The organism is Microcoleus sp. N9_A2 (assembly GCF_036701775.1).
In the GTDB taxonomy this organism is placed as follows: domain Bacteria; phylum Cyanobacteriota; class Cyanobacteriia; order Cyanobacteriales; family Microcoleaceae; genus Microcoleus.
In genome coordinates, this window is record NZ_JAUBRH010000009.1 from 1 (window position 1) to 57,518 (window position 57,518).

30 protein-coding genes and 1 pseudogene are annotated in these 57,518 nt (G+C 47.0%); 15 read left to right on the forward strand and 16 right to left on the reverse strand.

Translation table 11 applies throughout. The annotated features are described in order from the left end of the window. The 3 genes from QUA44_RS07625 to QUA44_RS07635 form a co-directional block, all read right to left on the reverse strand. On the reverse strand, positions 1-3,658 hold a 3,658-nt coding region (locus QUA44_RS07625), incomplete at its 3' end, for a DUF4347 domain-containing protein (protein WP_333249606.1). Positions 3,659-3,932: 274 nt separating this feature from the next. After that, positions 3,933-5,084 (reverse strand): ISAs1 family transposase, encoded by a 1,152-nt coding sequence (locus QUA44_RS07630; protein ID WP_333249608.1) that lies wholly within the window; start codon positions 5,082-5,084, stop codon positions 3,933-3,935. A gap of 238 nt (positions 5,085-5,322) precedes the next feature. Beyond that, positions 5,323-9,081 carry a CHAT domain-containing protein gene (locus QUA44_RS07635; RefSeq protein ID WP_445243729.1) on the reverse strand — a complete coding sequence of 1,253 codons (3,759 nt, stop codon included), beginning with the start codon at positions 9,079-9,081 and terminating at the stop codon, positions 5,323-5,325. A gap of 561 nt (positions 9,082-9,642) precedes the next feature. Here QUA44_RS07635 and QUA44_RS07640 point away from each other — a divergent pair. Next, positions 9,643-15,777 carry an AAA family ATPase gene (locus QUA44_RS07640; protein WP_333249613.1) on the forward strand — a complete coding sequence of 2,045 codons (6,135 nt, stop codon included), beginning with the start codon at positions 9,643-9,645 and terminating at the stop codon, positions 15,775-15,777. A 142-nt stretch (positions 15,778-15,919) separates the two neighbouring features. Here the strand turns inward: QUA44_RS07640 and QUA44_RS07645 are convergent, their stop codons facing one another. The 3 genes from QUA44_RS07645 to hisD form a co-directional block, all read right to left on the reverse strand. Then, the gene (locus QUA44_RS07645; RefSeq protein ID WP_333249615.1) at positions 15,920-17,962 is read right to left on the reverse strand and encodes an ATP-binding protein; all 2,043 of its coding nucleotides are present in this window, start codon (positions 17,960-17,962) and stop codon (positions 15,920-15,922) included. A gap of 365 nt (positions 17,963-18,327) precedes the next feature. Beyond that, complete coding sequence (locus QUA44_RS07650) at positions 18,328-18,753, reverse strand: universal stress protein (RefSeq protein WP_333249860.1); 426 nt, start codon at positions 18,751-18,753, stop codon at positions 18,328-18,330. Between the two features lie 212 nt (positions 18,754-18,965). Beyond that, complete coding sequence (hisD, locus tag QUA44_RS07655; protein WP_333249617.1) at positions 18,966-20,279, reverse strand: histidinol dehydrogenase; 1,314 nt, start codon at positions 20,277-20,279, stop codon at positions 18,966-18,968. 892 nt (positions 20,280-21,171) lie between these two features. On the opposite strand from hisD, the gene rpsT reads away from it, so the two are divergent. The 6 genes from rpsT (at position 21,172) to QUA44_RS07685 (ending at position 34,194) form a co-directional block, all read left to right on the forward strand. After that, positions 21,172-21,471, forward strand: coding sequence for a 30S ribosomal protein S20 (gene rpsT, locus QUA44_RS07660; protein ID WP_333249618.1), 300 nt, complete (start codon positions 21,172-21,174; stop codon positions 21,469-21,471). A gap of 187 nt (positions 21,472-21,658) precedes the next feature. Further along, positions 21,659-22,438, forward strand: a complete 780-nt coding sequence (locus QUA44_RS07665; RefSeq protein WP_333249621.1) for a TatD family hydrolase — start codon at positions 21,659-21,661, stop codon at positions 22,436-22,438. 590 nt (positions 22,439-23,028) lie between these two features. Beyond that, positions 23,029-26,412: a DNA-directed RNA polymerase subunit beta gene (gene rpoB / locus QUA44_RS07670; RefSeq protein ID WP_333249623.1), complete on the forward strand. Its 3,384-nt coding sequence runs from the start codon at positions 23,029-23,031 to the stop codon at positions 26,410-26,412. A gap of 148 nt (positions 26,413-26,560) precedes the next feature. Next, positions 26,561-27,652 (forward strand): HNH endonuclease, encoded by a 1,092-nt coding sequence (locus QUA44_RS07675; RefSeq protein ID WP_333249625.1) that lies wholly within the window; start codon positions 26,561-26,563, stop codon positions 27,650-27,652. A gap of 84 nt (positions 27,653-27,736) precedes the next feature. Beyond that, positions 27,737-29,611 carry a DNA-directed RNA polymerase subunit gamma gene (locus QUA44_RS07680; RefSeq protein WP_333249627.1) on the forward strand — a complete coding sequence of 625 codons (1,875 nt, stop codon included), beginning with the start codon at positions 27,737-27,739 and terminating at the stop codon, positions 29,609-29,611. Between the two features lie 446 nt (positions 29,612-30,057). Next, positions 30,058-34,194, forward strand: coding sequence for a DNA-directed RNA polymerase subunit beta'' (locus tag QUA44_RS07685; protein WP_333249862.1), 4,137 nt, complete (start codon positions 30,058-30,060; stop codon positions 34,192-34,194). Positions 34,195-34,505: 311 nt separating this feature from the next. On the opposite strand, the gene QUA44_RS07690 is transcribed toward QUA44_RS07685, so the two are convergent. Continuing rightward, positions 34,506-34,901: a response regulator gene (locus tag QUA44_RS07690; protein WP_006632892.1), complete on the reverse strand. Its 396-nt coding sequence runs from the start codon at positions 34,899-34,901 to the stop codon at positions 34,506-34,508. A 1,478-nt stretch (positions 34,902-36,379) separates the two neighbouring features. Here QUA44_RS07690 and gyrA point away from each other — a divergent pair. From gyrA to QUA44_RS07705, 3 genes are all read left to right on the forward strand, one after another. Next, positions 36,380-38,932 carry a DNA topoisomerase (ATP-hydrolyzing) subunit A gene (gene gyrA, locus QUA44_RS07695; RefSeq protein ID WP_333249629.1) on the forward strand — a complete coding sequence of 851 codons (2,553 nt, stop codon included), beginning with the start codon at positions 36,380-36,382 and terminating at the stop codon, positions 38,930-38,932. A 244-nt stretch (positions 38,933-39,176) separates the two neighbouring features. Further along, on the forward strand, positions 39,177-40,610 hold the full coding sequence (locus QUA44_RS07700) for an ATP-binding cassette domain-containing protein (protein WP_333249631.1): 1,434 nt from the start codon (positions 39,177-39,179) through the stop codon (positions 40,608-40,610). 125 nt (positions 40,611-40,735) lie between these two features. Beyond that, on the forward strand, positions 40,736-40,888 hold the full coding sequence (locus QUA44_RS07705) for a chlorophyll A-B binding protein (protein WP_333249632.1): 153 nt from the start codon (positions 40,736-40,738) through the stop codon (positions 40,886-40,888). A 214-nt stretch (positions 40,889-41,102) separates the two neighbouring features. On the opposite strand, the gene rpoD is transcribed toward QUA44_RS07705, so the two are convergent. The 6 genes from rpoD to trxB form a co-directional block, all read right to left on the reverse strand. Continuing rightward, entirely contained in the window at positions 41,103-42,272 is a 1,170-nt protein-coding gene (gene rpoD, locus QUA44_RS07710; RefSeq protein WP_333249634.1) for an RNA polymerase sigma factor RpoD, read from the reverse strand. A 1,691-nt stretch (positions 42,273-43,963) separates the two neighbouring features. Then, complete coding sequence (locus QUA44_RS07715; RefSeq protein WP_333249638.1) at positions 43,964-44,347, reverse strand: DUF4276 family protein; 384 nt, start codon at positions 44,345-44,347, stop codon at positions 43,964-43,966. A 147-nt stretch (positions 44,348-44,494) separates the two neighbouring features. After that, positions 44,495-44,683: a hypothetical protein gene (locus tag QUA44_RS07720; protein WP_333249639.1), complete on the reverse strand. Its 189-nt coding sequence runs from the start codon at positions 44,681-44,683 to the stop codon at positions 44,495-44,497. A 192-nt stretch (positions 44,684-44,875) separates the two neighbouring features. Then, on the reverse strand, positions 44,876-45,907 hold the full coding sequence (locus tag QUA44_RS07725) for an AAA family ATPase (protein ID WP_333249641.1): 1,032 nt from the start codon (positions 45,905-45,907) through the stop codon (positions 44,876-44,878). Positions 45,908-46,057: 150 nt separating this feature from the next. Then, positions 46,058-46,939: an ABC transporter permease gene (locus QUA44_RS07730; RefSeq protein ID WP_333249864.1), complete on the reverse strand. Its 882-nt coding sequence runs from the start codon at positions 46,937-46,939 to the stop codon at positions 46,058-46,060. 177 nt (positions 46,940-47,116) lie between these two features. Then, entirely contained in the window at positions 47,117-48,487 is a 1,371-nt protein-coding gene (gene trxB, locus QUA44_RS07735; protein ID WP_333249643.1) for a thioredoxin-disulfide reductase, read from the reverse strand. A gap of 585 nt (positions 48,488-49,072) precedes the next feature. Here trxB and QUA44_RS07740 point away from each other — a divergent pair. Both QUA44_RS07740 and QUA44_RS07745 read left to right on the forward strand, forming a co-directional pair. Next, positions 49,073-50,089: a methyltransferase domain-containing protein gene (locus QUA44_RS07740; protein WP_333249645.1), complete on the forward strand. Its 1,017-nt coding sequence runs from the start codon at positions 49,073-49,075 to the stop codon at positions 50,087-50,089. Positions 50,090-50,349: 260 nt separating this feature from the next. Further along, entirely contained in the window at positions 50,350-50,589 is a 240-nt protein-coding gene (locus QUA44_RS07745) for a helix-turn-helix transcriptional regulator (protein WP_333249647.1), read from the forward strand. A gap of 52 nt (positions 50,590-50,641) precedes the next feature. On the opposite strand, the pseudogene QUA44_RS07750 reads toward QUA44_RS07745, so the two are convergent. Continuing rightward, positions 50,642-50,899, reverse strand: a pseudogene (locus QUA44_RS07750) (diguanylate cyclase domain-containing protein); the annotation flags it as partial. Positions 50,900-50,996: 97 nt separating this feature from the next. Between QUA44_RS07750 and QUA44_RS07755 the strand changes: the two are divergent. Then, the gene (locus QUA44_RS07755) at positions 50,997-51,119 is read left to right on the forward strand and encodes a hypothetical protein (protein WP_333249649.1); all 123 of its coding nucleotides are present in this window, start codon (positions 50,997-50,999) and stop codon (positions 51,117-51,119) included. Between the two features lie 25 nt (positions 51,120-51,144). Here QUA44_RS07755 and QUA44_RS07760 read toward each other — a convergent pair whose 3' ends face one another. Further along, entirely contained in the window at positions 51,145-51,639 is a 495-nt protein-coding gene (locus tag QUA44_RS07760; protein ID WP_333249651.1) for a DUF427 domain-containing protein, read from the reverse strand. 112 nt (positions 51,640-51,751) lie between these two features. Between QUA44_RS07760 and QUA44_RS07765 the strand changes: the two genes are divergently transcribed. Continuing rightward, positions 51,752-53,032 carry a GH25 family lysozyme gene (locus tag QUA44_RS07765; protein ID WP_333249653.1) on the forward strand — a complete coding sequence of 427 codons (1,281 nt, stop codon included), beginning with the start codon at positions 51,752-51,754 and terminating at the stop codon, positions 53,030-53,032. A 627-nt stretch (positions 53,033-53,659) separates the two neighbouring features. Then, the gene (locus tag QUA44_RS07770; protein WP_333249655.1) at positions 53,660-55,621 is read left to right on the forward strand and encodes a cation:proton antiporter domain-containing protein; all 1,962 of its coding nucleotides are present in this window, start codon (positions 53,660-53,662) and stop codon (positions 55,619-55,621) included. A 48-nt stretch (positions 55,622-55,669) separates the two neighbouring features. Here the strand turns inward: QUA44_RS07770 and QUA44_RS07775 are convergent. Continuing rightward, a partial coding sequence (locus QUA44_RS07775; protein ID WP_333249656.1) for a CHAT domain-containing tetratricopeptide repeat protein occupies positions 55,670-57,518 on the reverse strand: 1,849 nt, incomplete at its 5' end.

Below are 57,518 nucleotides of genomic sequence, written 5' to 3' on the forward strand. Positions count from 1 at the left end.
CAATAGGTACGGTGATATTAGCAGTACGAGTTAGTTGAGTGGCCACGGTATTGTTATTAGTTGCTGTATCCGTAGCTTGAGCAGCAGGTACATCAACTGTGACATTACCATCAGCATTCGGTGTGACTGTAAAATTATAAGTCGTGCCGCTACCTGTAAAACCGCTAACGGTAGCGTTAGTAACATTAATGTCACTGGCACTAAATCCTGTCACATTTTCGCTGAAGGTTGCTGTGACTAAAAATGGTGCATTTATTGTTGTGGGTGAGGCGGATGTTAAGGCAACGGTTGGTGCGGTAACATCAGCAGTACGAACCAGTTGAGTTGCTGCGGTATTGTTATTACTCGCAGTATCCGTAGCTGTTGCTGCAGGCACATCAACTGTGACATTACCATCAGCATTCGGTGTGACTGTAAAATTATAAGTCGTGCCGCTACCTGTAAAACCGCTAACGGTAGCGTTAGTAACATTAATGTCACTGGCACTAAATCCTGTCACATTTTCGCTGAAGGTTGCTGTGACTAAAAATGGTGCATTGATTGTTGTTGCTGAAGTTGATGTTAAGGCAACTGTTGGCGGTGTAATATCAGCAGTACGAGTCAGTTGAGTTGCAGCGGTATTGTTATTACTCGCAGTGTCATTCGCTTTAGCAGCAGGTACATCAACGGTGACATTACCATCAGCAGTGGGAGTGACATTAAAGGTGTAGGTTTTGGCATCAACTGTGACAAAGTTACTGACAGTCGCATTGGCGACGGTAATATCAGTATTATCAAACCCGGTGACGTTTTCACTGAATGTTGCTGTGACGCTAAATAAACCATTTACTGTTGTTGCTGATGCGGATGTTAAGGCAACTGTGGGTGCAATGCCATCAATAACTATTGCTTTGGAAGCACCTAAAGAATTGAATGTACCTGGAGTTACTAAAGTTAAGATGGCATCACCATTGGCCGCATTCTTAATAGTACCGCCGCTTAAAGATAAAGCAGTTGTGGAAACATAGTCTAAGTCGGGATTGCTATCGCCTGCTGCAACTGTATACCGGAATGTTAAAGTGTTGCTGCCGCTGCCTGAGAGGTAATTCGCAACGGGAGTTACACCTGCTAAACTAAGTTTCGGCGTACCTGTGACATTGACTATTTGAGAGAATTGAACGGTGATATCGATCGATATACCAATACCGTAAGTCCCGTCTACTGTCGCGGCGCTGACGCTGGTAACAGTGGGAACGGGATTAATTGCAATATCGGCGGTTTCGGTAGCGCTACTGAAAACACTGGATGTAGTGTTATTCGTTCGGTCTGTGGTGTAGTCGGCTACACCGCCGTTAGTGCCAGTGATTTGATCCCAGGCGGCAAAGGTGAGGGCGTTGGTGACAGTGCCGTTATAACCTGCATTGGGAACAAATCGGAGGCTGGTGTTAGCATCACTGGCTAATAGTAAGGCGTTGGTGGCAGAAACGGCTGGGGCGTTATTCCAGATAGTGCCGTCGGTGGTGTATTGCCAAGTGCCGTTAGTGATGTCGAGGTTGGTGATGGCAATACCTTGTAAGGCGCTGGCGTTGGGATCGGTGATTTTTGTGCCGCCGAGGTTGGTGATGATGGTACTAATCAACGTACCTGTGCTGGCGCTGTCGTTTTGGTTTTGGGCGTTGAGAGTGGGGATGCCGGAATTATCTAGGGTGGGGGATTCGTTGACGAGGACTGTGACGGTGGTGGGTGTGGAGGCGATGCCGTCGGTGGCGGTGTATTGAAAGGTGTCTATACCGTTGAAGTTGGCGTTGGGAGTGTAGTAGATGGTGCGTCCTTTGTCAATGGCGATCGCTAAGACAAAATTACTCGCATCCGGGTTAAAAGTAGGATCGGCGATTCCTGTGGTGGGGTTTAATTTGGCGATTCTGTTGCGGGTACTGCCGCCGATGGTGGTGAATGAGCCGCCCACGATGGGGTTGCCATTGCTGTCTAGGGCGATCGCTCTGACATCATTATTATTCACATCCGGGTTAAAAGTAGGATCGGCGACTCCTGTGGTGGGGTTTAATTTGGCGATTCTGTTGCGGGTTTGTCCGTCGATGGTGGTGAATTGGCCACCCACGATGGGGTTGCCACTGCTGTCTAGGGCGATCGCTAAGACACCATTATTCAGATCCGGGTTAAAAGTAGGATCGGCGACACCTGTGGTGGGGTTTAATTTGGCGATTCTGTTGCGGGGACTGCCGCCGATGGTGGTGAAACCGCCGCCCACAATGGGGTTGCCACTGCTGTCTAGGGCGATCGCACTGACAGTAGCATTCGCATTGGGGTTAAAGGTAACATCGGCGACTCCTGTGGTGGGGTTTAATTTGGCGATATAGTTGCGGGTACTGCCGCCGATGTTGGTGAAACCGCCGCCCACAATGGGGTTGCCACTGCTGTCTAGGACGATCGCATTGACAGCAGCATTACTCGCATCCGGGTTAAAAGTAGGATCGGCGATTCCTGTAGTGGGGTTTAATTTGGCGATTCTGTTGCGGGGACTGCCGCCGATGGTGGTGAAAGCGCCGCCCACGATGGGGTTGCCACTGCTGTCTAGGGCGATCGCACTGACAAAACTATCTGCATTGGGGTTAAAAGTAGGATCGGCGACACCTGTTGTAAGGTTTAATTTGGCGATTCTGTTGCGGGTAATGCCGCCGATGGTGGTGAAAACGCCGCCCACGATGGGGTTGCCACTGCTGTCTAGGGCGATCGCTCTGACATCCATATTCGCATTGGGGTTGAAGGTGCTATCTACCGTCCCATCGCTATTCAACCGCGCAATGCGGTTGCGGGCTTGTCCCCCGATGCTGGTGAAACTGCCGCCCGCATAAATCCAGTCGTTGATGGTGGCGATGCCGTTGGTGGGGGCGGTGGTGATGCTCTGCACTGAGAGGCGGGCGCTTCCTGTATCGTTGGCGAGGGTGTCTATGCTAATTTGGGGCGAGTTGACGGGGATGGCTTTGTTGTCGGGGTTAGCGGTGGCTGCTAGGATGTGGCTGTAGGCTAAAGCCTTAATGGGGGTTGCTTCGATCGAGCCGATTTGTACTTCCAGTTCCCAATCTCCGCCCTGTTTGGCATTGCCGGTCAGGTTGGCGGAGGCGGCGATGTCAGCACCAGTTAATTCACTCAGACGTTGGAGGAATTGGTTGGGTTTTGTAGGTTTTGTAGGACTATTTTCAACTGGGCGGTTAAAACCGCTACTACACAAATTCAACTCGTTTGCGCTGGTTGAAATTCCATAGTCCGCGCACCATCCGGACTTCGTTTGTATAGCCGCGAATTCTCTTCGCCAGGGCTGATTAAAAGCCGCTACGTTACACCCATAAATGAGAATATCGGCACCAGGAATTAGTGCTTTGCGCCACTGTTTTAGTTGAGGGCTGAAACTTTCTATGTTGCTGCTGTTGAGTGTATTTGCACCGAGATGTACCGCGCCTGGACTGCCGTGAGAGATGATGTGGATTGCTTCTATATTTTGTTCAATTGCTAACCTTTCGGTGATTTGCTCGATGCCATCCCGTGTTTCATCTAGGATAATTACCTCAGCATTTGAAGAAACGCCGCTAATTAAACTCTGGTAATCTTCAACATTTGAGTTAATAAAAACTAGATTGGAAACATTTTTTTGCTGTATCATTATGCAACCTCTTTAATTGTTAAATTTTATATATCTCACTCAAATAGAACTTACAGCAGATTCGACGTTTATGAAGTACCCCGCCTATCGTTCTATCCGTGTAGGGACACGGCATTGCCCATTAGTGTCAACTTAAGCTCAAACCTAGTCAGAGACTGCTGTTTGATTATTAAATCTAGATCCCCCCTTAGCTTGCCCCCTACTCCCCCTTAAGAAGCAGGGTGGATTAATTGTCGAGAGGTTAAATCAAGGCTATGAAGGCTATTGACAGACATTATGCGAGGCATTTAACAGGTTTATCTGAACTAGATAAATCAAAAAGTAACTCACTCAAATCTTCAACTTGATTAGCCATTAATCTTAAAGCTTCGGGAAAAGTATGAGTACATTTCATGCGAGCCAATGAAACCAAGAATTGTCTAATCATTGCCCAATTAACAGGTGCATTGCCACCACGACGAATATCGTTATCCTCGTTTAACGTCACATCTTTAACCCAATGCAACCTATTTTCAATCAACCAGTGACCACGAATAGCCTCGGCAAATTGACTGGCTGACCAATCCATACTACTTAAATAATAGTGTACTTCATCGAAATTAACGAGATGACGACGACTTTTTTTTCCCTCCCATCGACTTCCATATCTCCTGACCACAATTATATGTTTTGCACCCGCCCAAAGGGGCAATAATTCAGGTGGAATTGGATCAATTTTGGTGTGGCGAGTTGTGGTTCGTCCATGTGCACATTCAGAAACTTCATTTTCGTCAGATGCCATAGTAGAACTGACTAATTTCTTGGCTGCTTTAAACAGATTTAATTGATTCTTTTTGAGCGTAACTATATAGTCATTACCACTCTTAATAATTAAGGCAAGCGTTTTTTTTTGACAGTGCAGTGCATCGAGGGTAATTACTACTTTTTTACCGGAAAGTTCTTGAACTAGCTCCTCTACGACTTCGAGTTCACTTTTCTGTTTGTTTTCCATAACTTGATGTCGAACGACCCATCCATGATGATGACTATAAACCGAAACTATACTGACAAAGTTTTGGTAAGAGCTGCTGCCACCTACGGATGTGCTTTTTAGACTTTTCCCATCCATTGCCATCAATTCTCCTTCGTCTATTGACAATTCCTGTTGAGACCATACATTAAAAATAACGGCTAAGATCTCAAAGTCTAATGATTGAATTATATTTCTAAACGTTGAATCTGATGGAAACCGAATATCACTGGGGAGGTTGAATAATTTTATCAGGGTTTTTCGATGATTTTTGGTAAATTCTACTAAGGGCTTAGATCCCCAATATCCCGTGCAACTACCCAACAAAATTATCGTTAATATTAGCCAAAGTTCATGTCTAATACCTCTCGAATGTCTATGATCGGGAACAGATTTAATTGCTTCAATTAAATTCATGGTTAATTCATTTCACCCTGGATAGTCTACCCGGACAGGGCAGACTTGATTACCTCTTCTATTCTACATTCCCCCCTGACAATTAATCCACCCTGCCTACTCCCCCTTAAGAAGGGGGGATAAGAGTCTTATCAAAGTCAACCCCTACTCCCCTTCTTAAGGGGGATTTAGGGGGATCGAGATATGTGCAACTTCACATTAAATTGGTATTACGATTGCTTTGTTCCTCGCAATGACATTACCAAGGACTCCCAATCATCGTAAATCCCGCCCAATAATAAGGATGGGAGAAGTTTTCATTAGTCAGTTTAGCTAATTCTGGTGGCAATTCTAACTCCTTATTTAAGTTTGACGAAATTAAACGGCCATTTTCAATGCGAACTTGACCTTTGATCATAGCAATTTGAGCCTGCCGCAAAGCTTCGGCTTTAATCGGCGCGACTTTTAAGTGATGGTAAAATTCAGCCATTAACCCTAAAGTACCTTCATCGCTGACGTACCAAAGACTCGCCAAAACTGACTTCACCCCTGCTTGCACAGCTAACCCCGCAAAACCTAATTCGGTGTCATTATCACCCACAGCAGTTTTACAAGCGCTCAACACCAATAACTCAACTTTAGGTGGATCATTCCAGCCTAGTTCGCGCACGCGATCGAGTGTTAACCTGCTATCTGATAACTGAATATAAGAATTGCTCGGTGCTCCTGACTTAAATTCTCCGTGAGTGGCGAGGTGAATAATCCGAAAGGCTTGGGCGGTGCGTTGCGACCTAAGATTGTTGAGAGTAAAGGTTTGGTTGAGGAAGGATTGGCCTTTCCATTCGGAGGCAATAGCATTAAGTTCTGCAGGCACTGCTGGCAAGGGTTGGTTATTGGTAAATTGTGAGGCTCCCATTGCTAAAACTTCAGCATTTTTAACACTTTCATAGCTAGTATCGGTTAAGTTGACGCTGGGAATGAGTCCGATGCTGTACTTTTCTACTAGAAATTGAGAACCGTCATGGAGGGCGGCTAAGGGGAGCGATCGCAACCCCGCATCCATACTAAAAACTAGCGTATCGATGCCCTGAGCTTTCAACTCAGCTTCCAAGGGGGCAATCATCCACTGGTAAAGTTGTTGGGATGCTGGCAAATAGCTCTGAGTATTGAGGTTTCTGGGATTAAGGAGTTCCGACCTGAAGTTAGCAACGACTTGCATCAAAGTTTCGCGCTTAGCTGTGGGGATGGCTTTATGAATTGGGATGCCTGTAGGGGGAACGATGATCAGGTCTAATTGTTCAGGGCGGGATAAAGTGTAAATAATGGCTGGTTTTTTACCAGTTTGGCTGGCCATCGCTCTAGTTACTTCCTGTATAGCTGCAAAAGATTGCAAGTCCCGCCCGATTTCCTGGTTGACGTATGACCCCACTTGTTCGGTATAGGAGATATCTATAAAGACACTGGCTTGAGGGATATCGCCTTTATCTACCAGCCGTGTGAGATCGCTGGGGCTAACTATATTTAGAGACGATGCCGTTTGGACAACTTCGCTTTCCCAATCGGATCTGTAGTTAAAAAGAGATTCAATTCTATTAATGCTATTCAGGTTGTCAGATTGGACGATCGCATTAGTAATTGAGATATCCGGTAAGGGAAAGGCGGCACCAAGAGACGGAGATAAAGTTGGTGTCGGAGTAGATAATGGCATCGGGGCTAGCATTTCAGGCGCAATGGAGGGCACAAGCAATATCGGAGACGGTATTGCTTGTGGAATTGGCGCGGGTGATGGCGTTGGTTCTGGTATTAAAGATGGCGCGGGTGATGGCGTTGGTTCTGGTATTAAAGATGGCGCTGGTGATGGTGTTGGTTCCGGTGTTGGAGATGGTGTTGGAGATGGTGTTGGTTCCGGTGTTGGTTCCGGTGTTGGAGATGGTGTTGGAGATGGTGTTGGTTCCGGTGTTGGAGATGGTGTTGGAGATGGTGTTGGAGATGGTGTTGGAGATGGTGTTGGAGATGGTGTTGGAGATGGTGTTGGTTCCGGTGTTGGTTCCGGTGTTGGTTCCGGTGTTGGTTCCGGTGTTGGAGATGGCGCGGAAGTAACGATCGCAATATTGCCCTGAGTGTAAGTGCTAGGCGGCACCGGCACCGCGAACTGTGGCGAAATTGTCTCGGAACCTGATGTAATGGCTCCCGCCGTCCCATTCGTTGTCGCATCACCGACAATAAAAGGTGTAGTCGTGCCCCCTGCGTGGCGAATAGTAATCGCGCCGCCACTTGTGCCATTAGCGCTGGAAATGCTCGCATTTACACCGTTACTATCTGTAAAAGTGCCGCTGACTGTGAGAAGATTGCCAGCCGTGAGGTCAATACTGCCGCCAGTAGACTGAAGAGTGCCTGTAACGGCGATGTCGCTGGCAGCTTTGAGAGTAATATTACCGCCAGAAGTGGCGATCGCATCCAGCGCAATGTCCCCTCCCGACTCCAAAATCACAGGCCCGCCTGCTGTCGAAATCGCTCCCACTCCGATACTATTGCCCGAAGCAACACCTGGTGAAGCAAAAAATGTCTCCCCTGCGGTGACATTCGGCGGCAGATTCGCAGGATTCGCCAGAGTCGAAACGCCCGATCGCAGAATTAAAGCTGCACTACCTGAAAGCACCGCCGCATCTGGATCGGCGGAACCTGACAAAGTAGTATCTGGCCCAGTAATAGTAATATCTCCCGCCGCGATCGCGCCTTTTGCTTCTACCTTAAGTGAGGTTCCAGTATAATCCCCAAATCTCACATCTCCCTCGGAGCTAATAATCGGGTCGAACAAACTCACAAACCTGCCGCCGTTGCCAGACAATGTGAGAACACTTACATTACCACCCGCAGCGAAGTGAGCATCGCCCGAAACATTGCCGTTACTCAATAAAGTGATATCCCCTGCGGATTGGAATGCAGGGTTAGGGTAATTTAGGGCGAAGATATCAATATTTTGATTGCCTTGTATAGTAAGATTGCCGCCTGCGATCGCCCTGAAAGGATAACTGCCATCCCGCACCCGCACCGTATCTCCTGCCAACAGATACAAATTGTTCTCAGTAAGTAGCTGGCTTTCTACCAAAGTGAGATTACGTGCTGCCGAGAGTGTAGCATTCTGACTATTAACAGTAGAATTAGCGATCGCCACATCCCCGCTTTCCACCCTCAAACCCGCCGTCAAAACCACTTCTCCTGCACCGTTAACGGAGATACCAGTAGCAGAGTTCCCACCTGGGCCCGCAAGCAATTGCGGCAGAGACAAAGGCAGGGATAATTGCCCATTTTGTGCCAAAAAATCCCCGTCAATAACCCCAATTTCTAAACTTAATAAATGCCCTTGTTTACTGATCCGAATAGCATTCTTACCAGGAACAGCAGCGACAATAATATTACCTTGGGGAGCATTGAGGGAACCTGTGCTGACGACAGTGCCACTAATTAAAGTTATACTTTGTCCAGGCGAGACTGCTAAATTACCGGCATTGAGGATACTTCCCGGTTGGCTGAGATTAAAATAAAAAGTGTTCGGACTTCCTATTAACGTACTGTAATCGTTCGCTCCGGCAACATTGAATAAACCCAAATCAAAACCGATGTTAGTAGCAGTAGTAGCAGTAAAAGCCGCCGGAAGATTCAAGCTAGCATTAGGGCCAAAGATAATGCCCGAAGGATTTATTAAAAATAGGTTGGAATTGCCGCCACTTACTTGAATTAAACCGTTAATAATAGAAGGATTGCCGCCTACTACCCGACCCAAAATGTTGCGAATAGCGGGATTAGAGATAAAATTAGCAATCTGCCCTTCGGTAAGCCCAAACTGTTGAAAACTGTGGAAAAGATTCGCTCCATCTCTAGAAGTTTGACCGGCTGTAATATTGAATCGGTTGCCGTTGTCAGGCGTGACAGTAGTGCCAGTGCGATCGGGTGCGGGAACAATGGGTTGTGCTTGTACTACCGCTGTACTCAAAATAGTGGCTGCGATCGCTACCATTGCAGCACCCTGTATAGAAAAGAAGGCTAGTTTCATTAGCTTTTAGCTGGCAGAACACCTATCTGAACAATTATAACTTTAAGGTATTAGCTGCTCAGTGCGGTCAACTGCGGCGTAGATTTAGCGATTAAGAGCTTAGTCACCATCAGGGCGGTTGCTTTACCTAAAAATCACATTCTGTACCCTCAACTGTCACGATCGGTTTTTACTTATTTTTATCCAGCAGTAAATCTATAAATTATACCTTTGCATAGTAGATTGACTGAGAAAAAAGTTTTTTAAGGCATTAGTTTAAAAATAGAGTTTTTTGCGTAATTATGCGGTGTGATACCCCAGGCTGCGTAATGTGGGCTGGAAATCAAAGCAAAAGTGCGATCGACTGTTGATGCACCATACAAATTAGGCGATCGAAATCGGGGCTACCAAAAAGTATTCGCAGGCTGCTGCCCGAAAAACTAAACATTTGTGACAAAAACAAAACTTTTGCCTTTCTCAGGTGCTATTCTATACACAAAGCTGGTGCGTTTTGACTGCGCGTTAATTTTTAGCCTAAAAATCAATATGCTGTCCATTCCAGGCATTGCCGTCGTGACACTTCTCTATGAAAGTGCTAACTCTCTGGTTTACCGGGCGATTCGGGAAGCAGATAAAGGGCCAATTATCCTCAAACTTCTCAAAGAAAGCTACCCCACACCTCAAGAATTGGTGCGCTACCGCACCGAATACCGCATCACCCAAGAGTTGAAAGAGCCGGGAGTCATACAAGTTTATGACTTGCAAAAATACCAAAACAGCCTCGTGATGTTTGTGGAGGACTTTGGCGGCGAATCCTTGACAATTTGGATGCAGCAGCGAAAGTTTACTCTGGAGGAATTTTTGCAAATCGCTATTGCCACCACGGAAGCATTAGGTCAAATTCACAACGCAAATATCATTCATAAAGATATTAACCCCTCGAATATTGTTTACAACCCGGAAACGGAACAATTAAAAATTATTGATTTTGGTATTTCCACTCAGCTAACGCGAGAAACACCGATACTGAAAAACCCCGGCATTTTGGAAGGAACCCTTGCTTACATCTCACCAGAACAAACCGGGAGAATGAATCGCACTCTCGATTACCGCACTGACTTTTACTCTCTCGGTGTCACCTTCTACGAATTGCTAACAGGAAAACTACCTTTCGAGACAGAAGATACTTTAGAACTGGTTCACTGCCACATTGCCAGACAACCAGTTCCCCCGCACGAAATCAAGCCCGAAATTCCCCTAATTGTCTCCCAAATTGTCAGCAAGCTGATGGCAAAAAATGCAGAAAACCGCTATCAAACTGCCTTGGGACTGAAGCACGATTTAGAAATCTGTCTGGTTCAACTACAAGAAACGGATAGCATAGAAGAATTTGACTTGGGAACGCGGGATATTACAGACCGTTTCCTGATTCCCGAAAAACTCTACGGCAGAGAAACTTCAGTTTCTAATCTATTAGCAGCCTTTGAACGAGTTAGTACAGGTAGCGCCGAAATGATGCTGGTGGCTGGCTTTTCTGGGATTGGTAAAACCGCAGTAGTGAACGAAGTCCACAAGCCGATCGCCAGACAGCGGGGCTATTTTATTAAAGGTAAATACGACCAATTCCAGCGAAATATTCCCTTCAGTGCATTTGTGCAAGCATTTCGGGAATTGATGGGACAATTATTATCAGAAAGTGATGCTCAGGTACAAACATGGAAAACCAATATTCTGACAGCAGTGGGTGATAGCGGGCAAGTGCTGATTGAGGTAATTCCTGAGTTAGAACGCATTATTGGCGCTCAAAGTCCTGCACTAGAACTGTCGGGGAGTGCCGCCCAAAATCGCTTCAATATGCTGATGCAGAAATTCGTGCAAGTATTTACCACCGCTGAACATCCCTTGGTGATGTTTTTGGATGATTTACAGTGGGCAGATTCGGCATCCCTGAAGTTATTACAACTGTTGATGCAGGATAGGGGGCATCTGTTAGTGTTAGGTGCTTATCGGGATAATGAGGTGTCACCTACTCATCCGTTTATGTTGACGGTGGATGAGATTGTGAAGTCTGGGGCAGTGGTGAATACTATTACCCTGCAACCGTTGAGTTTAGCAGATCTCAATCAGTTGGTAGCAGATACGCTGATTTGCGATTTATCTTTGGCCGGGCCCTTGACAGAATTGGTTTATCAAAAAACCAAAGGTAATCCCTTTTTCTCGACTCAATTCCTCAAGTCGCTTTATGAAGATGGTCAAATTATCTTTGACCCCCCTCAGTCCCCCCTTAGTAAGGGGGGAAGTAAAGGGGGGTGGCAGTGCGATATTGCTCAAGCTAGACTTACCCACGCCTCGGATGTGGTGGAGTTTATGGCGGTGCAATTGCAGAAGTTGCCTGCCCAAACTCAGGAGGTTATTAAACTTGCCGCCTGCATTGGAGCGCAGTTTGATTTAGATACCTTGGCAGTAGTCAGCGAAGAACTACCCGAACAAACAGCATCAGCACTTTGGAGAGCATTACAAGAAGAACTCATTTTACCCATTACAGAAGGCTATAAATGCTTCATTCCAACAGATGCTCAATCCAATACTGAGTCTGTTACCAATCCAACTTATCGCTTCCTGCACGATCGCGTCCAGCAAGCCGCTTATTCATTGATTCCCGACAACCAAAAACAAGCCACTCATCTCAAAATCGGACAGTTACTCCTACACAAATATTCGGATACAGAAAAAGAAGAAAAGCTCTTTGATATTGTGGGGCATTTAAATCAAGGAATTGAGTTAATCAATCAATTAAGCGAACGAGAAGCCTTAGCCCTACTCAACTTAGAAGCGGGAGGTAAGGCAAGAAGTTCTACCGCCTATGCTGCGGCAAATATCTATCTGCAAACAGGGATTGAGCTGCTGAGGGCCAACTGCTGGCAAAGTCAGTATGAGTTGACCCTGAACCTCTATGTTGCTGCTGCTGAAGTCGCGTATTTGAATGCTGACTTTGATGGCATGGAGCAGATTGCAGCACAAGTGTTACAGAATGCACAGACAATCTTGGACAAAATCAAAATTTACGAAATTCAAATCGTCGCACAGACAGCACAGAGCAAGACGTTAGAAGCGATTGCAGTAGCCAGAGATGCACTATTGCAATTGGGGGTTGAACTCCCCACCGAAGCTGACGAAGCCTTGATTGGTAAAGCGCTACAGAGCCTTGCAAGCCAACTAAGCGGCAGAAAAATTGAGGAACTAATCGATCTGCCTGTGATGAGCGATCCTCAGACTCAGGCAGCTATGCCAATATTGGCCATGTTATTTGCACCCATTCTCCAGGGAATTCCAGGCTTAGTGCCCCTACTGAGCTCCACGATGGTAAGTTTATCGCTCCAATTTGGGAATGCACCCGCATCAACAGTGGGCTATGCGATTCACGGGCTTGTATTAAGTGCCTTTTTGGGAGAGGCAAAAACGGGCTATAGCTTTGGTAAATTGGCATTGAATTTGCTCGATCAAGTCAATGCACGAGAATTTAAGTGCATTACTCATAATATGTTTGGGGCATTTATTCAGCATCATCAAAATGCTATGAGGGCAGGGATACCAACCCTGAAAGAGGGCTTTATAGCTGGCATGGAAACTGGCGATTTTCTTAACGCTGGCTACAACATAGCTACTTACAGCTACATCAACTTTTTTGGTGGGGTAGAACTGGATACTTGGGAACCGGAACTTGCCGGCTACAGTGCTACCTTGGCTCAGGTTAAGCAATATTCTGCTCAGACTTATTTGCATATGGAGCAGCAGATGTTGCATAACTTGAGGGAAGTTTGTACTCTGTCGGATTGCTTAATCGGAATTGCCTATGATGAAACGGTGATGATTCCTAAGCACTATCAGGATCGTGAATTCAGTGCGATCGCTCTTGTCTACATTTACCAACTACTGCTTGCCTACTTATGGGGCAATTATCCGGCTGCCTTAAACCACATTTGCCAAGTCAAGCCGTATTTGATGGCATTATCGGGATTGGTTCATGTTCCCGTTTTCCATTTTTATGCAGCTCTGACGCACTTGGCACTCTTCCCCACACAGCCAGAAACCGAGCAAGCTGAAGTTCTTACTCAGGCGGAAGCCCATCAAACTATTCTGCAACAGTGGGCGCAAAATGCTCCGATGAATCATCTGCATAAATGGTATTTGGTTGAGGCCGAAAAACATCGCGTTTTGGGTAATAAAGCCGAGGCGATTGAAATGTACGATCGCGCAATCTCCCTCGCTAAAGAAAATCAATTCCTCAACGAAGAAGCTCTTGCCAACGAACTAGCCGCCAAATTTTATCTAGAATGGGGCAAAGAAAAATTTGCCCAAATGTACATGATTGAGGCGTATTATTGTTATGTTCAATGGGGAGCCACTGCTAAGGTAACAGATTTAGAAACGCGATATCCCCAGTTACTGTCAGCAATTCAATCGGGAATAAAAAACACTAAAACTACCGCAACAGTGACGGCCCTTGGTTCGGGTAGTAATCTAGATATCACCACGGTGATGAAAGCTTCTCAGGCGATTTCCGGTGAAATTCTGCTGGATAAACTACTGTCTAGCTTGATGAAAATTTTGATGGAAAATGCGGGGGCGCAACGAGGCTATCTGATTTTGTCCAGCCAAGGAACGCTGTTAATTGAAGCTGAAGGGACAATAAATTCTGAACAAGTCACCGTTTTGCAGTCAATCCCCGTTGAAAATTGTCAAGAACTTTCCTCCGCAATTGTCAATTATGTGGCCCGCACTCAAGAAAGCGTGGTACTGGATGACGCTTTCCGAAAAGGACAATTTACTAACGACCCCTACATCCGAAAAAATCAGCCCAAATCAATTTTATGTGTGCCGCTGATTAACCAATCTCAAATTATCAGTATTGTTTACCTAGAAAACAATCTGACAGCGGGAGCTTTTACGCCAGAAAGAGTGGAACTATTAAAAGTGTTATCTGGACAAGCGGCTATTTCAATTCAAAACTCTAAGCTTTATACAGAAGTCCGCGAAAGTGAGAACAGACTGACTCAATTTTTAGAAGCGATGCCAGTAGGGATAATAGTAATCAAACCAAGTGGTACACCTTACTACGTTAATCAGAGGGCGCAGCAGCTTCTGGGAAAAGGAGTTGCGCCTGATGCCACGCGCGAACAATTGGCAGAGGTTTATCAAGTCTATACCGCTGACACTTCCGATCCCTATCCTGTTGAAAAACTGCCTGGAGTGCGGGCTTTAAATGGTGAAAGTTCCACTGTTAATGATGTAGAAATCTACCAGCCTAACAAGGTTGTACCGATTGAAGTTTGGGGAACGCCTATCTATGATAATCAGAGCAATATTGCCTACGGCCTAGCAGCATTTCAAGATATCACGGAGCGCAAAAAAGCCGAAACAGAGCAGATAAGGTTCACCAATGAACTTTTTAAACTCAACAAAGCTTACGAGCGCTTCGTCCCCAATCAGTTCCTCCATCTTTTAGAGAAATCAAGCATTGTCGATGTCGAATTGGGCGACCAAGTGCAGTTAGAAATGTCAGTGCTATTTTCCGATATTCGCGACTTCACCACGCTTTCGGAAAGTATGACTCCGGAGGAAAACTTTCATTTTATTAATGCTTATTTATCTCGGATGGAATCAGCAATTATTGAAAATAATGGCTTTATTGATAAATATATGGGTGATGCGATTATGGCGCTATTTAGCGGTAATGCTGATAATGCAATAAACGCCAGTATTGCCATGCTGCATCAACTTCAAGTATACAATCAAGAGCGAGTTAATTCTGGTTATGCCCCGATTAAGATTGGCATTGGCATTAATACTGGGAATTTAATGTTAGGCACGGTGGGCGGGCAAAACCGCATGGATACGACGGTAATTAGTGATGCGGTGAATTTAGCTTCTCGTGTGGAAGGATTAACAAAAAATTATGGTGTTGCTTTACTGATTACAGAGCAGACTTTTAACAAATTAGCTAATCCTAGCAACTATGCTATGCGGATGATTGCTCAAGTTAGTGTTAAGGGAAAAGTAAACTTATCTACAATTTATGAAGTTTTTGAGGCAGATATTCCTGAAACAAAGCGAGGTAAATTAACAACAAAAAATTTATTTGATCGAGGTTTGAGCTTATACCGCCAACAAAAATTTATCGAAGCTACAGAATTCTTTGCTCAATGTTTAAGCTTCTGCCCTTCGGATCAAGTTGCCCAAATTTATTTGGACTGGTGTGAACAAAAAACTATCACTTTAAACATCGAGCTGTTAGAGAGAACTTTAGCATTGATCAAGCCTAAATCTGATGAATTTGTAAGTAAGTTTTATGAAATACTTTTTGATAGTTCTTCTCAGATTAAAAGTCTTTTTATGAATACAAATATGGGACAGCAAAAAGAAAAGCTTTGGCACAGCTTAGAAATAATTATTGAAAATTTACGAAAACCTAAGTTAATTAATGTTTTTGCTAAAGGATTAGGTGCAACTCATGCCAAATATGGCGTTTCAGTAGAACATTTTCCTATTGTTGCGAATGCACTTATTCAAGCCCTGAAGGCGCAGATGGGTTTAGAGTGGACACCTAAAACTGAAAAAGCTTGGGTAGAGGCTTATACAATTATTCAGTCAGCTATGATTGATGGCATGGCTGTTATGTGACATTGATGGGTGTTTGATTGCAATCCGCCAGAAATCAAAACGGGCAAGTTAGCTACGCAGGAATTGTTTGCAGAAGCTTTGGCAATTTACTCGGATTCATGGGGTTCGGCAAGATAATTTCACCGTTCGCGAATATCCTCAACTAAATAACACTTTGATTTAGGGGAATTTCGATCCAAAACTCTGTTCTTTCTCCGGGTTTTGATGTACACCACAGTTTTCCTTTATGCTTTTGGATCACAATTTGATAACTAATAGACATCCCCATTCCCGTACCTTTTCCTACCGGTTTGGTTGTAAAAAATGGGTCAAATAGCCGTTTTTTGACTTCCTCTGTGATGCCACACCCATTATCAGCAATACAAATTCTGACCAATTCTGAGTTATACAGACTCGTACTAATCCAAATTGTCTTTTTCTCCACCCTATCTCGCTCATCTAAAGCATCCAGAGCATTGGTCAGAATATTTATAAATACCTGGTTCAGTTGTCCTGCATAACATTCGATCGGCGGCAGATTACCGTACTCTTTGATCACTTCAATCTCTGGATGTGTGTGTCTGGGCTTGAGACGATTTTGCAGAATCATCAGGGTGCTTTCAATGCCTTCATGGATATCGACAGCTTTGAAATCTGCTTCGTCCAATCGAGAAAAATTCCGTAGAGATTTAACAATATCGCGGATACGTTCAGAACCTACTTTCATAGACTTGAGAACTTTTGATAAGTCTTCGCTCAAAAATTCGATCTCAATATCTTCCGACTTGGCTTGAATCTCCGATACCGGCTGGGGATAATACTTTTGATAAAGCTCTACTAGCTCTAGTAAATCTTGGGTATATTGGCTAAGATGAGATAAATTACCGTGAATAAAATTCGCGGGATTATTCACTTCATGGGCAATCCCGGCTACCAGTTGCCCCAGAGATGACATTTTCTCACTTTGGATGAGTTGGGCTTGAGTCTCCCGTAGTTCTTGAGTGCGTTCTTCTACTTTTTGTTCGAGGTTGTGGTAAGAGTTCTTTAATTCGTGACTCATTTGATTAAAAGATACTGATAAAGTTACCAATTCCTCTACGAGAGTGTCGGGAACATTTTGCTCGAAATTTCCACTGGCGATCGCCTGACTGGCTTGACTCAATCGCCGAATAGGTTTAGCTATCCATTGTGAAGTGATAATTGCTAATCCTGTTGCGATTACCAGTGATAACAGACAGAGGATAATCGTCGTATTTCTATTATAATTTATTTGCTCCATAAAATCAGATTCAGGCACGACGACTACAATTAGCCAATCGATGCCTCTACCATCATTCAGCGGTAGCAACTGAACAAACTGCCGTTCACTGTTGAGGGTAAATTCTAACTGTTCTGATTTATGAATTTGGTCAAAGTTACCAAAATATTTCTGCAAATATTTAGCTGTCTCCCGCACAAATGGTTCGCTACTTTCCACGGCGTAAATCATCTTCTGAGCTTTACCTTGTCCTTTGATTAGTGGCTCTTTTGTGGAACTAGAAATCATTGAACCCGATCGCTCCATCACAAAAGCCTTACCTGTTTTACCAATAGACAAACTTCCCAGAAATTCCCTTAAATTTTCTGATAGGACAACAAGAGTGGCACAGACACCCACAAGTTTACCTTCTGAGTCATAGACAGGTTCGCTGGCAGTAATTGCAGGCTTACCATTGTTGACAATATTCACAAAAATATTGCTCCAAGTAGGCTTCCCTGCTTTCACAGCAGAAAGATACCAGGGGCGTTGGCGAGGATCGTAAGAAGAGTTTACCTGTTCTAGGAATTTTTGCCGATCGCCCCAATTATCCATTTCATAAAAATAAAAATGATAGTTTGTTTCTTGATTACTCGCAGTCATCGCGATTTTTGACTCTCGACGAGTCGCACCCAGATAATATCCTTGAGCATCGCCACAATAGGAGGAAAAAACAAAAGAGGAGATTTGCACTTGGGTTAAAAATTGCTTAGCGTTGCGGCCATTCACCATGTCCATGTGGCCCTGTGCAAAAGCGACTGAATTCACACGATTGATATTATGAGGTTTGTTGATATATTGCTTGAGTTCTCCTTCAATGCGTGCTATTAGTTCCTGACGAAGTTGACTCGCCACATCGTTAACCGCTTTTTGTCCATTGCGTAAGGAAAGCCAACCTGTTAAGCTCACTGCTGTAAAGATTTGTAGAACAAAAGGAACAACAAGAACACCGCGCAGAGGAATTTTTAGACAATTCGCAGTTGGAGGCATAGATGATAATGCTTAGCCATTGGTTCGAGTCTATCATAATATCAATTCATCCAAGGAGCCTGAAGCGGAGCTATCCCGAGCGTGAATCGCCCTTTTTGTAGCCCCGTTAATCTGCGGTTAAAAGCGATCGCTTACTGGAAGTTTTTTATTTGTCCGTTGGTCGGTAAATTGACAAAATAGCATATATTTGATAGGTCGTTAATTTTTGCATTCAACTAACAAATGATATTAATAGCTATCTTGGTTTATGTAAATGCAATAGTCGATCGCATTTACCAGCCTACTTACTTCGCCCGCACCACCAACACCGAACAAGGAGCATCAGCCACAACCTCAGCACTCACCGAACCCTCCAAAATCCGCTTCAAACCAGTCAAACCCCGACAGCCGATCGCAATTAAGTCCACTTGATAAATATTCGCCAAACGCAAAATCTCCTGCGCCGGTTCCCCCGAAACAATCTCCAACTCACTCTGGCAAGGCAACATTTCCTGATAAGATTGCAACAACTTCTCTACTTCTCGGTAAGCAATCTCATTTCCCTGAGCGTGAGGTCGATCGACCTCCGTATCAAAATCCGAAATACCAGAACTGACAACATGAACTAGAATCACCTTTGCCGTCGGTTCTAGCTTAAATAGCCCTACAGCTTGCAAAACCTGTGCTGCAAACTCAGAATTGTCGATCGCCACCAAAACAGTATTCAATATAATGCACCTTTAAATCTCAGATATTAGACTTTAAACTTCTCATTGATAGTCGCCTACTTTCCACAATTTAGCGCTTCCCACCAACAGCATCATTACTACACAAAAACCCGGTTTCTTAACATTATTGCGTAATTTAAGCAAGATATTGGAAGAAACCGGGTTTCTTAAGCCCGAAATGCGTAAATCTCGATCACCAAACTCAAACCTACCATCTAAAATTGATCATCCCCCTGATTTTCAGTCCGCAGTCGCACTGAATCAGCGTGAGAAGGCAAACCCTCAGCTTGGGCCAAAACATTAATCGCCTTAGCCACCTTTTTCAGTGCAGTCGGCGAATAATCAATCAAACTCGAATGCTTCATGAAAGTTTCGACACACAGTGGCGACGCATAGCGGGGAGCTCCAGAAGTCGGCAAAGTATGATTCGGCCCCGCCAAATAATCTCCCACAGCTTCCGGTGTCGAGTAGCCCAAGAAAATCGCCCCAGCGTGGCGAATTTGCTCCAGCAAAGCCCAAGGATCTGCCACTTGCAATTCCAAATGTTCGGGAGCAAACTCGTTAGAGAGTTCCGCCGCCGCCTTCAGAGACTCAACCACTACGACTAAACCGTAATTGGCGATCGCCTTTTCCGTCAAAGTCCGGCGCGGGTGATTCGCCAACTGTTTCTCTACCTCAGCCACGACTTTTCTCGCCAGCACCGAATCCGCCGTCAGCAAAATCGCCGATGCCATCGAATCATGTTCAGCTTGAGCCAACATATCGGCCGCTACGTGCACAGGATTTGCCTTGCCATCAGCGATAATCAGCACCTCCGAGGGGCCAGCCAGAGAATCGATCCCCACAGTCCCATAAACCAGTTTTTTCGCCAGGGTGACGTAAATATTCCCCGGCCCAGTAATTAAATCCACCTTCGGAATAGTTTCTGTACCGTAAGCCAAAGCTGCGATCGCCTGAGCCCCACCTACCCGATAAATTTCATCAACTCCCGCTTCCTGAGCCGCTACGAGCACGGCAGGATTCATTTTTTTCTCCTGCCCGGGGGGAGTACACATCACCAGTTTCGGAACCTTGGCGACCTTGGCAGGAACCGCATTCATGATCACCGAGCTGGGATAGGAGGCTTGACCGCCAGGGATGTAGATCCCGGCCCGATCGACCGGCGTGTAGCGCTTGCCCAAAACAATCTCGTCATCACCAAACTGCACCCAAGACTTCGGGACGCGCTGTCGGTGAAACGCCTCTACCTGTTTGCAAGCCAGCCGAATCGCATTTAATAATTCTTTCGATATTTGCTGGTAAGCAGCATCCAATTCGGCGCCACTGACGCGCAACTCTTCCGCATTTAGGGTGATGCGGTCAAATTCAGCAGTATATTGCAGCACAGCCTGATCGCCTTTGCGCCTTACAGCTTGCAGCACCTCGCGCACGGTGGCTTCTTTGTGAATAACAAGTTCGTCGTGGGTGCGATCGCAGATTCGTCGCAGTTCAGCTTGTGCCTCAACCCACTGAGTAATGATTCGCAGCATGGAGATTAGGAATGCCGTCTATAATTCACTAACATTTGCTTGACAATTGGGAATTTTTGTGGGGTTCTCCTAGAGAAGTAGACCACCACCAGTCCACAAGCTTAAACCGCGAGAGTCGCGGCATTTTCCAAGGCTTCAGTGCAGCGTTTAAATCTCTCTCGATGATTTTGCAACACTGAGGACAAGTCACAACCTTCTCTCTTAAATTGCCCGCCAGAGAACCCGGTGCCCAGGAAGAGGGTGGGAACGCAGAGGGGGAGAGTGTCCGACCCCGATAATATCCGAGAGGGAGAGTGTTAGAGCGGAAGAATTTTGATTCTGCCTTCTACCTTCTACCTTCAGATCCGGCTGTCTTCTACCTTCTACCTTCTACCTTCAGCTTTTTACCTTCTACCTTCGGTAAGTGCTTCTTGCCGAAACCCAAATCACCTGTATTCTTTGTTATAGCTTAACTTGGATTTTTCAGAGAATTGGATTTTAAGCAGAATAGGTGCTATATTAGTTTTTCCAACACCTGATAATTTTTTTATAAAAAAACGCCAAATTATTGTATACTTGAAAATTGCGCGCAAGAAACCGTGACTTTAACTCGTGACGGTGGAAACACCGCAAAACGCCTCTGTAACACCCGTGTCATACCTTTGGGTATTGTCAGGGGTAAAAAACAGGCAGTTAAATGAGTCAATAAAAAATTATTGCGCGGGCGTCGCCAAAAAGTAGCCACAGACTCAGCTCAATCTGAGCGAATGGAAAGTGGCTGTCTCACTCCGCCATTAAAAATCAAGCTTTTTGCGGATCGATCCCGAAAAGGTTGTCCTTCAAAATCCCCGTGTCTTGAGACTGTCTTGAGACTAGGGTGTATCAATGAATACCTACTTCCAGCAACTGAACTATGGCAAATATTAAGTCCGCCGTCAAACGAGTCAAAATCGCCGAACGTAACCGCTTGTACAACAAATCTTACAAGTCAGCGGTCAAAACTTTGATGAAGAAGTATTTTGTAGCCGTTGACAAGTACGCCGCAGCTCCGACACCTGAATTAATGCAAGAAGTCCAGCAACGTATGTCAGAGGCATACAGCAAAATTGACAAAGCTGTCAAAAAAGGTGTACTCCACCGTAACAACGGCGATCGCAAAAAGTCCCGCTTGGCGAGAACCCTCAAGCCACACGAAACACAAGTAGCATCCTAAGACACAAGGAAGCTCAGCAACGAGCAATGTACGGGATTTAATGGATGTTGAGGGAAAAAGTCCCAGCGAAGCAGGAAGAAGGAAAAGGAAAGATTTTTCCCACTCTCTCCCTATCCCACTCTTCCCCTCTCACCCTCAACCGTCAACAAGTCGGACGCTCTCGTATCACCTCTAATCTGCTTCCCCCATGCAGCTCATCGACACTCACGTTCATATCAACTTTGAGACCTACAAATCTGAGTTAGAAGCCATTCGAGAACGCTGGCGCGAGGCTGGTGTAGTTCGGCTGGTTCATTCTTGCGTAGAGCCAGAAGAGTTTGCCGGCATTCAAGCAATCGCCAATCAGTTTGCCGAAGTCTCGTTTGCGGTTGGACTCCACCCCCTAGATGCCGACAAGTGGAAAGACGAGACTGCGAGCCAGATTAGGGAATTAGCAAATTCGGACTCTCGGGTAGTGGCGATCGGCGAAACCGGACTAGACTTTTTTAAAGCTGACGATCGCGAACACCAGTTTAAAGTGTTTGAGGCACAGCTTGAAATCGCCCAGGAACTTGACAAACCAGTCATTATCCACTGTCGCGACGCCGCCGCCCCAATGGCCGAAATGCTCCGGAACTTTTGGCAAACACGCGGCCCAGTACGTGGCGTGATGCACTGCTGGGGAGGCACTCCTGAAGAAACCCAGTGGTTTTTAGACTTGGGTTTCTACATCAGTTTTAGCGGAACAGTCACCTTTAAAAAAGCCTTGCAAATACAAGAATCAGCTTGTATGGTAAATAGCGATCGCATCCTAGTCGAGACAGATTGCCCTTTTCTCGCCCCCGTACCCCAGCGGGGAAAACGCAACGAACCAGCCTACGTCTACTACGTAGCCGAGCAAGTTGCTAAATTGAGAGGAGTTTCTCTCTTAACTTTGTCCGAGCAGACAACCGAAAATGCCTGTCAGCTATTCGGCTTTTCAGTTTAGCTATAGAAGAACAAAGAAACGAGGAAAAAAGGTCGATTTAGGGCCTAGCGATAGGGACAATCCCATTTGTATCCTGCCTAAAAAACCGGATTCATCCTTTATTTGAGATTCTTTTGGCGTTGCCTGCTGCGATCGGATTTGCGTCCTATAATAAAAAGAACCGACCGATCGGGCGTTGGCTTACTATCCACGACTGCGATGTCGCCCCGGCAAATGCCAACACAACGCGAGTACGCTAACCTTCGGGAGCGGCCAAAACTTCACGAAATAACTCAAACTTACACATAGCGAAGAAACTTGGAACCTCAGCAATTTGCCAATAGCTGTCAAGTCAATTTTAGGAGTCTAAAGTGTAGGGAATTTACCCTGGGACACCACGAGATCGGAGCTAAAAGCATCTCGATCGAAACCAAAATCCGCACAAAACTACTGCGAGCAACCCGCAAAAATAACCGTTGCAGCAGTTGGCAGGCGATCGAAAACATCATATAAATTCTCTCACACAATCCATCAAAAAAACGCAACAAGGTAAAAAAGCCCAGCCTTGGCGCCATGTAAAAAGCTAGAGCCACTGCGGAAAAAGAACCCCCATGACCACTAAAGATTACACAGAATTCGCCTTCACCTTGCCCGACCTGATCGAAATCCAGCGGGCAAGTTTTCGCTGGTTTCTAGAAGCCGGACTGATCGAAGAACTCGACAGCTTCTCCCCGATTACAGACTACACGGGCAAGCTGGAACTCCACTTCATGGGCAAAGACTTCAAACTCAAGCGTCCCAAATACGACGTGGACGAAGCCAAGCGCAGGGACAGCACCTACTCGGTGCAAATGTACGTCCCCACCCGCCTGATTAACAAAGAAACAGGGGAAATCAAAGAACAAGAAGTATTCATCGGCGATTTGCCCTTGATGACCGAGCGCGGCACTTTCATTATCAACGGCGCAGAACGGGTGATAGTCAACCAAATCGTGCGTTCCCCAGGCGTCTACTACAAATCCGAAACCGACAAAAACGGCCGCCGTTCGTATAACGCCTCGCTCATCCCCAACCGCGGCGCTTGGCTGAAATTTGAAACAGACAAAAACGATTTAGTCTGGGTCAGAATCGACAAAACCCGCAAACTCTCAGCTCAGGTGCTGCTCAAAGCTTTGGGACTCACAGACGGCGAAATCTACGATTCCCTGCGCCACCCGGAATACTTCCAAAAAACGATCGAGAAAGAAGGACAATTCGGCGAAGAAGAGGCTCTGATGGAGCTGTACCGCAAACTGCGGCCGGGTGAACCCCCCACCGTAGCAGGGGGAGAACAACTCCTCAATTCGCGCTTTTTTGACCCCAAACGCTACGATTTGGGCAGAGTCGGCCGCTACAAACTCAACAAAAAATTGCGCTTGACAGTCCCCGATACGATGCGGGTGCTGACATCGCAAGATATCTTGACGGCGATCGACTACTTAATTAACCTCGAATTCGACATCGGCTCCACCGACGACATCGACCACTTAGGCAACCGTCGCGTCCGCAGTGTCGGAGAACTGCTGCAAAACCAAGTCCGAGTCGGCCTCAACCGCTTAGAACGGATTATCCGCGAAAGAATGACCGTCTCGGATGCCGACTCCCTCAGCCCCGCTTCTCTGGTCAACCCCAAGCCGTTGGTAGCAGCAATCAAGGAATTCTTCGGTTCCTCCCAGCTATCGCAGTTCATGGATCAAACCAACCCTTTGGCAGAACTGACGCACAAACGCCGGCTTTCGGCATTGGGCCCGGGAGGTTTGACACGGGAACGCGCCGGGTTTGCGGTGCGGGACATTCACCCGTCCCACTACGGCAGGATTTGCCCGATCGAAACACCAGAAGGCCCCAACGCCGGTCTGATCGGTTCCTTAGCAACCCACGCCCGCGTCAACCCCTACGGCTTCATCGAAACTCCTTTTTATCCAGTAGAAAAAGGACAGGTGCTGCGCGACAAAGCCCCCGTCTACATGACAGCCGATGAAGAAGACGATTTGCGCGTCGCCCCCGGAGACATCAGCCTCGACGAAAACAACAACCTCTTGGGCGAAACCGTAGCTGTCCGCTACCGCCAAGAATTTACTACCACCACTCCGATGCAGGTGGACTACATGGCGATTTCGCCCGTGCAAATCGTCTCCGTCGCGACATCGCTGATTCCGTTCTTGGAACACGACGACGCCAACCGAGCTCTGATGGGATCGAATATGCAGCGGCAAGCTGTGCCGCTACTGAAACCAGAACGGCCGCTAGTCGGTACGGGCTTGGAAGCTCAGGCGGCGCGAGATTCCGGGATGGTTGTGGTTTCCCGGATCGACGGCGAGGTAATTTACATCGACGCTACCCGGATTATTGTTAAACCCCTGGCTGTAGATGCCGAATCGAATTCCAGCGAAGAACATTTCCTGATTCGGGAATACGACGATCTCAAAGTCAAACAGCCCTCGGTTTGGAAGCAAAAATATGCTGGCTGCATCGAACACGAACTGCAAAAATATCAGCGTTCTAACCAAGATACTTGTTTAAACCAGCGTCCGCTGATTTATGAGGGCGATCGAGTCGTAGCAGGTCAAGTGCTCGCCGACGGTTCCTCCACCGAAGGAGCAGAACTCGCTCTGGGCCACAACATCCTCGTAGCTTATATGCCTTGGGAAGGATACAACTACGAAGACGCCATGCTAATTAGCGAGCGTTTGGTTTACGAAGATGTCTACACCAGCATCCACATTGAAAAATATGAAATCGAAGCCCGCCAAACCAAACTCGGCCCCGAAGAAATCACCCGCGAAATTCCTAACGTCGGCGAAGACGCGCTGCGCCAGCTAGACGAACAGGGGATTATCCGCAAGGGTGCTTGGGTGGAAGCTAGCGACATTTTGGTGGGCAAAGTCACCCCCAAAGGCGAATCCGACCAACCGCCGGAAGAAAAACTGCTGAGGGCAATCTTCGGCGAAAAAGCCCGCGACGTGCGCGACAATTCCCTCCGCGTCCCTAACGGCGAAAAAGGCCGCGTGGTGGACGTGCGGGTGTTTACTCGGGAACAGGGCGACGAATTGCCCCCCGGCGCAAACATGGTCGTCCGCGTCTACGTGGCTCAAAAGCGGAAGATTCAAGTCGGCGACAAAATGGCCGGCCGCCACGGAAATAAGGGTATTGTGTCCCGGATTCTGCCGATGGAGGATATGCCCTACTTACCCGACGGAACTCCCGTGGACATAGTTCTCAATCCCTTGGGCGTACCGTCGCGGATGAACGTAGGTCAGATTTTTGAGTGCTTGCTGGGATGGGCCGGCGAAAATCTGTCGATGCGGTTCAAGATGGTGCCTTTTGATGAAATGCACGGCGCTGAAAAGTCGCGGGAAACCGTACACGGCAAGTTACAGGAGGCGCGCGAAAAAACCGGCAAGCCTTGGGTGTTTAACGAAAAGCACCCCGGCAAGACTATTGTCTACGATGGCCGAACTGGGGAACCGTTCGATCGCCCGATCACAGTCGGCATCGCCTATATGCTGAAGCTGGTGCACTTGGTAGACGATAAGATCCACGCCCGTAGCACAGGCCCTTACTCGCTGGTAACGCAGCAGCCTTTGGGCGGCAAAGCGCAGCAGGGGGGTCAGCGGTTCGGAGAAATGGAAGTCTGGGCTCTGGAAGCCTTTGGCTGCGCTTACACCTTGCAAGAACTGCTGACTGTGAAGTCGGACGATATGCAGGGCCGAAACGAGGCTTTGAATGCCATTGTTAAAGGCAAAGCTATTCCGCGCCCCGGTACGCCCGAATCTTTCAAGGTGCTGATGCGGGAGTTGCAGTCTTTGTGCTTGGATATTGCCGTGCACAAGGTGAATACATCCGACGAGGGCAGCGAGCACGTTGAGGTGGATTTGATGGCGGATGCTGGGGGCAAGCGATCGCCCTCCCGGCCTACTTACGAATCGCTTTCTCGCGACGAAGATGAGGATTAGGCATTAAAGATTAAAGATTAAAGATTAAAGATTGTTTGACACCATTCAATTCTTTAATCTTTAATCGACAATCTCAAATAAAAATGCCTCAGCAGTGGTACGAACACTGTTGAGGCGAATCAACGCTCTTAAGAGGAGAGACGCTGACATGACTATTGTAACAGTTGTCCCAGGAATAGAAGGAGAATTTGACCTGAAGACTGGCTGTATTAACTGGCAAGGGAGCAAGCTCAAAAATGGTTACGGGCGCAAGTGGATCGAGGGCAAAACGGTATTAGTCCACCGATTAGTGCTCGAATCAAAAATACCAGGATTTCTAGATTCCGGTTATTTTGCTTGCCACATCTGCGACAATCCAAGCTGCATCAACCCAGCACATCTCGTAGCTGGAACTGCGGCTGAGAATACGCAGCAGATGATGGGGCGCGATCGCAAAACTCCCAGACGCAAAAGTATTCCGGGTATTGGCCAACTCTCGATCGAACAACTGCGGGAAATTCAGCGTAAATATTTAGCTGGAACCATCAAAAGCCACCTAATAAAAGAGTATGGCGTACAGTATGACACTATTACTAAGATACTTCAGGCAAAAATTCCCCATAACTTCACTACAGTTCCCCCCGGTTTTGTAGGAGAAATTCAAGACAGCGGCTGCATAATTTTTCAAGGTGCAAAAGATGGTCAAGGTGGTTATGGCAGGTACTTTAAAAATGGGAAATCCCAATCAGTTACTCGTGCTGTTTTAGCAGAGAAATTAGGATGTGAAGTTCCCACTTCGATGGATGCTTGTCATACCTGCGATACTCCCAGTTGTATTAATCCAGAACACCTTTGGGGTGGAACTCGCACTCAAAATTTATTAGATGCTTCTAAGAAAGGACGCACTCAAGGCAAAAGTCATCCCCTTTCCAATGCCAAATTAGACTGGGAAAAGGTGCGAGAAATTCGACAAAAACTAGTAGCAGGAGAGAGAGTGAAGGATATAGCTCAAGAATACAGTGTTGGTCGCAAAACGATACACGATATTAAGTATCACGTCACTTGGAAGGAAGCAGGCGAAGAGGTTCCAGTTCCTCGCATGGGCGGATATCTCGATCGCAAATTGACTTTTGAGCAAGCTCTTGAGGTACGAAAAAGAATTAGAGGTAGAGAATCAATTTCTAAAATCGCTGATGACTTTGGAGTATCGTCAAGTGTCATCTCTGATATTAAAAACCACGTCACATATAGAGGAGTATAACATTGATTTAAGCCGTGAAACAAGCAACCAAAAAAGATAAACAACCACCAATAATCGACTGTAAATTATTAATTGGAGTCAAGAATGGCTAAAATAGAACAACGCTTTGATTACGTCAAGATTGGGTTAGCTTCACCAGAAAGAATTCGACAGTGGGGAGAGAGAACTTTACCCAACGGTCAGATAACTGGAGAGGTGACAAAACCGGAGACCATAAATTATCGCACGTTAAAACCTGAAATGGATGGCTTGTTTTGCGAGCGCATTTTTGGGCCTGCAAAAGATTGGGAATGTCATTGTGGGAAGTACAAACGAGTTCGCCATAGAGGCATTGTTTGCGAAAGATGCGGTGTTGAAGTCACTGAATCTCGCGTCCGCCGCCATCGCATGGGCTTTATCAAATTAGCAGCTCCAGTAGCTCACGTTTGGTATCTCAAAGGCATCCCGAGTTACATGGCAATTCTGTTAGATATGCCGCTGCGAGATGTCGAACAAATTGTCTATTTCAATGCCTACGTTGTCCTCAATGCAGGTAATGCAGAGAAGCTGCAATACAAGCAATTGCTCACGGAAGATGCTTGGCTGGAAATAGAAGACGAACTTTACAGCGAAGATTCCACACTCACAGGTGTAGAAGTGGGGATTGGTGCTGAAGCTTTGCAAGTTTTGCTGCAAAACATTCCGCTAGAAAGTGAAGCGGAAAAGCTGCGGGAAGATATTGCTAATGCTAAAGGTCAAAAACGGGCGAAGTTGATTAAACGCTTGCGAGTAATTGACAACTTCATCGCTACGGGTTCTCATCCCGATTGGATGGTACTCAATGTGATTCCGGTGATTCCCCCGGACTTGCGGCCGATGGTGCAGTTAGACGGCGGGCGTTTTGCAACGAGTGACCTCAACGACCTCTATCGGAGAGTCATCAACCGCAATAACCGCTTGGCGAGACTGCAAGAAATTCTGGCGCCGGAGATTATCATCCGCAACGAAAAGCGGATGCTGCAAGAAGCTGTGGATGCACTGATTGACAACGGTCGCCGCGGCCGGACGGTGGTGGGGGCAAACAACCGCCCGCTGAAGTCGTTGTCGGACATCATTGAAGGGAAACAAGGCCGCTTCCGGCAAAACTTGCTCGGGAAACGGGTTGATTACTCCGGGCGTTCGGTGATTGTGGTGGGGCCGAAACTGAAAATTCATCAGTGCGGTTTGCCGAGGGAAATGGCGATCGAACTTTTCCAGCCTTTCGTCATCCACCGCCTGATCCGCCAAGGATTGGTCAACAACATCAAAGCTGCCAAAAAACTGATCCAGCGCAACGATCCCAGTGTTTGGGACGTGCTTCAGGAGGTGATTGAAGGACACCCGGTAATGCTGAACCGGGCGCCGACGCTTCACCGTTTGGGGATTCAAGCCTTTGAGCCGATTTTGGTGGACGGGAGGGCAATTCAGCTTCACCCGCTAGTCTGTCCGGCTTTTAACGCTGACTTTGACGGCGACCAAATGGCCGTACACGTTCCTTTGTCTCTGGAATCTCAGGCGGAAGCGCGGTTGCTGATGCTGGCTTCTAATAACATTATGTCGCCAGCAACGGGAAGGCCGATCGTTACTCCTTCTCAAGATATGGTGCTCGGTTGCTATTACTTGACAGCCGAAAATCCTGACGCTCAAAAAGGAGCCGGTCACTATTTCTCCAACCTCACCGACGCGGTTGTAGCTTACGAACAAGGAGTCGTTGACTTGCACTCTTATGTGTGGGTGAGGTTTCAAGGCGCCATAGAAAACACAGAACCCGAGGGAGAACCGCTGAAGGTGGAACGCTCTACCAACGGTATCGTGACGAAAGAATACAAGTTCCGCCGGGTTCGGGAAGACGGAGACGGCAAGGTGATCAATCAATTCATTCGCACTACTCCGGGCCGGATTATCTATCACCAAACCATCGAATCGGTAATTAACAATTAGAAATGGGTAAGGGGTAAGAGGTAAGGGGTAAGAGGTAATGGGTAATAACTGACAAATAATCGCTAACAAATAATAGTGATTTGAACCAGAAAATTCACCCATTACTACTTACAAATACTTTCAGCGATGCGGTTAATGAGCGAAGTCGAAGGGCTGTAAAAGTTACTAATTACCAATTAAGTAGGTAGGTGCAAATCAACTTTATTATGGGAATGGCAGGTGAGTGCATTCATCTCCTAGCTTGGCTCTGTTCCTTATACGCTAAACCAGCCCCTACAAAATGCTTGTTGTTTTTTGCCGCCGCTCTACTTATCAATTACCAATTACCAATTACCAATTACCAATACTTCGGCTACGCGGTTCCTCAATCCTTCGGCTTCGCTCAGGGGAGCCGAAGTCGAACGGCAGTAAAAGTTACCAATTACCAATTACCACTACTCAGAAAAATGACAGAAAATAAGGAAATTGTTTTTCGCAATCGAGTTGTTGACAAAGGTCAGCTCAAAAAATTAATCTCTTGGTCTTTCATGCACTACGGAACGGCCCGTACAGCGCAAATGGCCGATAAACTCAAAGACTTGGGTTTCCGCTTTGCGACACGAGCGGGAGTTTCGATTAGCGTAGACGATTTGCAGGTTCCCCCGTCAAAACGATCGCTCCTCGATGCAGCCGAAGAAGAAATCCGCATCACCGAACAAAAATACACCAGAGGTGAAATCACCGAAGTCGAACGCTTCCAAAAAGTAATCGATACCTGGAACAGCACATCAGAAGACCTCAAAGACGAAGTAGTCAAAAACTTCCGAGCCACAGACCCCCTAAACTCGGTCTACATGATGGCATTCTCCGGGGCGCGGGGAAACATTTCTCAAGTGCGGCAGCTAGTCGGAATGCGCGGATTGATGGCTGACCCGCAAGGAGAAATCATCGACTTGCCAATTAAAACCAACTTCCGCGAAGGACTCACCGTCACCGAATACATCATCTCTTCCTACGGCGCGCGCAAAGGCTTGGTAGATACAGCGTTGCGGACGGCAGACTCTGGCTATCTTACACGTCGCTTAGTGGATGTTTCCCAAGACGTAATTGTGCGGGAAGTGGACTGCGGCACCCAGCGGGGAATTAGAGTGCGGCCGATGACGGACGGAGCAACAGTGCTGATCCCCCTCAAAGACAGGCTGCTAGGGCGGGTGTTCGCCAGAGATGTGGTGCACCCCAAAACCGGGGAAATCGTGGCTTACGGCAGTGAAAAAGCCGTCCGAAATCAGCCAATTACCGAGGAGTTGGCGGGGGAAATTGGTAATTCTGGGGTGCCAGAGGTGTATTTACGATCGCCCCTGACTTGTGAATCTACCCGATCGGTTTGTCAGCACTGCTACGGCTGGAGTCTCGCCCACTTGAAAATGGTGGACATGGGAGAAGCGATCGGGATTATTGCAGCTCAGTCGATCGGGGAACCGGGAACCCAGCTCACCATGCGTACCTTCCACACCGGCGGCGTATTCACCGGAGAAGTCGCCAAACAAGAACGCGCCCCCTTCCCCGGCGTAGTGAAATTCAAGAACTTGCGTACTCGCTCGTTCCGCACCCGACACGGCGAAGAAGCACTGGTGGCAGAAAACAACGGCAAACTTGTATTTGAGGGCGACGGATTTGAAGAAGGAAAATCCGGCGCTAAAAATCAAAAACTGAAAATCGAATTGGCGATCGTCCAGGGTTCTACTCTGATGGTCAAAGACGGACAGCGCGCCATTCCCGGTCAAGTTTTAGCAGAAGTGCCGATCGTCGGTCGCGCCGCCCGCAAAACTACGGAAAAAGTGACGACAGACGTGGCTTCCGACTTAGCAGGAGAAGCCAAATTTGCTGATTTGGTGCCTGAAGAAAAAACCGACCGCCAAGGGAACACAACCCGCACAGCCAGCAAAGGCGGGCTGATTTGGATTCTCTCAGGAGAGGTCTACAACTTGCCTCCTGGCGCGGAACCTGCAGTGAAAAATGGCGATCGCATTCCGGCCGAAAGCGTGATTGCCGAAACTAAACTCGTCTCCGAACACGGCGGCGTAGTCCGCATCGCTGACCCCAGAGAAATCGAAATTATCACCGCCCAAGTCCTGCTTGACCAAGCAGTCGTGCGGGCAGAAAGTGCAGGCGGCCGCGAACACTACACGATCGAAACATCTTCTAAGCAGCGGTTTTCCCTGAAGACGGCTCCCGGGAGCAAAGTCATCAACGGGGAAGTGGTGGCGGAACTGCTCGACGACAGCTACCGCACAGCTACAGGGGGCATTGTCAAGTACGGGGGGGTGGAAGTCCACAAGCGCGGCAAAGCTAAACTTGGCTACGAAGTCGTGAAGGGGGGGACTCTGCTCTGGATACCGGAAGAGTGCCACGAGGTAAATAAAGATATTTCATTGCTGCTGGTGGAAGATGGCCAGTACGTTGAAGCCGGTACAGAAGTCGTTAAGGATATTTTCTGCCAAACCAGCGGGGCAGTGGAAATCACTCAGAAAAATGACATCCTCCGGGAAATTGTGATTAAGCCTGGGACACTCCATGTAGTTGACCGCCCGCCGCTAACATTTGGGGAAGGTCAAATCGTCAACGCCGGTCAAGAAATTTTCCCAGGCTTGGTTGCCGAAGAGTTGGGCTATGCGGAGTATATCGAAACTCCCGAGGGCCCGGCTTTGCTGCTGCGGCCTGTGGTGGAGTTTCCGGTGCCGGATAAGCCACCAGTGCCTTCTCAGACGGCGCTGAATGAGTCGATCTCTTTGAAAGCGGTGCAGCGACTTCCTTATAAGGATGGGGAGCGCGTCAAATCAGTCGAGGGATTGGAACTGCTGCGGACTCAGCTTATTTTGGAAATTGGTTCGGGAGCTCCGCAACTGGCGGCGGATATCGAGCTGCTGCCGGATGAGGATGATGCTATGGCTTTTGGGGCGGACGGTTCGGGCCCGGCTTGGGGTTCGCCTGAAGACGTTATTGCCTCGCAAGAGTTGGCGATGCCCCTGGCCGATGGGGGCGATCAAGCTTCAAAGACTTTCCGCTTGCAGCTAGTCATTTTGGAATCGCTAGTGATTCGGCGGGACGTATCTGCAGATCCGACTCAGGGCAGCACTCACACGCGGCTGTTGGTCGAAGATGGGCAGTCGATCGCGCCCGGGGCAGTAGTTGCCCGCACGGAGATTCTCTGCAAAGAAGCGGGTATCGTTCGGGGCATCCGTGAGGGGCAGGGCGAACCAGTGCGCCGACTGTTGGTGATGCGAGATGCGGATTCTATTTCGATCTCTGTGGCGGGTACGCCGGATGTGAATCCGGGTCAACTGCTGGTGGCTGGTACCGAAATAGCTCCGGGGGTTGTTCTCGAAGAGTCCGGCCAAGTTGTGAAGGTTGTACCGGCGTCGGAGACAGAACCGGCGAAACTCTTGCTCAGGGTGGCTCGTCCTTACCGGGTTTCGGCTGGTGCTGTGCTGCACGTAGACGACGGCGACTTGGTGCAGAGGGGTGACAATTTGGTGATTCTGGTGTTTGAGCGGGCAAAGACTGGGGATATTATTCAGGGTTTGCCACGGATTGAAGAACTTCTGGAAGGGCGGAAGCCGAAGGAGGCCTGTATTTTAGCCAAGCGGCCGGGGACGGCTCGTGTGGTTACGGATGACGATGTTGTGGAACTTGCGGTGATTGAGGATGATGGCCGGATTGAGGAGTATCCTTTGTTGCCTGGTCAAAACCCGATCGTCTCCGACGGACAGCGCGTAGGCGTCGCCGAAGCTTTGACCGACGGGCCTGCTAACCCTCACGAAATTCTGGAGGTGTTCTTCCACGTGCTCAAGGAGCGGCAGTCTACTTTTGAGGCTGCTTTGGAGAGTTTCCAACAGGTACAGACGTTTTTGGTGAATGAGGTGCAATCGGTTTATCAGTCTCAGGGCGTGGATATTTCTGATAAGCACATCGAGGTCATCGTCCGCCAGATGACCAACAAAGTCAGGATGGAAGATGGCGGCGATACTACTATGCTCCCCGGCGAGTTGGTGGAATTGCGGCAGGTTGAGCAGGTGAATGAGGCGATGTCAATTACTGGTGGAGCGCCGGCGGATTATACTCCGGTGTTGCTGGGGATTACTAAGGCTTCGCTGAATACCGACAGCTTTATTTCTGCTGCTTCGTTCCAGGAGACTACGCGGGTGTTGACTGAGGCTGCGATCGAAGGTAAGTCTGACTGGCTGCGCGGGCTCAAGGAAAATGTGATTATCGGTCGCCTGATTCCTGCGGGTACTGGGTTCAATGCCTATGAGGATGCTGGGGTCCAGGATGCGGGTTTTGATGGTGCTGTGTTTGATGACGACATCCACGATTTGCAAGAGGATGTGGTACTTGATGACCGTACTGCGCGCCGCGCTTATACTATCGAGAGCGGTTTTGAAATCGGGCGCCCGTCTGATCTTGAGCCTGATGAGGATTTTGAGGAAGTTGAGGTTGATGAGGACGATTTTGTCGCTGAGACTGAGGATGATACCTTGGGACCAGATGTTGACGATGATGATGATGATGATATCGGTTTTGACTTCGATGAGGACGAAGAGTAATAATAGTTTCGAGATTGCATGAATGAGTGAACAGCGTTGCGCTCGCTGAGGATAATTTGGTTCCTCGCCGCAACGCACACTTCGATTTCATGAGTTAAAAAATCTCAAATTTTCCCTCACTAATTCAAAGTCTGAACTCATAGCATTGTGTAATCGGGACATTCAAAGGAAGAAGGAAGAAGGAAGATTCAGAGTTTAAGCAAACTTTGTAATTCTAGAGTTTTAATTGTTTGTTGGTTCAAACAAACAATTCTTTCTTCCTGCTTCCTTTTTCCTTCTTCCTTCTTATTCCTTCTGCATATATGGTTCACTCAATCAGGCAGCAATGCCTTGATTTGATTAACAAACTCTTGATGGTCTACCACAGGTTTAGAGATGTAACCGTCGGCACCGCTTTGATCCAGAAATGTTTCTTTATCACCAGCCATCGCGTGAGCAGTCACCAAAATAATCGGCAGCGATGCCGTTTGCGGGTCAGCTTTGAGCAGTTGAGTAATCTTAATGCCGTCAACAGATTTGCCCTGGTACACGCTGCGCGAAAGAGACACATCCATTAAAATCAAATCAGCTTCGCCGTTGGCAGCAATCTGCATCACCTCTTCAACATTTTCCGTGTGCTTCACGGCTAAGCCCCCCCGCTTAGTCAGAATTTTGGAAAAAACCCGAGCATTAACCAAATCGTCCTCTACAATCAGAACGGTTTTCATAAATAAATATGGGAAGTATAGAAACTTTGTGACTTTAGTCCAAAGAGGAACATGACACGGGGACTACATTCCCCGTCAAAAATGCAGAGTTTTTAGCGCCATCAGCCGGGAACCCTGCAAAACCCGTATGTATATCCTTGAGCCACTAGCTGTGAGAGGGTTTACAGATGCCTAGAAGCATCCAGTACCATCATTTAGACTACTACACACAGACAGTTTAGTTCTTTTTTATAACTAGACCTGGCACTGGTGAGAGTCTCAAGATTCTCAGGTAGCAGGTTTCTAGTACAATCCAGGACGCATGGACGACGCCTCGCAACCGGGTTTTTGCTCGTTTAGGCGGGCTATAATGAACTATTGCTATGAAAAACACCCGGTTTCTGACTACCCGTGCGTCCTGGACTTATAGTATCCTCTCTTTCGGTCAAGCCTCCGGCTTCTACCATTTTAGATTTTAGATTTTAGATTTTAGATCGGAACTGATTGACTGAATATCAGTTTCGAGCACGGGCCTACAGTTACATTATTTTTTGAAATGGTATTAGAATCGGGAATGTGTGATAATTATTTTCCTTCCTCCTCATTAGAATCAAGCCATGTTTATTCACATACTCCCGTCGCCACAGCATTCGGAGTAGCGAATCCAGCGGGGATTGTTGGAGATTCCTAATTCTCAGTTTTAACCCATCAAAACGGCTTAAAATATCGACGCTTTCTTTCATCAAGCGGAGGCCAGACTCGGAGATATCGCCAGGAGAGCTTTTGACCGATGCAATTCATCAATATCGGCATTTTTGACACTCTCAGCGAGTCACGGCTACGCTCTATGGTTGAATAAGCCCAAAACTTGGACTTCACTCATAGTCCAGTCGCCTCTACACGATTAGAACAAGTACCAGTAGCAGAGGTATTCCAATTGGGCTTACTTTTCTTTTTTAATACTTTCGGAGTCCATCACGCTTGCCAAAATACGGTAAGCTCGATCGTCAACCATTGCTGCTTGATCCACGCTAAGGCTGTACTGAGACTAGATCAATCCGGGGTTTCTCCTGAATAAAATATTTCTTCGTGTAGATGGTTATTCCTAATTGCAATTAAATTCTATCATAGATTGACGGGGGCTCAAGTCCCTCGTGACGCTTTCCTAGGAAGAGCTACAGCCTCACTACGTTCTGAGTTTCTGGCATTCCGTGTTCTCCTGTGAATCAACCTTCTCACGGCAGAAGGTAAATAGACAGGTAGGCGCAAAGGTCGGCAACATAGAGGTTAGGGTAAGAGTGGAGAGTAAGAGGCAAGTGTTGCCCGTCTTCGGGACTCTGATTCTGCTTTCACAAGTTAAGTTTATTTTTATTCTTCAAATGGGCGGTTGGGTCGAACTTTCGGTTCGCCTGCGGCAAAGGCTTTTCAATCGAGACAGGGAACCTCGGCATTATTGACAGAGGCTGTTTTCACTCAGGAATTAACGGACACAAGGACTCATGGCTAAACAACTCAACCTACTTTCCGGGCAAGTAATTTCTACGCCTCTGCACGCCGAGATGCAGCAATCGTACCTCGAATATGCCATGAGTGTGATCGTCGGGCGAGCTTTGCCTGATGTCCGCGACGGTTTAAAACCAGTTCACCGTCGAATTTTATATGCGATGCACGAACTCGGTCTGACGCCAGACCGACCTTACCGTAAGTGCGCCCGGGTAGTTGGAGATGTTTTGGGAAAATATCACCCCCACGGCGACCAATCGGTTTACGACGCTCTGGTGCGGATGGTTCAGGAGTTTTCGAGCCGCTATCCTTTGCTGGCTGGTCACGGCAATTTCGGTTCGGTGGACAATGACCCGGCTGCTGCGATGCGCTACACGGAAACTAGGCTCGCACCGATCGCCCACGAAGCCATGCTAACCCAAGTCGGCGATGCAACTGTTGATTTTACTGATAACTTTGACAGTTCGCAGCAGGAACCGACGGCGCTGCCTGCTCAGTTGCCGTTTCTGTTACTCAACGGCTGTACGGGCATTGCTGTGGGGATGGCAACTAATATCCCGCCACACAATTTGGGGGAGGTGGTAGACGGTTTAATTGCTTTGATTGAAAACCCGGAACTCTCCGACGAGAAGTTGATAGAACTGATTCCGGGCCCGGATTTTCCAACCGGAGGGGAAATCGTCGCTACAGAGGGCATTGTTGACGCCTACACTAAGGGTCGAGGCAGCATTGCGGTCAGGGGTGTGGCCGGGGTGGAAGAGGTGCCAGGTAATCGCAAGGTGCGTACTAAAACGGCGATCGTGGTGACGGAGTTTCCGTTTCAGGTAAATAAGGCGGCTTGGATTGAAAAGGTGGCGGAGTTGGTCAATGCTGGCCGCCTCGACGGTATTTCTGATTTGCGTGATGAGAGTGATCGCGATGGCATTCGAGTTGTGATTGAACTCAAGCGGGAATTTACTCCAGAAGCGGTTCTGGCTCGCCTTTACCAACAAACTGACCTGCAAACAAATTTTGGCGCGATTTTGCTGGCAATTGTCAACGGTCAACCCCGACAGTTGACGCTCAGACAATTGTTGCAGGAATTTCTGGATTTCCGGGAAGTGACTCTTACCCGCCGCTACAATTACGAGTTGCAAGCTGCAGAACGCCGCTGTCATATTGTCCAAGGCTTAATGTTGGCTTTGACAAATCTCGATACTACGATCGACATTCTCAGAAATTCTCCTGACGGTACTACTGCTAAGCAAACTTTGCAAGTTCGCCTCAATTTGAGCGAAAGTCAATCTGATGCGATTTTGGCGATGCCGATGCGCCGGCTGACTGGTTTGGAAAGGCAACATTTGCAAGCTGAGCTGGATGAGTTGACAGGGAATATTCAAGAATTGCAGCGGTTGTTGAGCGACAGGCGCGAACTTTTGAAGGCTTTGAAGAAGGAATTGCGATCGCTCAAACGCAAGTACGCTGACCCCCGCCGCACTAAATTTGCTAGGGAAACAGGACGCGCAGCAAAGACCGACACACAATTTTCTGGTAAGAAAAATTCTGGACTCAAGCAGTTGTCGCCGGCAACGATTCAGCCTAACTTATTGCCGGTTCTAGAGCCTGAAGAAACAATTGTTGAATTTTCGCACAAGCAGTACGTGCGGCGCTTGCCGGCTAACGATCGCCCGCGCTCGAAAAGTCGCGAAAAATCGGTTTCAGCTTTAGAAAAAAATGAAGATTTTATTGTGACTGCAGAGCTGACTAAAACCGATCGCACTTTGGTTGTCTTAACTCCTAACGGCAAAGCTTACCCGCTGAAAGTGGCTGATATTCCTAGCAGCAATCCAAAAGACCGAGGAAAGCCGATTGTCGGTTTGTTATCCCCGAGTGCAACTAAAGACAGTACGGATCGCGCTTTGTCGGAAATCACTATCGCACACTTTATTTTGCCGGAAAATTCGGAGGGAGTGGATTTAGTAACTCTGACTCAGCAAGGAAAAATTAAACGTTTGCCGATGCAGGAATTTGCTGATTTGACTAATCGCGGCGTTACTGTTGTTAAACTCAAGGAGGATGATCGGCTCCGCAGCGCCAGTCTGAGCAAAGTCGGCGAGCAAGTGGTAATCGCGACTTCAGGAGGCCGAGTCCTCCGGTTTGAGATCGATGACGAACAACTGCCGCCAATGGGCCGCAGCGCCCAGGGATCTCAAGTAACCAGGTTGCGGAAGCAAGAACAGTTGGTGGGTTGCATCACTCTCGACCCGGAAGACAGTCTGGTGCTAATTTCTGAGTTGGGTTGGGCAAAACGAATGCCTGCAGGTTCTGTCAGACTTACTAATCGCGGCGAAATTGGCACTCAAGCTTTTCGCTTCGCAGAGCCTAAAGATGCTTTGGTTGCCTTGCTGCAGGCTGTTCCGGGTACGGATGTCAAACTTTTTACTAATTCTGGCCGCCTGCTGCGATCGGCTATTGATGCTATAGCTTTTTGGGGGAAAGATGCTGCGGGCGATCGAGTTTTTGACCTCAATCCAGGTGAAAAAATCATCAAAGTTATCAGCAGTCAATAGTCATTGGGCATTGGGCATTGACCAAACAGGGCATTGACCAAACAGGGCATTGGGCATTGACCAAACAGGGCATTAATCTGATTTCTGACCTCTGACTTCTGAATTCAACATCCATCCGTTAAATCATTTAAATCCCGTCTACTGCTCGTTGCCGAACTTCCTCCTTCCTTGAATACCCCAATTACCAATGCCCCATGCCCCATACCCCATGCCCAATCTAAAATCTAAAATCTAAAATTGTTTAATGGCGCAAGTTGTATTAGAAAATATCTACAAAAGTTTTCCGCTCCGCCAAGGAGAACAGGAAAAAGAAGCAAACACCGTCGCAGAAAGTGTCTCGCCTCTAGCCGATCGCCCTTCGTCTAACAGCGTTTTGCGGCGCATTAACCTAACGGTCGAAGACGGGGAATTCATGGTGTTGGTGGGGCCTTCTGGCTGCGGAAAAAGCACTTTGCTGCGATCGATCGCCGGTTTGGAAGTTTTGACAGCCGGCAATATTTGGGTTGGCGATCGGCTCCTTAACGATTTGCCTCCTAAAGACCGAAATATCGCGATGGTATTTCAAAATTATGCTCTCTATCCTCACTTAACAGTTTACGATAATCTCGCCTTTGGATTGCGCCGCTCTGAAAGGGAGAAAGAAGAAGGAAGAAGGAAGAAGGAAGAAGGAAGAGGGAAGAAGGAAGAAGGAAAAGGGAAGAAGGAAGAAGGGATAAAGGGGAATATACAAGGAGAAGAAGGAAGCATCCAGAAGAGAGAAAAAATAAGGATTAAGGTAGAAGAGGCTATTAATTATTTAGCTTCTAATTCTTTTAAAACTCATCTAGCTTATCCTTTGTTTGAGGACTTTTTAGGAGGAGTTACTCGCAAGTTTCCTCCGGGTTTGCGCTATTTATCGGAACGGGAAAAGACCGTAGGAGAACGAGTCCTGAAGGTAGCTGAATTATTGCAAATAGAATCTCTTTTAAATCGCTTGCCGAAACAACTTTCGGGAGGGCAAAAGCAGCGGGTAGCTTTGGGTAGGGCGATGGCTCGAAATCCTGAAGTTTTTTTGATGGACGAACCGCTATCGAATCTTGATGCGAAATTGAGGGCGGAAACTCGATCGCAAATTGTGCAGTTGCAGCGACAGTTGGGAACTACCACTATTTATGTAACTCACGACCAAACTGAGGCGATGACTATGGGTGATCGGATTGCTATTATGAATAGAGGGCAGCTTCAGCAAGTAGCTCGACCTCTAGAGCTTTACAACAAGCCGGCTAATTTGTTTGTTGCTGAGTTTATCGGTTCTCCGCCGATGAATTTCTTGTTTGTGGAATTTAGTGCCCCGTTGTTGATTTCTCACCCGCAATTTCGCTTTACTTTACCCGATATTTGGGCAAAAAGTCTACAACAATATGACGGGCGAGGGCTAATTTTAGGCATTCGGCCGGAACATCTGAGCATTAACCCTCCGGCTACCAAAAATCTTTCGGTACAAGTGGAAATTGTAGAGGCATTGGGACACGAAACTTATTTGGGGGTTTGTTTGACGGATGCTCCGGCGGTGCGGATGCAAGTGCGGGTTCCTCCTGAGCGATCGATCCGAGTTGGCGAGGAGCTTTGGTTGGCCATCGCCCATGACAAGATTCACTTGTTCGACCCTGATACCGAGTTGGCTATTTTTCCTCGTTAGGCAAAATCATCAAGGTCGATCGACCGTTATGACCGATATCACCAATCACAAGCTTGCATTTTTATCAAGGAATGTTATATTTATTTACATAAGCCTTACGCAAGTTAACGAAAGGAGTTCGCACTATGCAAGAACAAAAACGCAACGCTTGGAACTGGGGCTTCAGCGAAGGTGCCGAAAATTGGAACGGTCGTTTCGCTATGATTGGTTTTTCTGCCGCTGTCCTCATCGAATTGGTTTCCGGTCAAGGCCTGCTTCACTTTTGGGGCGTGATGTAATTTTCTAGTTAAGACTTTTGTGACACTGCAAAGCTTGGGAGTTCCGTTACGGACTCCCTAAATTTTGACAGCGCGATTTGGGCTACAAATAGCCACTTGCTCCGGGCAGTTAGCAGCACAAAATTTAACAGCTATAGCTCAAACCGGGGCGGGGGGTCTCCCCCCCAAAAAAAAGAGTGCGAATCACTCTTTTGGGTGATGCTAGCAAATTACTCTAGCGGATATATTCTTTCAAGATGCTGTTCCGGTTGGGATGGCGCAACTTCCGCAGGGCTTTAGCCTCGATTTGGCGAATTCGCTCACGAGTGACGTTAAAGATTTGACCAATTTCCTCCAAGGTCTTCATCCGTCCGTCATCTAAGCCGTAACGCAGCCGCAGTACATCCCGTTCTCGGGGGCTGAGAGTATCTAAAACGCTTTCCAAGTCTTCCCTGAGCAGGTTTTTCGAGACTTGATCTTCTGGCGTTTCCCCGTCAGATTCAATAAAGTCTCCCAGACGCGAGTCTTCCTCTTTGCCGATCGGAGTTTCTAGAGAGATGGGCAACTGTGCGGACTTAGCAATGAACCGCAACTTCTCGATCGTCATCTCCATGCGGGTAGCAATTTCTTCTTCCGTAGGCTTGCGACCCATTTCCTGAGACAGAAGTTTGGTAGTTTTCTTGATGCGCGAAATGGTTTCGTAAAGGTGAACCGGCAGGCGGATAGTGCGCGATTGGTCGGCGATTGCTCGGGTGATGGCTTGACGTATCCACCAAGTTGCGTAGGTAGAAAACTTGTAGCCTTTTTCGTGGTCGAATTTTTCAGCGGCCCGGATCAGACCCAAAGAGCCTTCCTGAATCAAATCTTGGAAAGACAAACCGCGATTCATGTATTTTTTGGCGATCGACACCACCAAACGCAGGTTTGATTGCACCATTTTTTCCTTGGCCCGACGGCCGACGTGGAGTCGGTGACGGAATGCAGGAAGTGCCATATCTAAAGCATTAGCCCATTCGCTGTCTTTGGGTTCGCGGTTATACTCTTCGAGCAGTTGTTCTCGAACTCGCTCTAATTCCAGCAAATCTGCAATCTTGCGCGCTAGTTCAATCTCTTCGTCAGCTCGCAGCAGTCGAATCCGACCGATTTCTTGCAGGTAAAGACGAATAGAGTCTTCAGTATAATGCTTTTTCTTTGCCTGTGCCCGACGGCGGGCTTTGGCGCCTTTGGCAGATTTAGGGTCTTCCTCAGATTGAGAGTCTAAGAATTCTTCTCGATTATCGTCTTCTTCGTCGATAAAGAGTTCTAACTCGCTCTCAGGTAGAACGCTTTCGGCGCTGCGAAGCAACTCGATTGTTTCCATTTCCGGTGTAATTGTGGTTTCGAGTACGGTGTTAGCCTGGATCATGCCGTCTTCCTCATGCTCCTGAATTAAAGAATAAATAACAGTGGAATAGTGTCGTCTGTTTGTAGTTTAGACAAGTTAGCCAGTATTGACATTCCCGCATGAAAAAATAGTGGGATTTTCGGTCTGCTAGCTGAATTTGCTACCGAAACTGCACCTGTTTTATGAGTCACGGTTCGAGTTCTGGTTTGAAGCAGGCAGCGCATTCCATTGATCGCAAATTTTAAGATCGCGACCTTAAATTGAGCTGGCGGCTTTTTCTTTCGGAGCGAGTTACCACATCATCTGCAATACCTTGCCCACAGAAGCAAACCATGAAGTGCGAGCGATCGCACTTCCAAAAATACTGGCTTTTTTACTCGGTACTTCGAGCTTTTACCCGTACAAGTTTTCCGGCACGGAACCCTCTAACTTTTGTATTGGAGGTGTCGAACTTTTGATTCGCCTTGCTTTCACTCTGGTTATCAGACATGACAGTTGCACGGCAAATTTTCGCCACCTTGGATGCTAGTCTGCTGTCTCAAATGCAACAGCAGAGGGTTGAAGCACCAAACCGGGAGAATCGGATCTTGCAAAGACCTTTCCGATTGTAGCCTTTCTCACAAAAAATGGAAGTTGTTTTCCATTGTTTGTCAAGAACTAGGAAAACTCTGTCAGCTTAGCTTGACAATACTAACTCATGTCTGACTCTGCTAAATCCTGAGAACGGCCCGCAAAAACTTTGGCACGATCGAACGGCGCTGTTTTCTGCGTATATCTGGGTGAACGGCTGCGGCGTAGTTGGCCAGACAGTTAGCAGACAATTTTTGATTTGCCCAAATTGGGACCAATACAATCCGTGTAGATACACCCATCATTACCCTGTTTCCCTGAATTGAATCATACGCAATCTGCGATTGAATAAAGCTCGTAGCTTTAGTTTGAAGTCGGCAACTCTGGATTAGAGACCGACTCTGACCCCCAATGAAGCGTTGCGGGTTGAGTAGTGCAACAGGGGCTTTCATTGTTAAGTTAGCTCAAATCTCAGAAATTGGGTTTAATTTTCACGTTAAATCACATTAAGTTCTTAACGTCACATTCTTATTTAAGCAGTTCGACACGAGTTTGTCGCGTCAGTGGCAAAAACCACCAGGATAAATTCTACTGAGAGTTAACCCGCCGCGCAACTCTCGGCTGCCAACTTCTCTAAAATTTTTTGGCTTTCGGTTCGCACTTGCGCGATCGCACTTTTTTCTCACAAACAACACAATTCGCCATCTCTCGGAAGTATAACTTCACGATTCCTTTAAATATATCGTGACAGTGTGAAGATTCCATAAAGCCCCTCAATCAATTTTAGGTAGCATTCCCGAATTGTCTTGATAATTTCAAGCAGACGCAAAAAAATCCCCAGCGGATGTTGATGTAACTGCCGGCAGATGATAACTGCGCCAGGGAAGAAAAATTTGCCCAGTTAGCGATGTGCTTGCTATGGTTAGAGAAGGCATAAACTCCCGGGTACTTAAAGATGTGGAGGGGTAGGACGCTGATGCGATCGGTGAAAGTTTTGTTATTATTTACAGAGCGTCCTCGGAAAGCCCATATCCGGGCTTGATCCCTACTGTAGTTTAAATCATCTGGCTTGACCGTTAGGGATGTCGTTATCAGGATAAATTGCCGCTCCTTGTCTGTATGGACAACCCAGAGAAGGTTTATTAGACCTGTTTATTATTGATGCAGTCTAATAAACCTCGATAAAAAACTTGGAAACTTGTAGAGCGATTTAATTGAGGATTCATATATTTAGAAATTTCGCTAGAGGCTTTATATTTTTCTAGTCCTCCCGGATGATATCCAGCTTTTTTCAGGACTCTTTCCAAAGCCTCCCATGTACCCCCTTTAATAGCATCGGGGTCGCGATACGGTTGTTGATTAGCTAAATTGGCAGAGACTTTAGGATAAGCTTGGCGAATTGCTTGAACGTCTCCCAAAAACCATGCTTCTAATTCTTCTACCACAATTCGATTTAAGACTTGGAATGATTTATCTTTTTGACAGGAAGATTTAGTAATTAATCCTGATGATAAGCTGTTAGTCATTTAAATTTCTTGCCTGAACCCCTTACAGTATGGTATAGACCACAAATAATGCAGTTTAAATGTGGAACAGCTTATTGCCATTATTTCTAGTTGTTGTTTTAATTTGAGACAATCTTCTCGATCTTCATCTATTAAAATAACAATTTTCTAATCAGGCGGAAGCCATGCTTGATAACCTTTCAAACGGTTAGGCAATTTAGCCAGTAAATCTGTTTTTCCTCGAAAAGCATGAATTTTAAAGGTAACAGCCGATGGCAAAATTTTGGGCAAAAGCTGGCTCAAAGCTGATTCTAGGGAGGCTTCTTGCACTAAAAACTCAAGATGCAAAATGCTCACCTACTCTTAATTTTCCAGTTAAAATCATTGCGGTGCACCCGCATTTTTGAGGGGATTTCCAACATCAAAGAAATCTTCCATCCACAGCGAACCGAGTAAGGAACCGTTTTCTATAAATTGTTTAATTCCCTGCATATCTGCGGTTCTTTTGGCTTGAGTAAAACCTTTTTCATCTCTATATAATACCCATAATTACTCGGGTTTTAAACTATCTACAAAAAAGGGAGAATGGGTTGTTATCATTAATTGAGTATTAGCAGAAGCCGAACGACATTCTTCGGCAAGCTGAGGTAATAATTGCGGATGCAAATGATTTTTTTGTTCTTCTATTCCCACTAATTGCGGGGGATTTGGATCGAATAAAACTGTCAAATAAGCTAAGAGTTTTAACGTACCATCGGAGGCATATTTTGCCAAAATGGGATAAAAAAAAGGAGCATCTTTAATTTCCAACAAAAGTCGGCCATCCTGCATGACAAGAGCCTCGACTTTTTCGAGGCGTGGAATACGAGCAGAAAGAGTTTTTAGTATTTCTTCTAACCGTTGGGGATGTTGTTCTTTGAGGTATTGGATAACATTAGGTAAATTGTCACCAGTGGGGGACAATCTTTCCTGTGCAACTGCTTCGGGAAGGCTGCGGGTATTATCTGCGGTTAAATAGGATAAATACCAACCTGTAATAAAGCGTCTTAATGCGCTGACGCGAGGATGTTTGGCAAATTGTCCTAATGTATTTACGGCTAATAATTCAGATGATGCTAGTTGTTCGGTGATCCTTTCGCCTTCTTCATCAGGAGTTGCGCCACTAATGACTTGTCCTTCGCCTTTTTTGAAATCTAAAAAGCGAAAAGGTTTACCTTGACCTCCTCGTCTCCACTTTAACCATTCTTCAGCGATAAAAGGACGATTATTTTCTTCATCTATGGCAAGATGATAGGTGATTAACGGTGATTTTGATGTCTCTCGATATTTTAATTCAATGATGATACAGCCTGTACTATCTCTGGTGCGTAATTCTCGAAATCTGCCTCGTCTATCCCATGCTTTTCTGAGGCTTTCTGTGAAACATTCGGACAGGAAAGCGAAAACATCAAAAATAGTTGATTTTCCGCTACCATTAGGCCCTAAAAGGACAGTTAAAGGGGTAATGTTTTTAAGTTTTAGATTATATAAAGCTCGGTAATTTTGAACTTTGAGATATTCTATACGTGGAACATTTTTCATAATTTCACATCCTTAACTATACTGGGTATTTCTTGGATAACTAGGTCGTTTTCATTAAACCTAAGACGCTTTTTCGTTAGATTCCCGACTTCTCAAAGAAGTCCGGAATCTGGGTGTTTGGTTTTTTGAGATTGTGCTACAGAAAAATGATTACTGATTCCGCAGTTTAGGATTAACAAACTCATTCAATCCTTCTCCCACCAAAGACAGTCCCACCACCATTAAAGTCATCGCCAAACCGGGAAACAAAGCCGTCCACCAAATACCAGTAGGTAGCGCATCTAAAGCTAAACGCAAGTCGTGTCCCCATTCGGGAGTTGCTTCGGGAAGTCCTAATCCGAGAAATCCCAAACCTCCTAATGTTAAAATTGCATCGGCCGCGTTGAGCGCAAACAGCACCGGTACGCTCTGAATCACATTCAGAAACAGGTAGCGCGAAAGCACTGTCCAAGTGTTAGCACCCATTGCTCGGGCGGCTTCGACAAACAATTCGGTTTTGACGCTGACGGTGTGATTCCTGACTACGCGGTAGTATTGAGGGATGTAGGAAATGCTCAGGGCGATCGCAGCATTCAAAACTCCTTTTCCCACTACAAACGCTAGCGTCAAAGAAAGTAGCAGCCCCGGCAAAGTATAAATTGTATCCATTAAAAATAACAACACTCGATCGAGCTTACCGCCCAAATAACCGCTAACCAAACCCAGCGGCACACCGATAAACAAACTCAAAGCAGTGGCTAAAATTACCACTTGCCAAGCAGCCCGAGAAGCAAACAGCGTGCGGGAAAACACATCGTAGCCGCTGCGGCTAGTACCAAACCAATAATTCGCCGACGGCGGTTCGTGGATGGGGTTAATCAAAGCCTCGGTAGGATTTTGCAGCCATCCCCAAGCTTGCATAGCTGGAGACAAGGTGGCTACCAATATAAACACGGCAGTTATTGTCAAACCTGCCCACATCATTTTCATGGACAGGCTTGAGGGTGAGGCACTGTTGAGAAATCGCGGCAGTCGGAGGCGGCTTTGAGCCATAATTGATAGTTGTTGCGTCAGATTCGTTTTCATCAGCATATCAATATTTACCGAAAACCATAGGAAGACTTTTTAACCGCAGATGAACGCAGATACACGCAGATCAGATTACATCAGCGTTCATCCGTGTTCATCCACTGATATCTGCGGTTAAAAAGTCTTCGCTAATTTGCATTCCTACAAATTACTGGCAATTAACTCGCGGTACTGGCTTTTCGGCTTAACTCCTTTGAGATCAGCTACCAAATCTTTGTCTTTGAAATACTGAATCGTCGGCGTACCAATAACGCCCGCATTTTCAGCAATTTCTGGATCTTCTTCGATGTCAATTTCCACGTAGTGGATTTTGCCCTCGAACTCATCTACTACTTTGCTCAAAATCGGCTTGAGGCTGTGGCAAGGCCCACAACTCGGAGAGGCATATTTGACCACAATCAGTCGATCGCTATCGTGGAACAACTTCCGCAAAGCATAACCTCCTTCGTGGCGCGTGTCTTTGATATCAAAGTTCTCACTGGTTTTGCGAACTTTTTGAGCTTCCGGCGCTGCTGTGGGTTGCTCGGATTCCTCGGTTTGATGGAATTCCTGAGCTAAACCGTTGACTGACAGCCAACGTTCTGCCAGCATCGCACCCATACAACCGCTACCGGCGGCGGTGATTGCTTGGCGAAACTCGTGGTCTTGCACGTCGCCGACGGCGTAAACTCCCTCAACGCTGGTTTCTACCGAACCGTGTTTGGTGGCGATATAGCCTACTTCGTCGAGTTCTAGTTGACCTTGGAACAGTTGAGTGTTGGGAGTGTGACCGATCGCGTAAAACAATCCTTTCACCAACAAATCGCTCTCGGCGCCGGTCTCAATATTTCTAATTCTCACCCCGTCCATTTTCCCGCCCGGTTCGCCCAAGATATCCACTGCTTCGGTGTTCCAGTGCACGGTAATTTTGGGATTGCTCAGCACTCGGTCTTGCATGGCTTTGCTGGCGCGCATTTGATCGCGCCGCACCAGCATATGTACGTGAGAGCCGTATTTTGTCAAATAAATAGATTCTTCCGCTGCGGTGTCGCCCGCGCCGATGACAGCTAAATCTACTCCTTTAAAAATTGGGGTAGCGCCGTCGCAAATCGCACAGGCAGAAATGCCGTGACTCCAAAATACGTGTTCGCTAGGCAGCCCCAGCCTTTTTGCGGTCGCGCCTGTAGCAATTACTATCGTGTGGGTTTTGATTTCTCTGTCTTCCGATCGCACTGTAAACGGCCGCTGGCTCAAATCCACCGAAATTACATCTTCTGTGTATAATTCGGCACCCCAGCGCACTGATTGAGCTTTCATCCGATCCATGAGCTGTGGCCCGGTGATGCCTTCGGGAAAGCCGGGAAAGTTTTCGACTTCTGTGGTGGTCATCAGTTGACCGCCGGGGACGCCTCCCGCTTGGTAGCCTTCAAACACTAAGGGTTTCAGGTTTGCCCTCCCGGCGTAGATGGCTGCGGTGTAGCCTGCAGGCCCTGAGCCGATAATCACTAAGTTTTCTACGGTTTGTTCGGTCATAGCTATTTAGTCAAACTCATAACGACTTCGTTTTACTAATTCTAGCAGAGTTCGATCGAGTTTGGTTGGATGCCATTGTGCGATCGAGCATCTGTATCTATTGTTGAGGGTCGATCGGTCTTCGGGGCAACTCCAGCTTGTTTTATAAGCAAAAACAATCTAAAAGTCGATTTAGTTTTAAATGTTCGATCTATTGTGACCCCTCAATTGTTAAGAAAATCTAAAGACGACCAAAATTATTGACTTCATTCTCAATTATTTTACCTATTTACTTGCTTTGAGGCTTGTGGTACGATTTTCACAATCCAGGGGCATTATGACTAATTTCACTTTTTGACGCTGAAACCTACTTAATTCATAAAATTAGCAAACTCTTCAAATGTAATAAGTACAATTATTTATGCAAAGTCCGCATTTTCTGGTTTAAGAATTGTAACGCAAATTTTGCCAAATTTGACAAAGTACAGTATTTGTGGTATATAAGGTGCGATCGGGGGGAAATTTAGAAGGAAAATTTTAACCGCTTCGGAAGCACAGGCGGGACGCCCGTGCCACAATTAACATAGAATTTTGTACTTGTGTCTGATGGATAAAACCAAAATATTGTTTGTGTGCAGCCAGAATAAATGGAGGAGTTTGACTGCCGAGAAGATATGCGAGAAAGTTAGCGGCTACAGCGTGCGATCGGCTGGAACGGAAAAAGGTGCAAGAATTAGAGTCAGCGAAGGTTTGCTGGGCTGGGCGGATTTGATATTTGTGATGGAGAAGAGGCATGGCGATCGACTTCGCAGCAAATTTCCCGAAAGTCTCGAAGGCAAGAAAGTTATTTGTCTGCAAATACCGGACAATTACGAGTATATGGAACCGGAGTTAGTCGAGCTTTTGCAGGCGAAACTCAGCCTGCATCTGGAAATGCCAGAGAACGAGATAAATTTTATGCAGCGAATTTTGGAACCGGAAGTGATGGATTCCTTGGCAGAGGCGATCGAATACGATTCGATGGATTTTGCTGAGGTTAATGCTGCTTTTGCTCAGAGTGCGGCTGCCTTGGGGCCGGTTTTTGGAAACGTTTTGGATGCGGGGACGGGTACGGCGAGAATTCCGATCGCAATTTGTCAAATGCGACCAGCATGGCAATTGACTTGCATTGATTTGTCGGCAAATATGCTGAAAGTCGGGGCGGAAAATGTGGAAAAGGCAGGCGTGCGATCGCAAATTAAGCTTGAACTGATCGATGCTAAAGCCATGCCGTATCCAGACAGTTATTTTGACATGGTGATTTCCAACAGCATTATCCACCATTTGCCCGATCCGCTGCCGTTTTTGCAGGAAGTCAAGCGGGTGTTGAAGCCGCAGGGAGCAATTTTTTTGCGGGATTTACTGCGGCCGGAAAAAGCGGAAATCAGGGATAATTTAGTCAAGCTGTATGCGGGAGATTGCAACTCGCATCAAAAACAGTTATTCAGCGATTCGTTGCAAGCAGCATTTACGCTGGATGAAGTTGAGGAGATGATCCAAAATGCCGGCTTGGATGGGTTGAGGATTTATGAATCTTCAGACAGACATTGGACGGCAGAACGTGCTTGGTGCGAGTCTTTGTAGAAAGGGGACGATCGCCCGATAAAATTTTATACGCCGTATTGCAAACCTTCAAGCTAAATACTTGTCCAAATCCGACCAACTGCGGAACCGACCCACGACGCTTTTATTGTCAATTGGGAAGCAGGCGAACAATAACCTAGGAATTTAGACGCTGGTGGTAAGGCATAATCGATTCATGCTCCTTTCCAAAATTGTCTAATCAATTTATTGTTTAGTCAAGATGTTTAAGCATTTTATAGGAAAAATGTGCGATCGAGGATATGCCGAAAAAGCCCGTTCCGCGACCTGAAGATGAAGAGTCGCATTTGAAGAAGCTCAGGGAAGAACTGGGCATGAGTCAGGAAGATTTGGCGCGAGAGCTTGGCGTTTCGTCGCAAACCATCAGTCGTTGGGAGTTGGGGAAGAACGTACCCACGTTCACCGTCAAGCAGATGAAAGCTTTGGAGAAATTGCTGGCTAGCATCGGCAGGTCGATCGGCGACTTGCCAGACAATCTGTGATCGAAACGATTAAACAAGCCCACGGATAAATCCGTGGATCACTTTTTCCAATCTAAAATCTAAAATCTAAAATTACTCGATCGCGCCCTCGGTCTTTAGCTTGATAAAGCGCACGGTCTGCTGCGGCAATCAAATCTTTTTTTGAAGTCTGCTGTCGAGGAACCGTACTCGCTACTCCCAAACTCAGTGTAACATAAGAAGACACCGCCGAATTAATATGTTCGACTTTTAGTTTTTTCACCCAGACTCGAATTTTTTCGGCAATCCACAAAGCTCTTTCAGGTGAAATCCGGGGCAAAATTACCACAAACTCTTCGCCTCCCTAAGGCTATAATAAAGTTGTGCTTCATTCAGTTGACAGTTGACAGTTGACAGCACTTGACAAAAGAAGGAAGAGGATTGGAGTAATGAATAGTCTGATTTTAATTTATCCCTACCAGGGTTCCGGCTTTCAACCAATTCTTTGGAGTAAAAAACGCGGTTTCTGTGCCAGTCCTCAACTCAAAAGCCAAAACCGCGAATCGTTGTGAAAAACGAAGCAATTTCACAATTCTCTCACCAACCCCAAGTTTCTGGCCCTCCCTTAAACGGGCCGACAATATCTTTGGTAATCCAGCCGCCGTAAAAATCCCCTGGTTGAGATTGCACTAATTCCCCGTCCACATAACAGGCATCCATCTTGCTCGGATAAAAAGCCACATAATCTTTAATAGCTGCAAAAACCTGATTAGGATTGGGATAAAACCAAGCCGCATTTACTACTTCTTTGGACTCTACCATCACAGTGTAATAACCGGCTTGTCCCTTCCACTCGCACCAAGAACCCCGTAAAGTTTTGTGCAAATATTCCATTTTGATGTCATCGGGGCAGATATAGTAGGCAGGAGGGTGACTGGTCTCCAATACCCGCTGAGGGCGGCGCGTGTCGGCGATCGTCACTCCATTAAAAATTATCTGTAGGTGTTTGGTCGATTCCTCAAGGCGAGGGGGACGTGGGTAATCCCAAACAGACTCTTCACCTGGGCCGGGATCTATTCGATCGAAGTTCATTTGCACAATCTTCCCTGAAAAAAAACAATTAGCGACTTAGCATTACAATTTAATGTACCCTTAATCGAGTCGCTGCTTCAGACCAAACCAGCTTTTCTCAACTCTTCGTAATATGAGCATTCGCGGTATAGATGTTTCCGACTACCAGCCCAATGTCAATTGGCCAGCAGTTGCCCGGGATGGTATTGCCTTTGCTTTTGTCAAATCGACCGAGGGTGCAACGTTCGTTGCCCAAACTTTCGCTCGCAATTGGGCGGCGATGAAAGCGGCGGGGATTCAACGCGGTGCTTACCACTTTTTTCAACCTGCAAGCAGCGTTCAAGGACAAATAGATTTGTTCTTGAAAACTGTAAAACTCGAACCGGGGGATTTGCCGCCAGTCTTGGATTTGGAAACTACAGGCGGTTTGACTGTGGATCAATTTTGCGATCGAGCCGCAATTTGGCTAGAAGCAGTCGAAAAAGCCACCTTAATGCGGCCGATTATCTACACTTACCCCGGTTTCTGGGACAACTTGGGGACAAAACGGTTTGCCGATTACCCACTGTGGATTGCTCACTATACCAGTGCTGAGGAACCTTGGGTTCCCGGCGGCTGGAAAACTTGGAGTTTTTGGCAGTACAGCGACACCGGCAAAGTTTCCGGCGTCTCGGGCAATGTAGACACCAATATTTTTGAAAGCGTCCGAGAAGGCGCCGTAAGTTATAAAGTTGCAGACATCCAGAGGGAATTAAGAATTAAAGGTTTCTATCAAGGCGCGATGGATGGTAAATTTGGAGCCAATACCACAGCGGCGCTCATCTCGTTTCAGAAATCTCAAGGTCTCAATCCAGACGGCATTGGCAGCCTCAAAACCTGGGCCGCTTTGATGCGAAAATCTCCCAAAGTAGTTGTCCCCCCTCCAACCCCGACACCAGTCCCGCAGCCGACTCCCACTCCGACTCCCACTCCCATATCAGACGTGCGACTGACTCAGGTATTCTCGTCTTATCAAGCTAGCGCTAGCCAAGATACAGCCTTAATTTGGCTGCAAAGTCAGGTTTCTACCTCTGTTTTAGGGGAATTTGCTCAAAAATGGCGGGCAACTGCTTTACCTCAAGATAGTAATTTGCGATTGATAGATGTGGGCAAATTTTATCGCGGTTTAGCACAACAAGACCAAGCTTTAGATTGGCTGCAAAAACAAATTTCTCCGGCTATTATTGCCGAGTTTGCCCAAAAGTGGCGCTCTCAATCTACTGTCACCAATTCTCCGATTCGACTGATAGATGCGTGCAAATTTTATCGAGCCGCACCCCAGCAAAACCAGGCTTTAGATTGGCTGGAAGGGCGAATTTCGCCGACCATTCTATCGGATTTTTTTCGCAGGTGGCAGAATGCCAATCGATTATAATAGATTTTAGATCTTAGATTGACTCTACAGATGAATCTTGCGATTTGAGATTGATTTTAGATGGCAAATCTACTCTAAAGAGGGAGCATCTCAATATTTGGAAAAACACTTCTTCTTCTTCTTCTTCCTCCTTCCTTCTTCCTCTTTCCTCCTGCCTCCTGCCTCCTGCCTCCAATTTCTAGCTTGGCTGAAAAAGTGAGATGCTACCTCTAAAGATGAGTCTGGGGGCGATCGATTTGAGATGTGAGCTTTTTAATTGGAGATTGACTCCACACATGAATCTGGGGTTGAAAGGCTCTATAATGGAAAAGCTGGCAAATCTTGCTATTTGAGATTTGAGATTGACTCCCCATCAAAATTCGTCAAATCGTCTCCCTCTGTGCCCGCATCCCCATCTGACTCTCGAACATAACAGACAATCTCTCGCTTAGCTACAGCTTACTCCCATCTTTGACGCCAAGAGAATTATCTGATAAAGTTATAGCGACTATCAAGGTTTTTTAATCTTATTGGGAAAAATCCAGGGCCGTGCCGAGTTTGTAAGCTGCGCCGAAAATAGCGCCTGCACTCCAATTACCCGCGATCGAACATTTAAAACTAAGCGGGCAGCCTGTAAAAATCATATCTATGGAAACCCCCTTTAACATCACCCTGTTGATGGTCATGACCGTCACCTGTGGCATCAGCGCTCAAGTTCTAGCCGCTTATCTGAAAGTTCCGGCGATCGTATTTTTGCTGCTGTTCGGCATTTTAGCAGGCCCCGATTGCTTGGGAATCCTGCATCCCAGTCTGTTGGGCAACGGCTTGGAAGTTATGGTATCCCTTTGCGTAGCCTTAATTCTGTTTGAAGGCGGCTTGAATTTAGAATTGCGAGACTTAGGCAAAGTTTCTGGAAGCATCCGCAATTTAGTTACTTTCGGCACTTTGATTACGCTAATTGGCGGCGGAATGGCCGCGCACTGGCTGGGAGAATTTCCCTGGCCGATCGCCTTTCTGTATGCTTCTCTAGTAGTCGTCACAGGCCCGACAGTCATCGGCCCTTTGCTCAAACAAGTATCCGTTGACAAAAAAGTCGCCGCCTTGCTAGAAGGCGAAGGTGTTTTAGTCGATCCCGTTGGGGCAATTCTGGCAGTATTGGTATTGAACGTGGTTTTAAACGGCAATACCGACTTGCTGATTTTGTTCAGAGATTTAATCGCGCGGCTGGGTATTGGCACAGTCATCGGAGTTACCGGAGGTTGGCTGCTGGGACTCATTCTCAAGCGAGCGAAATTCCTGTCAGAAGACCTCAAAAATTTAGTAGTTTTAGCCGGTTTGTGGGGATTATTCGGCTTAGCAGAAGAACTCCGCAGCGAATCGGGACTAATGGCAGCGGTACTCTCGGGCATAGTGCTCAGAGCCGCTTCAGTCCCCGAAGAACGGCTACTGAGGAGGTTTAAAGGTCAGCTAACAGTCCTCTCTATATCCGTACTGTTCGTGCTGCTGGCGGCTGATTTATCCCTCGCTAGTGTGGTCGCCCTCGGTTGGGGGAGTGTGTTTACAGTTTTAGCTTTAATGTGGATAGTGAGGCCGATTAATATTTGGGTTTGCACGATCAACAGCGGGCTAAACTGGAGGCAAAAATTATTTGCTTGTTGGGTAGCGCCGAGGGGAATTATTTCAGCTTCAATCGCCTCTTTATTTGCAATTGTGCTCACCCAGCGAGGAGTCACCGGCGGCGACTCAATTAAAGCCTTAGTTTTCCTCACAATCATTATCACAGTTTTTTTACAGGGATTGACTGCAGGCCCGATCGCTAAAATTTTGGACATCACCTTAAAATCAGCTACCGGTGCCGTGATTGTGGGGTCAAATCCTTTGAGCAGATTAATTGCTCGCTTGTTTCAAGAACGCGGAGAATCTGTCGCCATTATCGACACTGACCCGGAAGCTTGCGAACAAGCAGAAAAAGCAGGTTTGCGAGTGTTTTTAAGCAGTGCTCTGGATCACAGCATTTTAGAAGAAGCTGGACTTGATTCGATGGGAACTTTTTTGGCAATGACTAACAACGGTGAAGTAAACTTAGTGTTAGCTCAACGAGCAGCCGAGGAATTTGCACCGCCGAGGGTTTTGGCAATGTTTCCCAAAGATCCGCAGGCAAATATGCCCGCAAATCAGAATAAAATCAATCAAGCTTTTGTCTCCGATTTGCCGCTGAAGGATTGGAATGAATATTTGAACAACAGCGAAGTAAAATTGGGAGAAACCGAGTTAAGAAGTGAGGGATTCAAGTTTCAGATTGCTCACTTGGAAGCTTTGGTGCAAGGCGGGGAATTAGCGCCGTTGCTAGTGGAAAGACAGGGATACTTGCAAGTAGTGTCTGCGGCCCAAATTTGGGAAGCGGGCGATCGAATTATTTATTTGCTGCACGATCCAACACCGAAATTGCTAAAAAGATTATCTGGTGGGTCGCAGTCTCGCTTAACTTTAGAAAAGCATCAGGTAGTAGAGGAAGTGCCGATTCCCGATCCGGTTTTAGAACCTGTTTTGAAAGAAGCAGAAATAGTAAAAGAGGCTGAAATTTTGCCACCGCCGCCAGTTTCGCGTTAGGGGCAGTATCCCCGATCGTACTCTGTAATCTGCTTGTCGCGATCGTCCTTACTCTGATTCCCCAATTAAAGTAAATGCCGCCCAATTTCGCGGCCCAGGATGGGTTTTCATCGTAGTTAACATTGCTTGCCGCAATGCCTGTGCTTTGTCGGGATTATTTTGCAAGTTTTGATAAAACGACTGCATCAATTCGGATGTCGGCGCATCGGGAACCGCCCATAAAGAAACAATCACACTCGGCACTCCTGCCGAAATCAAAGCGCGCGACAAACCAATCACGCCATCCCCGGTAATCCTGCCTTCTCCGGTGTTGCAAGCACTCAAAACGACTAAGTTTGCTTGCAGTTTCATGTCGAAAATCTCTTCTGCGGTCAATAAGCCGTCATCGCTACCAGAAGGAGCCATAGCGATCGCACTTCCCAATCCGCGCACATCATCAAGTAATCCATGCGTTGCCAGGTGAATAATTGATGCTTGGGGCATTTTTTGGACGATCGCCGCTTTTGTCCCTTGTGCGCCTGTGATGGCTTGGGTTTTGAGCAGAGGCGCGATCGCTATAGCTTCGGCTTCGGCCCCAGGTAGAGGAGACAATTGCTGTTTGGGCTCTCCCGGAGACAGAGACACGCTCGGCATGGTGGGATTGCCCAAGACTAGATCGCTGCCAGGACCGTTGGTTGGCTTCTGTACTAACTTCTGCCGTTGCTGTCGAGTCAAATCCAATACTTGAATCGAGGGGGCGGTGAGAATCGTGTGTTTCTGGATTAAGTAAGTGCCGTTGGCATCTTGCAGGGCGGGGAAGGGTACCTGGAACAGGGAACGTTGGGGAATGAAAATGACGCGGGCATCGGGATCTTTGGGTAAGAGGCTGGCAATGGGCTCGATCAGTAGTTGATGCAGCGTCGGTAAGTTGGGTTGGGGTTGGGTGGAGCCAAAACTGCTGCGACTGCGGACAGCCAGGAATTCTTGATTGCCAACGATCGAGCTGGCTAGAGAGGCGTTGTGTTTTTGCCAAAGGGGTTTGAGGTCAACTTGGCGAAACGCGATTTCGCCCGTGGGTTGAATCACCCAAATGTAGAGCGCGGATTCACGCCATTCTCTTTTTCCCTGAATCTGGAAGTCATCGTAGATGATGGAATACTGCACCAAAGTGGCGTTCTGTGCTTTGGCGATTTGGCGGATTTGCTCCTGGCTGGGAGGAGTGGCTATAACCGGATTGGCATCACCAGTTGATAAGCGCTGTGTCAGGAGATCGACAAAGGCACGAGCACGTCCCCGTTCGGCAATTTCTAAGGCGGCGATCGGGTTATTCTGAGCCACTCGGACTTGTTGTAAAGTCCGATAAGTCCCAGCTTGTCCTTCAAAGATGGAGACTTTATTCGCGTCGTTGGAGCCGAGCATTTGCCGCATCGATTCCCAAACTTGAATCCCATCAATCAGCATTTTTTCAGCTTCTGTTGGGTTGCCAGCTTTCAAGAGGGCCAATCCGAGGTTGTTGAGAGCGCGACCCTCTCCACTGCGGTCTTGAATTTCGCGGGCGATGGCTAACCACTGCTGTGCATACTCAATGGCTTTGGTATAGTCGCCCAGAGCGCCGTAAGCGATTCCCAAATTGCCCAGTGCTGCACCTTCCCCAAGACGGTCTTGAATTTCGCGGGCGATGGCTAAACTGAGCTGTGCATACTCAATGGCTTTGGTATAGTCGCCCAAAGAGCGGTAAGCGCTTCCCAAAGTGCCCAGTGCTGTACCTTCCTCTTGGCGGTCTTGAATTTCGCGGGCGATGGCTAAACTGAGCTGTGTATACTCAATGGCTTGGGCATAGTTGTCCAGATAGAGGTAAGCGATTCCCAAACGGCCCAGTGCTGTACCTTCCCCAAGGCGGTTTTTAATTTCGCGGGCG

What these genes read in the sequence shown, in the direction of transcription:
- QUA44_RS07630 (WP_333249608.1), bottom strand. Translation starts at nt 5,084, where the DNA reads ATGAATTTAATTGAAGCAATTAAATCTGTTCCCGATCATAGACATTCG.
- QUA44_RS07635 (WP_445243729.1), bottom strand. Translation starts at nt 9,081, where the DNA reads ATGGTAGCGATCGCAGCCACTATTTTGAGTACAGCGGTAGTACAAGCA.
- QUA44_RS07640 (WP_333249613.1), top strand. Translation starts at nt 9,643, where the DNA reads ATGCTGTCCATTCCAGGCATTGCCGTCGTGACACTTCTCTATGAAAGT.
- hisD (WP_333249617.1), bottom strand. Translation starts at nt 20,279, where the DNA reads ATGCTGCGAATCATTACTCAGTGGGTTGAGGCACAAGCTGAACTGCGA.
- rpsT (WP_333249618.1), top strand. Translation starts at nt 21,172, where the DNA reads ATGGCAAATATTAAGTCCGCCGTCAAACGAGTCAAAATCGCCGAACGT.
- QUA44_RS07665 (WP_333249621.1), top strand. Translation starts at nt 21,659, where the DNA reads ATGCAGCTCATCGACACTCACGTTCATATCAACTTTGAGACCTACAAA.
- rpoB (WP_333249623.1), top strand. Translation starts at nt 23,029, where the DNA reads ATGACCACTAAAGATTACACAGAATTCGCCTTCACCTTGCCCGACCTG.
- QUA44_RS07675 (WP_333249625.1), top strand. Translation starts at nt 26,561, where the DNA reads ATGACTATTGTAACAGTTGTCCCAGGAATAGAAGGAGAATTTGACCTG.
- QUA44_RS07680 (WP_333249627.1), top strand. Translation starts at nt 27,737, where the DNA reads ATGGCTAAAATAGAACAACGCTTTGATTACGTCAAGATTGGGTTAGCT.
- QUA44_RS07685 (WP_333249862.1), top strand. Translation starts at nt 30,058, where the DNA reads ATGACAGAAAATAAGGAAATTGTTTTTCGCAATCGAGTTGTTGACAAA.
- QUA44_RS07690 (WP_006632892.1), bottom strand. Translation starts at nt 34,901, where the DNA reads ATGAAAACCGTTCTGATTGTAGAGGACGATTTGGTTAATGCTCGGGTT.
- gyrA (WP_333249629.1), top strand. Translation starts at nt 36,380, where the DNA reads ATGGCTAAACAACTCAACCTACTTTCCGGGCAAGTAATTTCTACGCCT.
- QUA44_RS07700 (WP_333249631.1), top strand. Translation starts at nt 39,177, where the DNA reads ATGGCGCAAGTTGTATTAGAAAATATCTACAAAAGTTTTCCGCTCCGC.
- QUA44_RS07705 (WP_333249632.1), top strand. Translation starts at nt 40,736, where the DNA reads ATGCAAGAACAAAAACGCAACGCTTGGAACTGGGGCTTCAGCGAAGGT.
- rpoD (WP_333249634.1), bottom strand. Translation starts at nt 42,272, where the DNA reads ATGATCCAGGCTAACACCGTACTCGAAACCACAATTACACCGGAAATG.
- QUA44_RS07715 (WP_333249638.1), bottom strand. Translation starts at nt 44,347, where the DNA reads ATGACTAACAGCTTATCATCAGGATTAATTACTAAATCTTCCTGTCAA.
- QUA44_RS07725 (WP_333249641.1), bottom strand. Translation starts at nt 45,907, where the DNA reads ATGAAAAATGTTCCACGTATAGAATATCTCAAAGTTCAAAATTACCGA.
- QUA44_RS07730 (WP_333249864.1), bottom strand. Translation starts at nt 46,939, where the DNA reads ATGGCTCAAAGCCGCCTCCGACTGCCGCGATTTCTCAACAGTGCCTCA.
- trxB (WP_333249643.1), bottom strand. Translation starts at nt 48,487, where the DNA reads ATGACCGAACAAACCGTAGAAAACTTAGTGATTATCGGCTCAGGGCCT.
- QUA44_RS07740 (WP_333249645.1), top strand. Translation starts at nt 49,073, where the DNA reads ATGGATAAAACCAAAATATTGTTTGTGTGCAGCCAGAATAAATGGAGG.
- QUA44_RS07745 (WP_333249647.1), top strand. Translation starts at nt 50,350, where the DNA reads ATGCCGAAAAAGCCCGTTCCGCGACCTGAAGATGAAGAGTCGCATTTG.
- QUA44_RS07755 (WP_333249649.1), top strand. Translation starts at nt 50,997, where the DNA reads ATGAATAGTCTGATTTTAATTTATCCCTACCAGGGTTCCGGCTTTCAA.
- QUA44_RS07760 (WP_333249651.1), bottom strand. Translation starts at nt 51,639, where the DNA reads ATGAACTTCGATCGAATAGATCCCGGCCCAGGTGAAGAGTCTGTTTGG.
- QUA44_RS07765 (WP_333249653.1), top strand. Translation starts at nt 51,752, where the DNA reads ATGAGCATTCGCGGTATAGATGTTTCCGACTACCAGCCCAATGTCAAT.
- QUA44_RS07770 (WP_333249655.1), top strand. Translation starts at nt 53,660, where the DNA reads ATGGAAACCCCCTTTAACATCACCCTGTTGATGGTCATGACCGTCACC.